General features: G+C 52.6%; 53 protein-coding genes and 2 pseudogenes (1 of these 55 running past the window's edge). 7 read left to right on the top strand and 48 right to left on the bottom strand.

Features of this window, described 5'->3' with window-relative positions:
- From KGZ93_10620 to KGZ93_10560, 13 genes are all read right to left on the bottom strand, one after another.
- A protein-coding gene (locus KGZ93_10620; protein MBS3910054.1) for a SpoIIE family protein phosphatase crosses the window boundary here: on the bottom strand, positions 1-1,833 show its 5' portion. The gene continues 1,029 nt to the left of window position 1, outside the view; the window shows 1,833 of its 2,862 coding nt (coding positions 1-1,833); the start codon lies at positions 1,831-1,833; its stop codon lies off the left edge, out of view.
- Between the two features lie 273 nt (positions 1,834-2,106).
- The gene (locus tag KGZ93_10615) at positions 2,107-3,084 is read right to left on the bottom strand and encodes an acetyl-CoA carboxylase carboxyltransferase subunit alpha (protein MBS3910053.1); all 978 of its coding nucleotides are present in this window, start codon (positions 3,082-3,084) and stop codon (positions 2,107-2,109) included.
- Positions 3,081-3,935 (bottom strand): acetyl-CoA carboxylase carboxyltransferase subunit beta, encoded by an 855-nt coding sequence (locus tag KGZ93_10610; protein ID MBS3910052.1) that lies wholly within the window; start codon positions 3,933-3,935, stop codon positions 3,081-3,083. Before KGZ93_10610 ends, KGZ93_10615 begins: the two co-directional genes overlap by 4 nt.
- Before the next feature lie 159 nt (positions 3,936-4,094).
- On the bottom strand, positions 4,095-4,901 hold the full coding sequence (locus KGZ93_10605) for a tryptophan synthase subunit alpha (GenBank protein MBS3910051.1): 807 nt from the start codon (positions 4,899-4,901) through the stop codon (positions 4,095-4,097).
- 2 nt (positions 4,902-4,903) lie between these two features.
- Positions 4,904-6,097, bottom strand: coding sequence for a tryptophan synthase subunit beta (gene trpB, locus KGZ93_10600; protein ID MBS3910050.1), 1,194 nt, complete (start codon positions 6,095-6,097; stop codon positions 4,904-4,906).
- Between the two features lie 158 nt (positions 6,098-6,255).
- Positions 6,256-6,912 carry a phosphoribosylanthranilate isomerase gene (locus tag KGZ93_10595; GenBank protein MBS3910049.1) on the bottom strand — a complete coding sequence of 219 codons (657 nt, stop codon included), beginning with the start codon at positions 6,910-6,912 and terminating at the stop codon, positions 6,256-6,258.
- A 52-nt stretch (positions 6,913-6,964) separates the two neighbouring features.
- Positions 6,965-8,275 (bottom strand): TrpB-like pyridoxal phosphate-dependent enzyme, encoded by a 1,311-nt coding sequence (locus KGZ93_10590; protein MBS3910048.1) that lies wholly within the window; start codon positions 8,273-8,275, stop codon positions 6,965-6,967.
- A 129-nt stretch (positions 8,276-8,404) separates the two neighbouring features.
- The gene (gene trpC / locus KGZ93_10585; GenBank protein ID MBS3910047.1) at positions 8,405-9,184 is read right to left on the bottom strand and encodes an indole-3-glycerol phosphate synthase TrpC; all 780 of its coding nucleotides are present in this window, start codon (positions 9,182-9,184) and stop codon (positions 8,405-8,407) included.
- 2 nt (positions 9,185-9,186) lie between these two features.
- Complete coding sequence (gene trpD, locus KGZ93_10580) at positions 9,187-10,212, bottom strand: anthranilate phosphoribosyltransferase (GenBank protein ID MBS3910046.1); 1,026 nt, start codon at positions 10,210-10,212, stop codon at positions 9,187-9,189.
- 27 nt (positions 10,213-10,239) lie between these two features.
- The gene (locus tag KGZ93_10575; protein MBS3910045.1) at positions 10,240-10,830 is read right to left on the bottom strand and encodes an aminodeoxychorismate/anthranilate synthase component II; all 591 of its coding nucleotides are present in this window, start codon (positions 10,828-10,830) and stop codon (positions 10,240-10,242) included.
- 508 nt (positions 10,831-11,338) lie between these two features.
- Positions 11,339-12,625: a hypothetical protein gene (locus KGZ93_10570; protein ID MBS3910044.1), complete on the bottom strand. Its 1,287-nt coding sequence runs from the start codon at positions 12,623-12,625 to the stop codon at positions 11,339-11,341.
- A 254-nt stretch (positions 12,626-12,879) separates the two neighbouring features.
- Positions 12,880-13,989 carry a hypothetical protein gene (locus KGZ93_10565; GenBank protein ID MBS3910043.1) on the bottom strand — a complete coding sequence of 370 codons (1,110 nt, stop codon included), beginning with the start codon at positions 13,987-13,989 and terminating at the stop codon, positions 12,880-12,882.
- A complete protein-coding gene (locus KGZ93_10560) occupies positions 13,990-14,538 on the bottom strand; it encodes a sigma-70 family RNA polymerase sigma factor (GenBank protein MBS3910042.1) in 549 nt (182 codons plus the stop codon).
- Positions 14,539-14,961: 423 nt separating this feature from the next.
- On the opposite strand from KGZ93_10560, the gene KGZ93_10555 reads away from it, so the two are divergent.
- Positions 14,962-15,741 (top strand): hypothetical protein, encoded by a 780-nt coding sequence (locus KGZ93_10555; GenBank protein ID MBS3910041.1) that lies wholly within the window; start codon positions 14,962-14,964, stop codon positions 15,739-15,741.
- Positions 15,742-15,822: 81 nt separating this feature from the next.
- Here KGZ93_10555 and KGZ93_10550 read toward each other — a convergent pair whose 3' ends face one another.
- From KGZ93_10550 to dnaE, 14 genes are all read right to left on the bottom strand, one after another.
- Complete coding sequence (locus tag KGZ93_10550; protein MBS3910040.1) at positions 15,823-16,284, bottom strand: ATP-binding protein; 462 nt, start codon at positions 16,282-16,284, stop codon at positions 15,823-15,825.
- A 285-nt stretch (positions 16,285-16,569) separates the two neighbouring features.
- The gene (gene trpE, locus KGZ93_10545) at positions 16,570-18,060 is read right to left on the bottom strand and encodes an anthranilate synthase component I (GenBank protein ID MBS3910039.1); all 1,491 of its coding nucleotides are present in this window, start codon (positions 18,058-18,060) and stop codon (positions 16,570-16,572) included.
- Positions 18,061-18,545: 485 nt separating this feature from the next.
- Complete coding sequence (locus tag KGZ93_10540) at positions 18,546-19,091, bottom strand: DJ-1/PfpI family protein (protein ID MBS3910038.1); 546 nt, start codon at positions 19,089-19,091, stop codon at positions 18,546-18,548.
- Between the two features lie 333 nt (positions 19,092-19,424).
- Positions 19,425-19,952: a hypothetical protein gene (locus KGZ93_10535; GenBank protein MBS3910037.1), complete on the bottom strand. Its 528-nt coding sequence runs from the start codon at positions 19,950-19,952 to the stop codon at positions 19,425-19,427.
- The gene (locus KGZ93_10530; protein ID MBS3910036.1) at positions 19,933-21,066 is read right to left on the bottom strand and encodes an ImmA/IrrE family metallo-endopeptidase; all 1,134 of its coding nucleotides are present in this window, start codon (positions 21,064-21,066) and stop codon (positions 19,933-19,935) included. Before KGZ93_10530 ends, KGZ93_10535 begins: the two co-directional genes overlap by 20 nt.
- Before the next feature lie 84 nt (positions 21,067-21,150).
- Complete coding sequence (hisI, locus tag KGZ93_10525) at positions 21,151-21,540, bottom strand: phosphoribosyl-AMP cyclohydrolase (GenBank protein MBS3910035.1); 390 nt, start codon at positions 21,538-21,540, stop codon at positions 21,151-21,153.
- A 31-nt stretch (positions 21,541-21,571) separates the two neighbouring features.
- Positions 21,572-21,766 carry a hypothetical protein gene (locus KGZ93_10520; protein ID MBS3910034.1) on the bottom strand — a complete coding sequence of 65 codons (195 nt, stop codon included), beginning with the start codon at positions 21,764-21,766 and terminating at the stop codon, positions 21,572-21,574.
- A gap of 229 nt (positions 21,767-21,995) precedes the next feature.
- Positions 21,996-22,754, bottom strand: coding sequence for an imidazole glycerol phosphate synthase subunit HisF (hisF, locus tag KGZ93_10515; GenBank protein ID MBS3910033.1), 759 nt, complete (start codon positions 22,752-22,754; stop codon positions 21,996-21,998).
- Positions 22,741-23,481: a 1-(5-phosphoribosyl)-5-[(5-phosphoribosylamino)methylideneamino]imidazole-4-carboxamide isomerase gene (gene hisA, locus KGZ93_10510; protein MBS3910032.1), complete on the bottom strand. Its 741-nt coding sequence runs from the start codon at positions 23,479-23,481 to the stop codon at positions 22,741-22,743. Before hisA ends, hisF begins: the two co-directional genes overlap by 14 nt.
- Positions 23,478-24,083: an imidazole glycerol phosphate synthase subunit HisH gene (hisH, locus tag KGZ93_10505; protein MBS3910031.1), complete on the bottom strand. Its 606-nt coding sequence runs from the start codon at positions 24,081-24,083 to the stop codon at positions 23,478-23,480. The genes hisA and hisH overlap by 4 nt, the downstream gene beginning before the upstream one ends.
- Positions 24,084-24,217: 134 nt before the next feature.
- Complete coding sequence (hisB, locus tag KGZ93_10500) at positions 24,218-24,811, bottom strand: imidazoleglycerol-phosphate dehydratase HisB (protein MBS3910030.1); 594 nt, start codon at positions 24,809-24,811, stop codon at positions 24,218-24,220.
- A gap of 182 nt (positions 24,812-24,993) precedes the next feature.
- Positions 24,994-26,043: a histidinol-phosphate transaminase gene (gene hisC, locus KGZ93_10495; protein ID MBS3910029.1), complete on the bottom strand. Its 1,050-nt coding sequence runs from the start codon at positions 26,041-26,043 to the stop codon at positions 24,994-24,996.
- Between the two features lies 1 nt (position 26,044).
- Positions 26,045-27,325: a histidinol dehydrogenase gene (hisD, locus tag KGZ93_10490; protein MBS3910028.1), complete on the bottom strand. Its 1,281-nt coding sequence runs from the start codon at positions 27,323-27,325 to the stop codon at positions 26,045-26,047.
- A gap of 139 nt (positions 27,326-27,464) precedes the next feature.
- Positions 27,465-32,378 carry a DNA polymerase III subunit alpha gene (dnaE, locus tag KGZ93_10485; protein MBS3910027.1) on the bottom strand — a complete coding sequence of 1,638 codons (4,914 nt, stop codon included), beginning with the start codon at positions 32,376-32,378 and terminating at the stop codon, positions 27,465-27,467.
- Between the two features lie 246 nt (positions 32,379-32,624).
- Here dnaE and KGZ93_10480 point away from each other — a divergent pair, with 246 nt between their 5' ends.
- On the top strand, positions 32,625-34,136 hold the full coding sequence (locus KGZ93_10480; GenBank protein ID MBS3910026.1) for a GGDEF domain-containing protein: 1,512 nt from the start codon (positions 32,625-32,627) through the stop codon (positions 34,134-34,136).
- Between the two features lie 136 nt (positions 34,137-34,272).
- Here the strand turns inward: KGZ93_10480 and KGZ93_10475 are convergent, their stop codons facing one another.
- The 3 genes from KGZ93_10475 to KGZ93_10465 form a co-directional block, all read right to left on the bottom strand.
- Complete coding sequence (locus tag KGZ93_10475; GenBank protein MBS3910025.1) at positions 34,273-35,250, bottom strand: deoxyhypusine synthase family protein; 978 nt, start codon at positions 35,248-35,250, stop codon at positions 34,273-34,275.
- A gap of 173 nt (positions 35,251-35,423) precedes the next feature.
- The gene (locus KGZ93_10470; protein MBS3910024.1) at positions 35,424-36,170 is read right to left on the bottom strand and encodes an ABC transporter permease; all 747 of its coding nucleotides are present in this window, start codon (positions 36,168-36,170) and stop codon (positions 35,424-35,426) included.
- Positions 36,167-36,994: an ATP-binding cassette domain-containing protein gene (locus tag KGZ93_10465; GenBank protein MBS3910023.1), complete on the bottom strand. Its 828-nt coding sequence runs from the start codon at positions 36,992-36,994 to the stop codon at positions 36,167-36,169. The genes KGZ93_10470 and KGZ93_10465 overlap by 4 nt, the downstream gene beginning before the upstream one ends.
- Positions 36,995-37,232: 238 nt before the next feature.
- Between KGZ93_10465 and KGZ93_10460 the strand changes: the two genes are divergently transcribed.
- From KGZ93_10460 to KGZ93_10450, 3 genes and pseudogenes are all read left to right on the top strand, one after another.
- A complete protein-coding gene (locus tag KGZ93_10460; protein ID MBS3910022.1) occupies positions 37,233-38,048 on the top strand; it encodes a methyltransferase domain-containing protein in 816 nt (271 codons plus the stop codon).
- Between the two features lie 203 nt (positions 38,049-38,251).
- Positions 38,252-38,842 (top strand): hypothetical protein, encoded by a 591-nt coding sequence (locus KGZ93_10455; protein ID MBS3910021.1) that lies wholly within the window; start codon positions 38,252-38,254, stop codon positions 38,840-38,842.
- 130 nt (positions 38,843-38,972) lie between these two features.
- Positions 38,973-39,092, top strand: a pseudogene (locus KGZ93_10450) (DNA alkylation repair protein).
- Positions 39,093-39,143: 51 nt separating this feature from the next.
- Here the strand turns inward: KGZ93_10450 and KGZ93_10445 are convergent.
- From KGZ93_10445 to KGZ93_10425, 5 genes are all read right to left on the bottom strand, one after another.
- Positions 39,144-39,812, bottom strand: a complete 669-nt coding sequence (locus tag KGZ93_10445) for a formate/nitrite transporter family protein (GenBank protein ID MBS3910020.1) — start codon at positions 39,810-39,812, stop codon at positions 39,144-39,146.
- 158 nt (positions 39,813-39,970) lie between these two features.
- Positions 39,971-41,341, bottom strand: a complete 1,371-nt coding sequence (locus KGZ93_10440) for an NAD(P)H-dependent oxidoreductase (GenBank protein MBS3910019.1) — start codon at positions 41,339-41,341, stop codon at positions 39,971-39,973.
- A gap of 45 nt (positions 41,342-41,386) precedes the next feature.
- Complete coding sequence (locus KGZ93_10435; protein ID MBS3910018.1) at positions 41,387-41,953, bottom strand: PadR family transcriptional regulator; 567 nt, start codon at positions 41,951-41,953, stop codon at positions 41,387-41,389.
- Between the two features lie 148 nt (positions 41,954-42,101).
- Positions 42,102-42,677, bottom strand: coding sequence for a DUF3795 domain-containing protein (locus tag KGZ93_10430; protein ID MBS3910017.1), 576 nt, complete (start codon positions 42,675-42,677; stop codon positions 42,102-42,104).
- A 53-nt stretch (positions 42,678-42,730) separates the two neighbouring features.
- On the bottom strand, positions 42,731-43,276 hold the full coding sequence (locus KGZ93_10425) for a hypothetical protein (GenBank protein ID MBS3910016.1): 546 nt from the start codon (positions 43,274-43,276) through the stop codon (positions 42,731-42,733).
- 372 nt (positions 43,277-43,648) lie between these two features.
- On the opposite strand from KGZ93_10425, the gene KGZ93_10420 reads away from it, so the two are divergent.
- Positions 43,649-44,686, top strand: coding sequence for a hypothetical protein (locus KGZ93_10420; protein MBS3910015.1), 1,038 nt, complete (start codon positions 43,649-43,651; stop codon positions 44,684-44,686).
- A 56-nt stretch (positions 44,687-44,742) separates the two neighbouring features.
- Here KGZ93_10420 and KGZ93_10415 read toward each other — a convergent pair whose 3' ends face one another.
- The 11 genes and pseudogenes from KGZ93_10415 to KGZ93_10365 all read right to left on the bottom strand — a co-directional run bounded on the left by KGZ93_10415 (position 44,743) and on the right by KGZ93_10365 (position 54,153).
- On the bottom strand, positions 44,743-45,171 hold the full coding sequence (locus tag KGZ93_10415; protein ID MBS3910014.1) for a hypothetical protein: 429 nt from the start codon (positions 45,169-45,171) through the stop codon (positions 44,743-44,745).
- A gap of 162 nt (positions 45,172-45,333) precedes the next feature.
- Positions 45,334-45,753, bottom strand: coding sequence for an ATP-binding cassette domain-containing protein (locus KGZ93_10410; GenBank protein MBS3910013.1), 420 nt, complete (start codon positions 45,751-45,753; stop codon positions 45,334-45,336).
- Positions 45,754-46,050: 297 nt separating this feature from the next.
- Positions 46,051-47,223: a polysulfide reductase NrfD gene (gene nrfD, locus KGZ93_10405; protein MBS3910012.1), complete on the bottom strand. Its 1,173-nt coding sequence runs from the start codon at positions 47,221-47,223 to the stop codon at positions 46,051-46,053.
- Positions 47,216-48,016: a 4Fe-4S dicluster domain-containing protein gene (locus KGZ93_10400; GenBank protein ID MBS3910011.1), complete on the bottom strand. Its 801-nt coding sequence runs from the start codon at positions 48,014-48,016 to the stop codon at positions 47,216-47,218. The genes nrfD and KGZ93_10400 overlap by 8 nt, the downstream gene beginning before the upstream one ends.
- Positions 48,016-48,411 (bottom strand): sulfate reduction electron transfer complex DsrMKJOP subunit DsrJ, encoded by a 396-nt coding sequence (dsrJ, locus tag KGZ93_10395; GenBank protein ID MBS3910010.1) that lies wholly within the window; start codon positions 48,409-48,411, stop codon positions 48,016-48,018. The genes KGZ93_10400 and dsrJ overlap by 1 nt, the downstream gene beginning before the upstream one ends.
- Positions 48,404-50,017 (bottom strand): (Fe-S)-binding protein, encoded by a 1,614-nt coding sequence (locus KGZ93_10390; protein MBS3910009.1) that lies wholly within the window; start codon positions 50,015-50,017, stop codon positions 48,404-48,406. The genes dsrJ and KGZ93_10390 overlap by 8 nt, the downstream gene beginning before the upstream one ends.
- Positions 50,018-50,019: 2 nt before the next feature.
- On the bottom strand, positions 50,020-51,087 hold the full coding sequence (gene dsrM, locus KGZ93_10385; protein ID MBS3910008.1) for a sulfate reduction electron transfer complex DsrMKJOP subunit DsrM: 1,068 nt from the start codon (positions 51,085-51,087) through the stop codon (positions 50,020-50,022).
- 18 nt (positions 51,088-51,105) lie between these two features.
- On the bottom strand, positions 51,106-51,675 hold the full coding sequence (locus tag KGZ93_10380) for an RsbRD N-terminal domain-containing protein (GenBank protein ID MBS3910007.1): 570 nt from the start codon (positions 51,673-51,675) through the stop codon (positions 51,106-51,108).
- Positions 51,676-52,244: 569 nt separating this feature from the next.
- Complete coding sequence (locus tag KGZ93_10375) at positions 52,245-52,469, bottom strand: DUF433 domain-containing protein (protein MBS3910006.1); 225 nt, start codon at positions 52,467-52,469, stop codon at positions 52,245-52,247.
- An 808-nt stretch (positions 52,470-53,277) separates the two neighbouring features.
- Positions 53,278-53,757, bottom strand: a pseudogene (locus KGZ93_10370) (flavodoxin family protein).
- Between the two features lie 96 nt (positions 53,758-53,853).
- The gene (locus KGZ93_10365; GenBank protein MBS3910005.1) at positions 53,854-54,153 is read right to left on the bottom strand and encodes a hypothetical protein; all 300 of its coding nucleotides are present in this window, start codon (positions 54,151-54,153) and stop codon (positions 53,854-53,856) included.
- Positions 54,154-54,523: 370 nt separating this feature from the next.
- Between KGZ93_10365 and KGZ93_10360 the strand changes: the two genes are divergently transcribed.
- Positions 54,524-54,850, top strand: a complete 327-nt coding sequence (locus tag KGZ93_10360) for a transposase (protein ID MBS3910004.1) — start codon at positions 54,524-54,526, stop codon at positions 54,848-54,850.
- 40 nt (positions 54,851-54,890) lie between these two features.
- Here the strand turns inward: KGZ93_10360 and KGZ93_10355 are convergent, their stop codons facing one another.
- Both KGZ93_10355 and KGZ93_10350 read right to left on the bottom strand, forming a co-directional pair.
- The gene (locus tag KGZ93_10355; protein ID MBS3910003.1) at positions 54,891-56,525 is read right to left on the bottom strand and encodes a hypothetical protein; all 1,635 of its coding nucleotides are present in this window, start codon (positions 56,523-56,525) and stop codon (positions 54,891-54,893) included.
- Positions 56,491-57,087, bottom strand: coding sequence for a hypothetical protein (locus KGZ93_10350; GenBank protein ID MBS3910002.1), 597 nt, complete (start codon positions 57,085-57,087; stop codon positions 56,491-56,493). The genes KGZ93_10355 and KGZ93_10350 overlap by 35 nt, the downstream gene beginning before the upstream one ends.
- Positions 57,088-57,671 lie beyond the last annotated feature (584 nt).

The raw sequence follows: 57,671 nt of genomic DNA, 5'->3' as shown, positions 1-57,671 counted from the left end.
CACCGTTGCGGTAAGCCCCAAATCCGCGGGTATCATATCAGGCGCGTGTAGCTCGGGAACGCCCGAGCGATAACGGTACGATATCTTCCCTCGCTCTTCATCGTAGAGACCGAGCGACCCTATATCGGCCGCAACGAGGTCCATGGCATTCTTGATGATCTTGTCGAGCAGTTCCTCCATGTCCAGGCCGGAAGACATATCGAGGGCGACTCTGTTGAGAATCCGCAAATCCTCATTCGAGGCTCTAAGCATCAGCTCCGATTTGCGCGTCTCCTCATAGAGGCGCGCGTTTTCGATGGCGACCGCCGCCTGGTTGGCCAGCGCCATCAACAAGCTCATTTGTTTCTCGGTCACCCCGCCCATTCTGATTTGCGACATGTAGAGGCCAACGACCCCGAGAGCGCCGCCGCCGGATATGAGGGGGAGTGTGATGGCCGCATCGAAACCGGCTTTGAGCGCCTCTTCTTTGAACATAAACTCAGACGATGCCAAGTCCCGGGTAACGACAGGCTTTGCCGTCATCAAGACCTTTCCCGCGATTCCCTCGCCGGGCGCCATCGAGCGGCCGGTTAAATTGATATCTTTATCGCTCCAAAAGTACTCGATTACCAACTTCTTTTCAGCCTCGTGGTAGAAGGCAAACCAGACCGCCTCGGCGCCGAAATAGCCGCGCAACACGTTGACGACGGCATGGGTAACGACCGGGATGTTTAGCGCGAGGTTCATCTTCTCACCGGCTTCGACGATTCCTTTGAGTTCACCGACATAATCGCGGAGATTTTCCCGCATCGAATTAAAACTCAGCGCCAGCTCTTCTATCTCGTCACCGGTCTTGATGCCGCTGACATCGACGCTAAAATCACCCCCGGCAATCAACCGGGCCTTCTCGGCAAGACTGGTGATAGGCCTGACTATCCTTCCCCCAAGCCCCAGGCCGAGGATTACCGCGAGTAAAGCGATGATCGACGCAAGCAGGAGCCCGCGCAACAAGGCGCCGAAGATGGGAGATATGACCTGGTCGACCGGGACAAAGGAGCCCGCGCTCCACCCGATACTCCCGATCGGGACTTGCGCCCCCATGCGAAAGCTATCGTCGACAGGAAAGACCATCCCATAAGATAGGTATTCGCGCCCGGCAAGTGTCGTTTCTATGAACTCATGCGACTTCCAATCTCGCCGGTCGAACGCAAGCTTGGGATTTTGGCTTTGATAGACGACTATCCCATTATTGTCGACTATGTTATATCCGCCGCCCGGTACTTTAAACGTAAAGTATTGGTCGAGCTTGGTAGCGTCTACCGATGCTACTACCGCGGCCGCGAAGTCGGGGCCATCCCATATCCCCGCAACCACATCAAAACCCATCTCGCCGTTTTCATGGATGTACATCGGGGTGACCAGCCAATCTTTGCCGTCGATTAAGCCGTCCAGGTCGATAAGGTCTGGGTTGATTTTGCGACCGACTAATTTCGGGTTGGAAGACGCGAATATTTCGCCGTTTCTCTTCACATAATCGAGGCTAAACACCGGATAACTACCGGATACGCGCGATAAAAATGAACTCGCGCCGCGCCGCGAATAATCGTTCTCCTCGATAGCTATACCAAGCGCCCGCTCAGTTGTAACCACGTCCTTGAGAAGGTGCTCGAAGTTCGCGGCAACGACTTGCGCGACGACATGGCGCGCCGTCAAAACATCTTGCCGGCGTTCGATGTAGCGCCCGTAGTATGAGACTATACTAATTGCGACTAAGGGAATTATGATTGCTAAGTAACTTAAGAGAAGTTTTCGTCGTATCCCTTTATTCTTGTCGACAGTATCGCGAATCCCCATATATCCATTATCTTAAGCTTTTACGATTAAGTCAAAGAATACCGGGTGGTTTGAGTGCGTGCGCCCCGCCGGGCGCACAATGAGAAAGTCCCGCTCCTCGGAACGGGACTTGATTGTCAGTCAAGCCGTCTGCCACGACCCAGAAGCCTCGCCATGACTTCTGCTTTTTTCGTCTTGCCTGACAATTACTTTATCGACAAAATTTGACAGTGACTTTAGGCATATTATGGGAAGCTACCGGTCGGGATGTGGTCGGTCGAGAAGAGTGGCCGACTATTTAGCCGGCGTATTCGAGCGCTCGGCGTAATGCCCGATGCTCCTGAGTTTCTCGTATCGCTTGTCCGCAAGCGAATCTTGCCCCGCTGCCTTGAGTTCACCCAAAGCCGCGACAATCTCTTTCTTAAGATTCCGAGCCACCAGTGCCGGGGCGTGGTGCGCCCCTCCCAGCGGCTCTTTCACGATGGTATCGACGATGCCTAACTCAAGCAGCCTATCAGCGGTCAATCCCAGAGCCTCCGCGGCGTGCTCGGCGCCGACCTCACCTTTCCAAAGAATGCCGGCGCACCCTTCGGGCGTGATTACCGAGTAATATGAGTTCTCGAGCATGATGACCCGGTCTCCGAAACCGATAGCCAGCGCCCCGCCGCTGCCGCCTTCGCCAATCACGCTCACGATAACGGGCACTTTTAGCCCGCTCAATTCCATAATGCTTTCGGCTATCGCCACGGCCTGGCCTCTCTCTTCAGCGCCTATGCCGGGATGGGCGCCGGGTGTGTCGACAAAAGTAATCAGCGGCAAACCGAACTTGTCGGCCAGTTTCATTACGCGAATCGCTTTGCGGTAGCCCTCGGGATTGGGCATGCCGAAATTCCAGGCGATGTTCTCTTTTGTGTTGCGGCCTTTCTGATGGCCGAGTATCATGACCTTCTCGTCGTCCAAGCGGGCAAAACCACCGGTGATAGAAGGGTCGTCCTTAAAGGCGCGGTCCCCGTGGATTTCTATGAAGTCCGTAAAGACGGCCTCGATATAGTCGACCATTTTTGGCCGGTTGGGATGGCGCGCGAGTTGGACCTTCCGCCAGGCCGTCAACTTCGAATAAGTCCTTACACGCAGCTTCTGAATCTGCTCTTCAAGGTAACGGATCTCCGCCGCAATGTCTTCTTTTTCCGCCGATTCCAGCTTCTTCATCTCTTCTAATTTCGTCTCGAGCTGTACCAGGGGCCGCTCGAAATCGTATGCAAAACGTTTCATCGTGACCCCATGTAGTCGATGAGCCTGGATATCGTACGCTTCATATTAGCGCGGTCGACTATCATATCGATCTGTCCGTGCTGTAAATTAAACTCCGCCGTTTGGAAATCTTTTGGCAGTTTCTGTTTGATGGTCTGCTCTATAACGCGCGGCCCCGCGAAGCCTATCAATGCCCTGGGTTCCGCGATTATGATATCCGCGAGTGTCGCGAAACTTGCGGTAACGCCACCCGTCGTAGGATTGGCCAGCACAGAGATGTACGGGAGGCCCGCCGCGCTGTGTCTGGCGACCGCCGCGCTCGTCTTCGCCATTTGCATAAGGGATATCATTCCTTCCTGCATGCGCGCGCCACCCGAACTGCTAACCGTAATAACTGGAATTTTCTCAGCGGTAGCCAACTCTATAGTGCGGGTTACTTTCTCCCCGACGACCGCTCCCATGCTGCCGCCGATGAATTTGAAGTCCATGACGCCAAGGGCGACACGTCGCCCATCGATGAGCGCTCTGCCGCAGACCGCCGCGTCTTTGAGGCCGGTCGTCTTTTTAGCCTTATCGAGGGATACGGTATAGGCCTTAGCGCCCATAAAGTGAAGCGGGTCTTCGGAATACATCTCGGCCCACAGCTCTTCAAAGCTACCGGGATCCGTCAAATCCTCGATTCTCAGCTGCGCGGAGATAGAAAAGTGGTAGTCGCATTTCGGGCACACCATATGGTTTCGCTCGAGTTCTTTGATAAACAACGCCTCGTTGCAACCGGGGCACTTCTCCCAGACGCCATCGGGAACGGCGCGTTTCTCAGCGCTTTGCGCGTCGTCTTTTTGCTCTTTCTTAAACCAGTCGCCAATCGGCATATAGTACCAGCGCTTTTCGAGAATAGGGGTCAGGTCTTTAATCTTTAATCTAGATAAATCCGCACGCGTACACTCAAGGAAATCACCCAGCTTAACCAGTGCTTTTATCTAGCATCTAGGCTCCAACGCCGGTCTCTAGCTAGTATAGCTATTAAAATCCTACGTGTCTATCGCCTCTCGTATGCTCGACATATAGGCACGGGCTGCTTCGACACAACCGGCGCCGGCCTTTCCTACCAGGCCGACCAGGGCACTTCCGATAATCACGCCATCGGCTATCGCGGATACCTCTTTCGCCTGTTCGGGCTCGCTTATTCCAAACCCTACCGCGAGGGGCTTATCCGTGAGCGCTCGTACCCTATGTATAAAATCGGTCAGATTTGACGGCAGATTAGCCCTGGCACCGGTTACGCCTGTTAAAGACACGCAATATACGAATCCCTTAGAGAGTTCAGATATCCTTTCAATCCGCCTGTCCGTGCTGGTCGGGGCGACCAGCATGACCGTTGCGATGCCGAATTTGGATGCCGCCTCCGCCCACGGGCCGGCCTCTTCCGGCGGAAGGTCCGGAGCTATAACGCCATCGACGCCGCTTTGCGCGGCTTTTTCGGCGAACCGCTCGAGACCGTAGCGGTATATCGTGTTGTAATAGGTCATCATAACGACCGGGATATCTACGCTCTCCCGTGCCTGCCTGACCAAATCAAAGACCGTGTCGGTGTTTACACCGTTTCTTAGCGCGGCTTCTCCTGCCGCCTGGATGGTCGGGCCGTCCGCCAGCGGGTCGGAATAGGGCACACCGAACTCTATTAGGTCGGCGCCCGCCTTTGCGACCGCGACAAGCAGCTCAAGCGAGGTTTCGACGTCGGGATACCCGGCCATAAGATACGGCATCAGTGCCGTTCGGCTTTCCGCCCCCAACTCATCGAAGACCGCGTCGATTCTGTTAACGCTTGTAATAGCCATGATTAGAGGTTCACCCCCAACGCCGCTGCCACAACCTGGACATCTTTGTCGCCCCGTCCCGATAGGTTTACGACTATGATATCGTCTTTGCCGGTGCTCCCGATCATTTTATCGATATAGGCGACAGCGTGCGAACTCTCCAGAGCCGGTAGTATGCCCTCGGTCTGCGAGAGCAGCTTGAAGGCTTCGAGCGCCTCATCGTCGGTGATGGAGACATACTCGGCGAGCGCGTTGTCTTTGAGATAGCTGTGCTCGGGCCCCACACCGGGGTAGTCCAAACCGGCCGAGATGGAGTGCGCCGGCAGAACCTGGCCGTATTCGTCTTGCAGGAGATAACTGAGCGAACCGTGTAGGATTCCTCTGGCTCCTTTTGAGAGCGGCGCACCGTGCCGCCCGCTTTCAAGACCGTGGCCCGCGGGCTCGACACCGATAAGTCTCGTCTCCGTCCCGATAAAGGGATAGAAAATACCTATCGCATTGCTCCCTCCCCCGACGCACGCGATTACGAAATCAGGGGCACGTCCCTCGGCCCGCTCGATTTGCTCTTTGGTCTCCCGGCCGATAATGGTTTGAAAATCCCTGACCATCATTGGATACGGGTGAGGTCCGCCGACCGAACCCAGCAGGTAATAGGTGGTCTCGACATTTGTCACCCAGTCGCGAATCGCCTCGTTCATCGCGTCTTTCAGGGTTTTTGTCCCGCTGGTAACCGGAATCACGTCCGAGCCAAGCAAGTTCATCCTGAAGACATTGAGCGATTGGCGCCGGGTATCTTCTTCGCCCATGTAAACCTCGCACTCCAGGCCGAAGAGCGCGGCGGCGGTGGCGCTCGCCACTCCGTGCTGGCCTGCGCCGGTCTCGGCGATTATCCGCTTCTTGCCCATCCTCTTAGCCAGAAGCGCCTGGCCAATCGTGTTGTTGAGCTTATGCGAACCGGTGTGGCAGAGGTCTTCGCGCTTCAAATATATCTTCGCCCCGCCGTAATGCTCGGTCAGCTTTTTGGCGAAGTATAGCCCGGTCGGCCTGCTAATATATTCTCGCTGATAAAACGCGAGTTCGTCTTTGAAAGCCGCGTCGTCACGATACTTTTCATATGCTTCGACGAGCGCTTCGAGCGCGGTCATCAACGTCTCGGGGACGAATTGCCCCCCAAATTCGTCGAAATGACCTCGCTCATCTGGTAATAAGCATTGCATGAAACTAACTCCTTTTGCCGGAACTCAACCGGCATCGATAAATGCTCTCGACGGGACGATATTCGGTACGCTTTCGCTTTGCCAAACGCTATCGCTTCAACGCGCGTTGTCATTTCGAATCGCGCGTTGTCATTTCGAATCGCCCGCGCCGATTCGTCTTAGTGGTCGCATTCGCAGACCGCTCTCATAAACTCACGGAGCTTGTGCTTATCTTTCTTCCCCGGTTTGAATTCGACGCCGCTGCTTACATCGACCGCGTACGGCTTGACGACTTTAATCGCGAGGGCGACGTTTTTCGGGTCGAGACCGCCCGCTAAAATGAGCGGTTTTCGCGACTCCAGGTTGCGCACGAGTTCCCAGTTTAGATGGATTCCGGTTCCTCCGCGCCGGCCTTTGGCGTAAGCGTCGACGAGAAAGGCCTTCACATTCTTGGACGGCTCAAGGAGCGTCTCGGCCTCGAACTCGTCTTCCCTGAAAAGCCACTCCTCGATCTCCGTATAGTTTCTCATCCTGAACGCTTTGATGGCTTTGACCCGCAGCTGCCCGCAGTATTCGGGCGTCTCGTCACCGTGGAGCTGGACCGCATCGAGATTGCAATAATCGGCTACGCGTTGGACATCATCGACGGGCGTATTTACAAACACACCGACTGTCGCCACAAACGGCGATACCTCGTCTATGACTCCCAGCGCCTGATCCGGCTCGATGCGGCGCGGGCTGTCCGCGAAGACAAACCCGAGAGCATGCGCTCCGAACTCCACCGCCAGGAGCGCATCCTCTTTATTGGTTATCCCGCAGATTTTCACACGCGTCATTGTCCCGGCCAATCGTTCCTTGTGTCGACTCTTGTTTTCGGGTATATCCCCGCTATTCCTTATCGTTGCAGGCTAGCATAAAATCGTAGTCCTTCAGGCCTTCCTTCAAGTAGCTATCGTAAGCGGTCATATCGAAGTAGCCGTTGCCGCTTAGACCGAAGAGGATGACCTTCTCTTCGCCGGCCTCCTTGGCCTTGAGCGCCTCATCGATAGCGGAGCGAATCGCGTGCGAACTCTCCGGAGCCGGTACTATTCCCTCGGTGCGCGCGAACTGCAGCGCGGCGTCGAAGACCTCGGTCTGGTGGTAGGCGACCGCCTCGATGATGCCCTTGTCGTAAAGCGCGCTGACGATTGCCGAATCACCGTGGTATCTCAAACCGCCGGCGTGTATTCCGGCCGGGATAAAATCATGGCCGAGCGTGTACATTTTGGTAAGCGGCGTCAAGCCGGCGGTGTCGCCGAAGTCATAACGATATTCGCCTTCGGTAAGGGTCGGGCATGCTTTGGGCTCGACCGCCACGACCCGCATCTCTTTGCCGGTTAGCTTATCTTGGATGAAAGGGAAGCTCAAGCCCGCGAAGTTGCTGCCGCCGCCGCAACAGCCGATGACGATATCCGGGTAGTCGCCCGCCATCTCCATCTGCTCCTTGGCTTCCAGCCCTATAACGGTCTGGTGCAACAAAACATGGTTGAGAACACTCCCGAGTGAATAATGGGTATCTTCACGCATGGCTGCATCCTCTACCGCCTCGCTGATAGCGATGCCTAGGCTGCCGCTGGAATCCGGGCTGACTTCAAGAATTTTCATGCCGGTCTGGGTATTCGTGCTCGGACTCGCATAGACGGTAGCCCCATAGACCTGCATCAGCGAGCGCCGGTATGGCTTCTGGTCATAGCTGACCCTTACCATGTAGACGACGCACTCCATACCGAAGAAGCTGCACGCCATGGAGAGCGCGCTTCCCCACTGGCCGGCGCCGGTCTCGGTCGACAGCCTCATGATGCCTTCTTGTTTATTGTAATAGGCTTGCGCGATGGCGGTGTTGGGCTTGTGGCTGCCGGTCGCATTCCCGCCTTCATACTTATAGTAGATTTTGGCCGGGGTATCGAGCGCTTTCTCGAGCCGGTGCGCCCTGAAGAGCACTCCCGGCCTGTAGAGATTATAAACCTCGCGGACTTCGTCGGGTATCTCTATCCACCGCTCGGTGCTTACCTCTTGCTTGATAAGCTCCATAGCGAAGAGCGGTGCGAGGTCCGCGGGACCGATCGGCTCTTTTGTGGCGGGATGGAGATACGGCTCCAGCTGGAAGGGGAGGTCCGCCAAAATGTTATACCATGCGGTCGGCATCTCTTTTTCGCTCATTAAAAATTTCGTTGTCTTCAAATAACTCACTCCTTAGCTTATTTGCATATGTCTTTAAACCGCGCTATGCGTGATTGAATACGCCTCTACTGAGTCGAAGTCCCTCGAACCCGGCTATTGCTAAGTTCATCACCGGCCGGCCCGGGCGCTCAACAGCTCGGTCAATTTTGCCGCGGGGTCGCCGCTCTTTAAAAGCGCTTCGCCGATGAGAAAACCGTTCGCGCCCGCCTCTAATAATTTGCCGATATCCGAGCCGGTCGAAATGCCGCTTTCGCTTATGACAACCCTATCACCGGGAACCGTCTCTAGCAAGTCAAAAGACGTGGCCAAGTCGGTTTTGAGCGTATCGAGATTGCGGTTGTTTATCCCGATGAGCCTCGCGCCGCTTTCGATTGCCCGCTCGAGTTCGCCTTCTGTGTGAACTTCGAGCAATACCTCAAGACCCAATTGGTGCGCCAAATCCATCAGCGCGGCCAGCTCGTCGTCGTCGAGTATGGCGGCGATGAGCAAGATGGCGTCGGCTTCGAAATACCCCGCCTCGAAGACCTGGTAGGCGTCGACGATAAAATCTTTGCGCAGCACCGGAAGGGCGCTCGCGCCTTTGACTAGACGCAGGTCTTCCGGCGAGCCGCCAAAGTATTTCTCGTCGGTCAAAACGGAGATGGCTACCGCGCCGCCGCGCTCATAAATCCCGGCAAGCTCTTCGAGCCCGTATGCCGTGTTCATCTCGCCGCCCGAGGGTGAGCGACGCTTTATCTCCGCGATAACCGCCACGGGGCGCGATTGCAGGGCGCCTATAAGGCTGCGCCTTGCTTGGCCGTTGCTCGACATGAGTTCACCGATGGGGCGCCGTTTTTTTGCCGCTTCGACATAGAGCCTCGTGTCGGCCACGATTCTATCGAGTATCAATTTTAACCCTCCCTGCCGGCTCGTTGGCTAAATTCACGGAGCGCTTCGAGTTTAGCCAATGCGTTTCCGCTGTCTATCGATTTCGCCGCCAGTTTGACACCTTCTTCGAAGGATTCAGCCCTATCGGCGGCGATCAGCGCGGCGGCGGCGTTCATCAACACGATATCGCGCCTGGGCGACTTTGCGCCGCCTAGCACTTCAAGTGTTATTTTGGCATTATCCTCGGCGTTTCCTCCTTTTAGCGTATCGATACTCGTCCGCTTGAGCCCGCACTCCTCCGGGATGACCGTGTAGGTCGTGACCGTGCCTCCCTTGAGTTCGGAGACTTTGCTCTCACCGGTGTTGGACAGCTCGTCAAGGCCGTCATGGCCGTGGACGACGAGCGCGTGCTTGATGCCCAGGTTGCCCAGCACGTGAGCCATGACCTCGGTCAAATCCGGGTCATAGACCCCGAGCGCCTGCGCGGTCGCGCCTGCCGGGTTGGTCAGCGGGCCGAGGATATTAAAGACGGTCCGGACGCCTATCTCGCGGCGCGGGCCGAGCGCGTGCTTCATCGCGCCGTGAAAGTTAGGCGCGAACATGAAACCGATGCCGATATCCTCAATCGCTTTTTCGACCTCGGCGGGGGTCAAATCTATCCGTATCCCGAGCGCCTCCAAAACATCGGCGCTGCCGCTCTTGCTCGACACCGACCGGTTTCCATGCTTGGCGACCGGGACGCCCGCACCCGCCACTACGAACGCGACCGTCGTCGAAATGTTAAAAGTATTTTGCTGGTCGCCGCCGGTACCGCAGGTATCGACTATCTCGACGACCTTGGGTTGGATGCGGCTCGCTTTATCCCGCATTACCTTGGCGAAGCCGGATATCTCATCGACCGTCTCGCCCTTCATGCGCAGAGCGGTAATAAGCGATGCAATCTGCGCCGGTGTTGCCTCGCCGCTCATCATAATCTCCATGACCTGCTCGGCCTCGTCTCTTGTGAGGTCGTCGCGGTCTATGACTGTCTTTATCGCCTGAACGATCATCTTGCCCTCCTTAACCCAAACACTTATCTAAACCGCGGCGGCGCGGCTGGTGTCGCCTGCCGCGACGAAGTTCCTTAAGAGCGCCTTTCCCTCGCTTGTCAAAATCGATTCGGGATGGAACTGCACGCCTTCGATGGGGAAGTCGCGCCGGCGAAGCGCCATGATAAGCCCGTCCTCGGTCTCGGCCGATATTTCAAGCTCCGGCGGGAGCGATTCGCGCTCCACGACGAGCGAGTGATACCGCGTCGCGATAAACGGATTCGGCAAGCCCTCAAATATCGTCTTTCCGTCGTGGCTTATCTTCGAGGTCTTGCCGTGGACCAGAACGCCCGCGTGGACGACCTTGCCGCCGAATGCGGCGCCGATAGCCTGATGTCCCAAGCACACACCGAGTACCGGTATCTTGCCCGCCGCCGCCTTTATGAGGTCGATAGATATGCCGGCCTCCTCCGGCCTCCCCGGGCCGGGCGATATGACGATTTTGTCGGGTTTGTCCGCCAGGACATCGTCGACACTTACCTCGTCGTTTCTATAAACAACGAGTTCTTGACCCATCTCGGCCAAATATTGCACCAAATTGAAAGTGAATGAATCGTAGTTGTCGATCATTACAATCATCATTGTCCTCCAAACTACTCGACGGCCTCCAAACTACTCGACGGCTCGCAGCGGGCGCTCTGCCCGCGGCCTGTCGGCGGCTATTCTTGCCCAAATAAAAAACCCTCAATCCCGTATGGGACGAGGGTCAAAAGTCTCGTGGTGCCACCCAATTTCACGGTTCCCGGATGTTTGTGTCGTGCGCTCTCCGGGTTCCGCCTCTTGTGTACGGTACGGATACTTCGGCTATGGCCCCGCTCTTGTCTCTGTGAGCTTTGGACCGCAAACTTTAAACTATCTTATACCGCCCTTCCTTTTAACGGTGGAGGCTCCGGTGACGCTACTTGGATATATTCCTTTCGCGTCTACGCCTCGGGGGCCCACTCGACTAGTAACTCGGTGCCGGCTTTCACCAAACCCGGCTCGCTTCTTACCCGTTCTTCCAGCCTACTTTCCCCGTCATAGGCAGATATTTAGTTAAGGTGAAGGTAACACATGCTCGACAGCATGTCAATTGTTCCGCCGTTTCTTATCGTTCTTTATCTATCTCGAGCCTATACAGGCATGTGTTCGCCCGCAACAGTTTGAGCGCCTCATCCTGATCGAGCCCGATATCATCGAGCGCTTGCGAATCGAACGCCGTTTTATCCAAGGCGCTGCTCCTGCAGAGAATAGTCTGGCTCTTTATGCGGCTTCCGTTTATAAGAGTCTTATCGAGAATTATTTTTCGCACGTTTTGATGGCAGACACAAAATGGGTGAACCACCGCCGCATCCGGATGCAACATCCTATGTTTTTCGGTAAGAGCGACAAACGCTTCATTGTTTTCATCACTAAGTTGCTTTACGGTATCCCTGAACGGACAACTCGCGGTGCCGTAGATATCGGCGCCGAGCGGGATGGGCTGTGACTCCAGCTTCGAGATAGCCGCTTCGCCGTTTTTTATCGCCTCGAAAAAAGCTTCCTTCGAGGGATACCGCTCTTCCGGTAACGATTGTCCCATTTTTATCAACGTATCCTCTATCAAGCGTATCGAAACATCCATCGAGGATCCAAAATCTTTGAGATAGTTGACCAGCCCTTCGACGGGTGCCCTCCTGACGGCGGAGCCCGAAATCACGTGGTCGGCCTCGTATTGGCTGCCGATTTCGTAACCCTTATTCGTTATTTTATACTCCAATATCTCGTTGCTGTGCTCGCTCGCCCGGTGTTTTAAGACGAGCAACGCCTTGCGCACCCTCGACTCCAGCTCGACGTACTTCAGTTGTATAATCGTCTCTACGATGTAAGGAAGCCCGAATTCCAACCCGCCGACATCCCCGAGAAAAAGGCTGTCTTCCTGTAGGAGCATGCTCGTGACTTTATGCCTGCGGAACGAATTTACCATCGAATAAGCGAGACTTCTCATACGCTTAGGCTCCTCACCGATGCTCTCGAGATGATTAAACGCATCGACCACCGCGCGCTTGACGTCGTATTTTAAGATAGCGTCATCGAACTCGCCACCCGGTTTGCGCGCTATGCTCAAAAAGACCTCGGGTGTGGTGAAAATCATCTTGAGCTTGCCTTCTTTTTCGTACTTTTCTAGGTCGATGCCGATGGAGCCGGCGTCCCGGTAAAGGGAGGCTGAGAACTCTTCGAATGTTACATAAAGGCCGGCTTCTCCGTTCTCGATTCCGTTCGCGAGAAATTGGAGGGCCAGCGTCGTTTTACCGGTACCCGGAGCGCCCTTGACCATGCAGGAAGCGCCCTCGTAAAGCCCGCCGCCGAGCATGCGGTCTAACATATCTATCCCGGTCTTAAGCCTGTTATCCATTCCAATCCACCTCTGCGAATTCCTGCTTGATTGACGAGCGCCGTTATTTTACATGTCGTATGGCCAGGCATCGGATCGTATTGCAACCATGCCGTCAAACTATTTAGTAGCCCTATTTTATTGGAAGTTTGTGAAAAATGCAACTATCTTCAAAAAGGCCGGGCATTCGCCTATCCGCGTCGTTGATTTTAAAGAAAACAAAGAGCCCGCGGGTGGCGGGCTGTGGCTTGGTGTTTAGTATTTGCGTCCTATAACTATCTTTCCCTTGTTGCGCCCCCTCGGAGGTCATCGCTTCCGGACTTTCCGCTTTTCGCTCCGAAACCGCGGGATTCGCCAAATGCGGGAGCATTCTTATCTTTAGCTTCTGCCCCGGTAGTTGTCGTGTCGGTACTTTGCGATGATTCCTCGCCGCCATCTTGAACGTCACTGCTTATGTTCTCACCGTTAACCGGAGTACTCTCCCTAAACTGCTTAGGCTTTTTAGTTCGTGGCTGCTCAGGCTCGGGCGCCGCCCGCCTTTCATCACGCATGTTTAACTCTTTATCACGCCTCACCCCGTCACCGGAGCCTTTCTTATCGATCCCGGCCTCGACATCGTTTTTGCTTCCATCGCCGGCGTCGACCTCCCCGCTGTTACTGAGCGCCCCGCTGTTACTGAGCGCCCGCTCTATCGCAGGCTTCGCGGTCTCCGGAACTTTCTTCAAAACCGCTTCGAGAACAACCCTGTTCTTCTTGGCAAGAACGTCCATGGATGACTTAAACTTCTCGTTATCTCCCGCCGCGGTCTGGGCCGCCTCGATATTCTTGGCAACCGCCTCTACTAAGGCCGGGTTATTTTTATTATCTTTTTCCAGAGCCTCCAGCTCATCGACTCGCTCTGCCGCAAAATCCAAATATAGGACGGCTTTTTTCTCATCGCTGCCGGCCACCCCGACTCTCACTTTCTCTACGGCAAGCTTTACCGGATAGAGCGGGGTGCCGGGCAAGCTCTCTTTGGCCATGACAATAGTGCCGCCGCTCAACATCGCGAAGACCAGTGTCACAATGCCCAGCTTCGCGAACGGCCTGCTCAGAAACGACGTCTTCAAATTCCGCCTCGATCTCCGCGACATACTTTGACGCTCGACACCCGTCTCCCATGCTTTATGCTCGACCGCTGCGAGCAACCTCTCTCTCGCCGCGCGTTTTTTCTCATAGTCGGGCTCGATTGTCGCGGCCTCTCTCAATCGCAGCGCTAAAACGAGCAGCGGCTCAAGCGCGAAGCGCTCCTCATTGTATGCGTCGAGGCACTCTCGCAACGTCTTCTCATCCTTTATGATTGCTTCGACACACTCGTCTAGTACGTCGATGATATCCCTTTTCACTTACTCTCTCCCTAAAGTCTTGCCTAGAGCGTTTATAGCTCGGTGCCGCAATGCCTTGACCGCACCTACATTCTTACCTATTACCTCGGCGACTTCCTCGTTGCTCATCCCCAAGATGAAGCGGAATATTATCACCTGCTGCTGCTCCTCGGTGAGCGTCTTTATCGCATCGACCAGGCTTGCCCTATCGTGCTCGCGCATCGCGGACTCTTCCGGTCCGCACCCGCCGACATAGAGAGAATCCTCCTCGCACGAGATGTCGACCATCTCATACTTGCCTGCGCGATAAAAATCGATGACCAGGTTGGAGGCGATTCTGAATAACCAGGACGAAAACGGCGCTCCCCGCCATTCGAAACCCGATATCTTCTCGAGGGCTTTTAAAAACACCTGTTCGGCAATGTCTTCAGCTTCATGGCGGTTGCCTACCTTATAGTAGGCGTAGTTAAAAATCTTATCAAAGTACAGGTCGTAAATTCGACCGAAAGCTTCGGTGTCGTAGTTTTTAGCTCTTTCTACTAGTTCTTTGATGTCCGTTAGTGTATCCATATTGCCATAGCTTTCACTTGTTTTAACGGCTATTCGACCATTTAGTTACGGGTAAACGAATAATTTTAGGACAACAAGCCTTCGCCCATCCTAATTCATGTCTCAGGGATTTTGCGGTTCAAAATAGCGACCCTGCGACCAGGGATTGCGATTGATCGCGGCTTAGGCCCTTAAGCGCCGATACCGGCCACGCATAACGCTCCCCACCATTCTATCGTCAACAACATAATAAATGTATACTCACGTTTTCCGGCTACGATGTATTAGTATCTAAAAACTCTCACGTATTTTTAATTTAGGCCGTAACCTTGTGGCTTTAGCTCCGTTTAAGTGGTTGAATACTGCCACACCAAGCGCCATTTTATAGAGCGCTCGCCAAATCTATAAACCGCTTTTAAGCAGAGGATTATCGAGGAGGAAAAAATGTTCAAAAGACTATTAGCCCTATTCTTAGCGGCAATGCTCGTAGTGCCCGCCGCCGCACCGGCATCCGGCAAATCCGATACCGCCGCGGGCAAGGCGACCGGCAAGAGCCAGGAGAGACAATATCCGGAAGCAGCGGCCGCGGACGACGAAAGCGAAGACGGCGATGTGGCCAAGAAAGACAAGCGCGAAGAAGGCGGGAGGGCCGGGAGGGCCGGCGCCGACAAGGCAAATATCGTCACTACGACAGAGAATGACGACGATGACGCGAATTCAACCCCGAGGAATGTAAAACCGAGAAAGCCTGAAAAACGCCTCAAAGATATCGATGTCAACGAGGGTAGAGAAGACACCGCTACCAGGGCCTTAAGAAGGGCCGAGAAAGAAGCGGACAAAGCGGCGCAGAGGGCGTTGCGGGAAGAGCGCAAAGCTGAAAAGAGGGCGTTGCGGGAAGAGCGCGGGCTGGGGAGTATCGACAGCAGCCGTACTATCGATAATAGCCGTACTATCGATAATAGCGGTACAATTGAAAACACAGGGACTGCGCGGGGCCTGCAAAGGGCGGCAGCCGTCATCACGGCGAATATCGAAAGAATGATCGCAAAGTTTAACCTAGCACCGTTCGGTGACGGCACCAAGAACGCCCAGGCAAGCCTGACGAGAGTCCTTAAGAAATTCAACACCTGGATAGAGCTTATTCTCGCGGGTGGGAAGAAACATCCCGGTAATGGTCTGGGAAGCAACGAGGATACTGAGACCTCAGGCACGGCAGGAAGCTAGCATCATCCGAGACTATGGCTTAAGCCCGCTCATGAGCGGGCTTTTTCTATTCTCTAAATCTTTATGAGCCGCCCTAGTGATTTATGAGCCGGCCAACTCTTCGCTGACATGATAGCTTCGCGCGACTTGGGTAACGAGCATAACGCAGGTTCCGTCTTTTGCCTCGTCGATGGCGACTTTTTCCATAAGCGCCAACATGAGCGGGATACCACGCCCCCTGAAATCGACCTCTTCGCCGTTGGGCCCACGCACACAGCGCCTAAATCGACCCTCGTCTTTTATAGTAACGGTCAAATACTCGCTATCGCAAGTCGCTTTGAGGCGCACGATATTGTCACGTCCTAACGGCGAGCCGTGTTCAATAGCATTGGCCGCGGCTTCACCGACGGCGACTTGGAGATCGAAGAGTTGCTTTTCATCGAGGTCACAGTGATTGCCGATGAAATCTATATGGTCGCGAATGCGGGCAAGGTTCGATGATTCGCTCCCTATAGTAAACTCATCTACGGAATTGTGGAGAACGCACCGTTTACACCTGTACATCGAGCGATCATTCTTACGTGAGCACAAAAACAATCATATCCTTTACAGCCGACCACTTGACAATCAGGGTAAAAACATACGCTTAGAATCCCGACAACATCGACCTATTCCTGTGGACGCCTATGACTGTAATCAACACAGAGCATCATCTCCGGCTAAACGCTCCCATGCCCGTCGACGTATTCCGCGGACCGGACTTACTAATGCTTAATCTAATTTTAAGCCTCTATATTACAAGCGTCAACAACAAACCGGTTGCATAACAGCCAAGCAATCCCCCTACCTCTATGCCCGCAAAGCGGTGCCTGCGTAGCCGGCCTGGTCTATCGCCGCGAAGAGCGCCCGCGCTTTATTCTTGGTTTCGATATATTCCTTCTGCGGGACCGAATCCGCGACAATGCCTGCGCCGGCTTGAACATAAGCCTGGCCCTCTTTTATAACGATGGTACGGATGGTTATACCGCAATCGAGGTTGCCGTTAAACCCGAAATACCCGTATACGCCGGCATACGGCCCTCGAAGCGTCGGCTCCAACTCATCGATGATCTCCATCGCCCGAATCTTCGGGGCTCCCGAGACCGTTCCCGCCGGAAACGCGGCCCGCAGCGCATCGTACGCGCTTCTGCCTACCGCCAGCTCGCCGGTGACCGTCGAAACGATATGCATGACATGCGAATACCTCTCGACATACATCAAATCATCGACTTTGACCGTTCCGGGCCCGCAGACCCGTCCGATATCGTTTCTGCCTAAATCGACGAGCATGACATGCTCGGCGCGCTCTTTTTCGTCCCCCATGAGGTCGTCCTCGAGCATACGCTCTTCGTCCGCACTCGCCCCTCTCGGCCTGGTCCCCGCTATCGGCCGGGTGAGAACGGCTCCGTCCTGAACTTGAATGAGCGGCTCGGGGGAAGACCCGGCTATCACGCAATCCCCGGTCTTGAGATATATCATGTAGGGGGATGGATTGATGGTGCGCAGCACGCGGTAGATATCGAACGGCTCGATGGTAACGGGCGTCGAAAATCTCTGCGAAAGGACGACTTGAAAGATATCGCCGTCGTAGATATATTTTTTGGCCTGCTCGACCATCTCGGTAAACCTGCTCTCGGTAACATTCGAGGAGAATTCACGCGTCTTGAAACGGGCCAGCTCAACGAGTTGAGTGTGGGCGATGGACGCGCGCAGTTTCTTAATTAACCCGTCGATCTTCTCGACCGCGCCGCTGTAGAGTTCGTTGAGGTCGCCACCGTTTGCGCGGGCGTTTACAACGACTTTTATCTTATGCTTCAAGTGGTCGAAGATGACTACCGTATCGGTCAGCATAAAGACCATCTCCGGGATGTCGAGGTCGTCGGTCGCGTTCCGCGGTATCTGCTCGAAGTAGCGAACGGCGTCGTAGCCGAGGTATCCGACGGCTCCGCCATAGAACGGCGGAAGCCCTTCGATGTCCGCCGGGCGATACGCGCCCATCTTCTCCTCTAGCACACTGAGCGGGTCATCGACACCCTCCAGAACGGCGTCCTCCTCGCCTTCTATCGTAACGCGATTTCCATGCGCGGTGATGACGAGGTAGGGATTGCTCCCGAGAAACGAATACCTGCCTTGTTGCTCGCCGCCGACGACGCTTTCGAGCAGGAACGAGTTGGTCTCGTTGCCGAGCTTCAGAAAAGCCGAGACCGGCGTGTCCATGTCGGCGATGATTTCCCTGTAGACCGGGATTACGTTGTAGTCCTGGGCCAATTTCTTAAAATCGCTTCGAGATGGTGTATACATTTTTATCCTCCATAAATAAAAATACCCTCAATCCCGCTATGGGACGAGGGTCAAAAGTCTCGTGGTGCCACCCAATTTCGCAGTTCCCAGTATTAACGTCTTATGGACTCTAGGTTCTGCCTCATGTGTACGATACGGATACTTCGCTTCTCGGTCTGCTCTTTTTACTGTGAGCTTTTGAGTGTGAGTCTTGGACCGCAAACTTTAAACTATCTTATACCGCCCTTCCTTTTAACGGTGGAGGCTCCGGCGACGCTACTAGGGATAAAATCCTTTCGCGTCTACGCCTCAGGGGCCCACTCGACTAGTAACTCGGTGCCGGCTTTCACCAAACCCGGCTCGCTTCTTACCCGTTCTTCCAGCCTACTTTCCCCGTCATAGGCAGATATTTAGTTAAGGTGAAGGTAACACAGCCGAAATACGCTGTCAATGCGGACGGCTTTTATGTAAGGGATTTATGGCACCGTGTGGCGCATAGCCGGCGGCTACGCGGCTTCGCGCTTGCTGGTTATGTATTTAGAGACCATCGTGCATAGTTCCTTAAGGTCGGCTTCGGAATCGCGCGCTGAAAAAATATTTTCGCTCGCCGCCAGAGGCTCGTTCGACAGCGTCGCGCCGGCATTGGCGAGTGGTTCCTTAAAGGATGGTGGAGCGGCAACCGCCAATCCGCTTACGACATCCGCTGCGATGAGAGCAAGCGCGCCCTCACCTACCGAAACGATAGCGGCATTCTGCTCAAACGCGCGCAAAATAACCGTCTTGCCCGCAAGGCTATCCGCGACAGCGTTCGCGGTGGCGCCATCGGCGATAACGACAACGTCAAAATTTTGCCCGGCCGCGTCCGCGAACGACATATCGCTATGCGTGCTGAGCAAGCTGGTCGAGTCGCAGACCTCTTCATCCGCCGATGAACTCGCTATGCGCGTCGATGCGTCGAAATCGCCAAAGCAATCCCATATTATCTCGAACGCCCTCGCGTCAAGCCCATCAGTCGCCAAAAACAGAACTGTCTTGTCTATCATGTCGGCCATATAAATCCCTCCAAAATTTAGATGCGCAACTTTTCCATGTTCTTATTTACCCTCGCGCAGTTTTTTTACCGTTCAGAAAAGATATAAGCCAAATATTTTTAAGAAAGGACGCTGTTAATATAAGGCATGCTCGATTATTTAGGAATTATTGATGCCGGCAAATAGTTGTTGCCGCGGCCCCTAAGACCTTGCCGATAATCGATGCGGAAAGCGAAATGGGATAAACAATATCATGTTGAGAAGACAAGGTAAAGTGTAAGTTTATCAAGTAAAGCGCGTCCCGCTAGCCAGATTCTCCTTACTACTCACTTATCCTAACGTGGATTTCACTTATCATTTCGCTATACCTCTGCCTTGAATAAGATTTTGATGGCCTATGTCTAACTGCTTTTTGCAGAAGTCTTCGGAGAACCAGAATTCCAATTTCTTCTCCAAGCCCAAAGACTTAAGGGTTTTTTCCAAAGATACTATTTGCTCACCCAAGCGAAGCATAGCAGCAGTCTGGATCGCCTTGGCGTCCCCGGAACAGAAATAATAATCCGGCAGTCGCCCAGCAAATAATAGCGCAAGCGCCTCTCTCTCACCTGGGTGAATATGCTCAACGAATTCGCGGTCAAACTTACTCTGAAGCTCATCTAGCTCTTCAAGGGATGCCGAAAATTCTTTTATTTTACCAGCATCAATAAGTAACGGAACGTTTATAGAAGTTGGAATTTGGCCTTCTTCGAGTGAATAATATAGCGCTTCGTCTCTGGCTATGATAGATGGAACAACAATCTCAGCTCTCTCAATAAGTAGCTGCCAAATACCAAGCTTATGAGCCTTAATAATCACATTTGCATCAAGAAGCAGTAATTTCAAGTTCGTAGTTCTCCCACTCATCAAAACCGTACTGCGATAGAATATTAGAAAGATCTATTAAACTCGTATCAAGGTACTTAGATAGCTGCATGCGTGATAACTTTCCTTTTTGATAAGCGAGAAACGCTAATCGCACAAAACGATCAGGTAATGGCAAAGGGTGCCGCCAGTTCCTATACATTGTAGTCTTATCTACAGCTTGAAATGCAGGGTCATCAAGGAGCGCTTGAACTTTATCCTGACTAATCTTATTTAGACGGTAGAGTCGCCAAAGCAAAGCTGCCGTCGACACTTCAAACTCGCGAGCGACCTCGACAAGGTCGCTATAATGTATAACCTCGTCTTGAATTCTATTTTCAAAAGCATCTCTAATCGCATGTTTAGGCATTAACAGGTAAGAGGCAAAAGCATCAGCCATCTTTTCAAGGTTAGACCAAAGCTCAGGCTTTAATTCGCCCATTCTCGTCGCATCCCAGGTTATTAGATGGAAGAGTTCATGGGCAAAGTTATAATTTCGCCGCCATGGTGCTTCTTTGAAATTCATTAGGATGGCCGCTCCAAATTCACCCCTTGCTGATGCGGCCGACCCATTCTCTATATCGTAATACCAAATCTTTACGCCAAAATTATCCTCTAAGACCCTCGTTAGTGAGAGCGCTGGTTTCGATCCTAAATCGAGTATTTGGTTCATCTCAGCAGCGATCTGTTCAACTTTGGCAAAGTCCGGCTGCTGCGGACCTACCTCATATTGAGGAAGCGGTTTTTGATTGTAGAAGCCTAGCAAGCTCTCAAGTTCTGCATAAATAGTGCATTTTTCCAAAAAACCTGCCTCGATATCTTCTTTACACTTTTGCGGCTGCACCCGCCAAGCGACATGGCTAAGTGCCGGCAAATCACTAGTGGTCATGAAATCCATAATATCTACATGAAGCGCTTTAGCTATATTTGCCAACTCCCAAACCTTTACTTCACGCTCACCTTTTTCTATATCGGAAACTGTTTGCGGGTGTGGCAAAGAGGCTACATTTGCTAAATCTTCTTGAGTGTAACCAATGCGTTTTCTAGCTTGTTTTATTTTGGCGGCAAGGATTTTCTTGAGGTCGGGTTCGTTCATAAATAGCGCTCCCCTCGTGTTACCTAGGCATCTAATTAGAATTTACCCAATTTATCGGAATAATTCAAGATATTCTTGAATTATTCAATCAAATTTAGCTGCCTCCCCCATCTCTACTTCGGGCTCGGCGATTTTGATACTATCACCGGTTGAGAAATCGACCGCCCTATAGAAACACGACTTGTGGCCGGTGTGGCAGGCAACGCCTGTTTGCTCGACGAGAATAAGGAGCGCGTCGGCGTCGCAATCGTAGCGCAGCTCTTTAACGCGTTGGACGTGGCCGGAGGTATCCCCCTTGCACCAGTACTGTTGCCGGCTTCTGCTCCAGAACCAGGTTCGCCCCGTCTCGACGGTCTTCTTGACCGATTCTTTGTTCATATAGGCGACCATCAGCACCTCGTTTGTCCCCTGCTCTTGGATTATCGCCGGAATCAAACCGTTCGCGTCAAATTTTAAGTCCTCAAGAATCCGCACTTACCTATTACCTCCACAGCGTTTGTTTGTCTTACATACCGGGCTCACTCAGCCTCTGCACGCCGATAACCGACTTCGTGTACTCTTTGAGAATCTCCTGGACGGCCCTGCTGACGGCGTCGACAATCTTGGCCATCTCCCCCTCGTACGGGTTGAAGTCCGCCTCTACCAGGTGTTTGTCTATAATACTTTTAATATGGACCCGCCCGACTTCACTCTCTAACATCAGCTATCATCTCCCCTTGCCATATCTCCATCCTTGGGGTTTACCGGCTAAATCGCGACTTACGCGAGCAACCTTAATACTATGATGATACCCATATCGGCGAGTTCTATCTCGTGACTACGGCTTGGCGCTTTGTTGTTGGCGTTTGTCAGGGCTAGAGCCCTGAGCTACGAGCCCGATAGGAGAGCTGATTATCAGGGCTAAAGCCCTGAGCTACGAGCCCTAAACGCTACAGCCTAACCGGTATCCCCTGGCCGGCCATGTACTCTTTTACCTCTCGAATGGAGAGTTCGCCGTAGTGGAAGAGGGAAGCGGCCAGCACCGCGTCGGCGCCGGTCTCGACGACGACCTCTGCAAAGTGCTCGAGTTTGCCCGCTCCGCCCGAGGCGATTACGGGGATATTAACTGCGTCGCAAATCGCTTTGGTGAGCGGCAGGTCATAACCGTCTTTGGTGCCGTCCCGGTTCATGCTGGTGAGGAGAATTTCTCCCGCGCCGAGCGATTCAACGCGCCCGGCCCACTCGACGGCGTCGATGCCGGTAGGCACGCGCCCGCCGTTTACGTAGACCTCCCACTTATCCGGTCCGATGAGCCGCGCGTCTATGGCGACGACGATACATTGCGAGCCGTAGCGGCGCGATGTCTCCCGTATAATGTCGGGATTCTTCACCGCCGCGGAGTTCATGCCGATTTTATCGGCGCCGGTGCTGAGCATCCGGCGGATGTCGTCGCTCGACTTTATCCCGCCGCCGACGGTATATGGGATAAAGACCTGCTCGGCGGTGCGCGACGCGACGTCGAAGATAGTATCGCGCCCCTCGTGGGACGCGGTTATATCCAAAAAAACAAGCTCGTCCGCGCCGGCTTTATCGTATACCTCGGCCAACTCGACCGGGTCGCCGGCGTCGCGCAGATTGACGAAGTTTACACCCTTGACGACCCGCCCTTCATGGACGTCGAGGCAGGGGATGATTCTAACGGTTAACATTATCCCACCTCGCAACCGCTATCGCTTCCGCGAGCGTGAAGTTGTTTTCATATAGGGCGCGCCCGATGATAACACCCTCGACGCCTGAAAACTGGAGCGGCTTAATCTGCCTGATATCGCTGAGCGTCGCCACGCCCCCCGAAGCTATCACCGGGATAAAGATGCTCTCAGCGAATTCTTCCGTTTCAAATAAGTTAATACCGGTCTGCGCGCCGTCCATCATGATATCGGTGTAGACGATGCGGCTGACGCCGTAGACTTCGAGCTGCATGGCGATATCGACGGCGAAGATATCGGTCTCTTCGACCCACCCTTTTATCGCTACCTTGCCCTCCCTGGCATCGAGCCCCGCGACTATCTTGCCGGGATATTTGGCGCAAGCCTCTTTGACCAATTCGGGATCGCTTATAACCGAGGTTCCCAGGATGGCGCGGGCGACACCGACGCTGAAAACACGGTCCAGGTCTTCGATGGTGCGTAAACCGCCGCCGAGCTGAACCGGCACATCGACCCGTTTTATAATCTCTTCGATTGCGCCGAGGTTTTGAGACGACCCCGTAAAAGCGCCGTCTAAGTCGACGACGTGCAAAAACTCGGCGCCCTCGCCCTGCCACTTCTCGGCCATGTCGGCCGGGATGTCGGCGTAGACGGTCACGGCATCGGCTCGGCCCTGGTATAGGCGGACGCACTTGCCGCCCATTATATCTATGGCCGGATATATTATCACTTACATAACCCCCCAAAATTCTCCAGCACTTTTAAGCCGACGTCGCCGCTCTTCTCCGGGTGGAACTGGACGGCGTAGACATTTCCGGACCAGATGCCGGAGGTAAACTCCAACCCATAGTCGGTCGTTGTCGAGATTATTCCCGTATCCACCGGGTCGACATAGTAGGAGTGGACGAAATAGAAGTTCGACTCCCTGGGAACGCCCTTAAATATCGGCGCCTTGTTGACATAGTGCACCTGATTCCATCCCATGTGGGGAATCTTTTTGTCTTCGGGCAGCCGCCGTACGGTGCCGTCGAAAATCCCCAGCCCCTCGTGGATGCCGTCTTCTTCGCTTTGCTTGAAGAGCAATTGGAGCCCGAGGCATATACCGAGAAACGGCTTCTTTCTCGCGATGCTATCGCGCACCGCGCCCTCTAAGCCGGCCGCCCGCAAGTTCGCCATGCAGTCGGCAAACGCGCCGACCCCCGGCAAGACTACGCCTTCGGCTCGCCTTATGACGATCGGGTCGCCCGAGACGGTTACTTCGAAACCGAGCTTCTCGAACGCTTTCTCAACGCTCCTTAGGTTGCCCATCCCGTAATCGATTATCGCTATCAAACCTATCACTCACTTTATCTATCGCATCGCATTTGACTGTCGCAAACTCTGTCTATCTGTCGCCATCGACCAGCCCTTCCGCCCGCGCGCCAAGTCTGTGAGCCGCCGAGCGAGCACGCCGCCGAGCGAAACCGCTATATCCGGCCCTTAGTGCTCGGAACCTGCCCCGCATTTCTCGGGTCTATCTCGACCGCCTCGCCGAGCGCGCGCGCCAGGCCTTTGAAGACCGCCTCTACCATATGGTGGGCGTTTCTCCCGGAGAGCATCCTGACGTGGAGCGTTATCGCCGCGGTATTCGCAAACGCCCGCAGGAACTCTACGGTCAAAAGCGTGTCGTAGCTGCCGATTATCTCGGCCGGCAACTCGACATCGTATACGAGATACGGACGCCCGCTGATATCGAGCGCCACCAGCGCCAGCGCCTCATCCATCGGCATCATACAGCTCCCGTAGCGCCGGATTCCCTTTTTATCGCCGACCGCCTCGTTGAGCGCCTGTCCCAGGCAAATCCCGATATCTTCGACGGTGTGGTGCCCGTCGACCTCCAAGTCGCCTTTAGCCGTGACCTTCAAATCCATAAGACCGTGCTTGCCGACCATCGTAAGCATGTGGTCGAAGAAGGGGATTCCGGTGTCGATTTCGACCTCGCCGGCGCCGTCCAAGTTTAGGACCAGCTCGATATCGGTCTCTTTCGTCGTTCTTTTTATTTCAGATTTTCTTGCGCCCATAGCGACCCCTCTAGTTTATCCCTGTTAAATGTATCTAAACGCCTCGGCACTAGCCCTCGTAGCTCAGGGCTTAAGCCCTGAAAAACCGTGTATAGCTAACGATTCGTCTCTGATTGTCAGCCCTAAAGGGCTGAGCTACGCGTACGCGCCAGACCCCGGGATCTAATCAGTTGACCTTTATATCACACCAGTTCTCGCAGCGCTTTCAGAAACGCCTCGTTTTCCTCCGGCGAACCCACTGTCACCCGCAGGCAATCTTCGAGCAGCACTTGATTGCCGCAGTTTCGAATCAATATGCGCTTGTCGAGAAGGCCCTGCCATACCTCGGCGGCGGGCTTCTCCGTCCTGAACATAATGTAATTCGCCTCGCTCGGATATGGCTTCACGCGCTCCATCTTCGAAAGCTCGGCGAAGAGCCGGTCACGCTCGCTAAGAATCGTCTCTAACTTCTTCTCGAATATATCACGATGCGAAAACGCGATTCGCGCAATCGCCTGCGAGAGTTTGCTGAAATTAAAGAAGAGTTTTACTTTCAACAAACTCCCGATGACTTCATTATTGGCCAATAGATATCCCGCGCGCAAACCCGCCAGCGAATACGCTTTTGAAAACGTCCGCAATATCGCGAGGTTTTCATATTTGGCCATAAGCGGCAGCGCCGTCCGTCCGCTGAACTCGGCGTACGCCTCGTCGATGACGACCAGCGCGTCGGTGTTTTTCAAAAGCTCTTCTATCTTCTCAAGCGAGACCGAATCGCCGGTCGGATTGTTCGGAGAGCAAAGAAAGATGAGCGCCGCGTCGACATCGTACGCCTGCCCAATGGCCGAGTCCGCACGGAGCGTCTCAGGGTCTCGCAGCAAAGACACCATCTCGGTCTCGGTGATGCGACCGGTAATCCCATATATCTCGAACATCGGGTCGAAGGTGACCGCTTTGCGGCCCGGCCCGCCGTACGCGAGAAAGAGATTTTGGATGACCTCATCCCCGCCGTTTCCCACGAAGACATTTTCTAGGCCGAGCCCGTAACGGGCGGCGATAAGGCCGCGCAGCTCAGTCGAGAACGGGTCGGGATAGCGGTTATATGCTATCCGGTCGAACTCGTCTTTTATCTCATCGATAACCGACTGCGGCAGATTATATGGGCTCTCGTTCGCCGCGAGCACTATGTCGGCCTCTACCTTTGGCAAGTGGTATGGCTCGATGGCCGCGATGTGTGTGCGGGGACCGATCATCTTATCCCTCCATGCGATATTCTATGGATTTCGCGTGCGCCCCCAGGCCTTCGCCGTTGGCGATGGTAACGGCCGCGTCGGCGACCATCCCGAGAGATTGCCTCGAAAAGCTCAGCACGCTCGATTTCTTTATAAATGTATCCACGCTCAGCGGCGAGTAAAACCTCGCGGTTCCCCCGGTCGGCAGGACGTGGTTCGGGCCGGCGACATAATCGCCGACGGCTTCGGGTGTGTACGCGCCCAAAAATATCGCTCCGGCGTTTCTGACCAGGCCCAGAGCCTCCAGCGGGTTATCTATCATCAACTCGAGGTGCTCGGGCGCGATGATGTTGGAGAGACGAATCGCCTCTTCGCGCGAGGCGACCAAGAATATCCGGCCGTTCTCGGCGAGCGATTTCTCGGCGATGTCCTTGCGCTCTAGCCGCGCGAGCTGTATTGTCAGCGCCTCGACGACTTTTTGCGCCAACGCCTTTGAATCTGTTATGAGGATTGCGGATGCGTCCGGGTCGTGCTCGGCTTGGGCGAGGAGGTCGGCGGCGATATAGGACGGTTTCGCGTTCGCGTCGGCTACGACTACGACCTCGCTCGGGCCGGCCAGCATATCGATATTTACCGAGCCCACGACCATCTTCTTGGCGAGTGTTACGTAGATGTTGCCCGGGCCCGCGATGACATCGACCTTTTTGATAGATTCCGTGCCGAACGCGAGCGCCGCAATCGCCTGGGCGCCGCCTACTTTATAGACCTCGTCGACGCCGACCTCGGCGGCGGCTACGAGCACTTCGGCGCGGATGGCGCCGGGCACGACCATCGCTATCTCGTCGACACCGGCTACCTTGGCCGGAATCGCGTTCATCAGTACCGATGACGGGTAAGCCGCCCGCCCACCGGGCACATAGATGCCGGCGCGCTCGACCGGCCTGACCAACTGGCCCAAGAACGTCCCGTTCTCAACGGTAAACCAGGAGTTTTGCTTTTGCCTCTTATGAAAAGCCGTGATGCGCTCTTTGGCTTCCTTTATGGCGCCGAGAAACTCGCTCTCGACTAAAGAGTATGCCGCGTCGAACTCCTCGGCGCTCACACGGACCGTCTCCGTTGTCAGCGCTATCTTGTCGAACTTCTCGGTATACGCGAAGAGCGCTCTGTCGCCGTCACGAGCGACGGTTTCGATGATGTCGCGAACGGCCGCTTCGACTTCCGGCCGTTCAAAAAGCGGCTTCGCGAGCGACTCGCGCGCGCCGTCTTCGTCGAACCCAATTTTTAATTCGATTTGCTCAATCATTCGATCACCGTTCCCAGGTCCGGGGTTCGGGCCATAACCGACAGTTTAATACATCCGGCAAGCCCCCGCTAGACGCATATCATTATACTATATGAAATCACTTTAGTACAGTAAAGCATTAAAGTATGGACAAGTCCACCTACTCAATGTGAACCGCGCTCTCGCCGCAGAGTTCTTTGAGTTCGGCGAAGAGGCCGTTTTGAGGTGAGATGTTGTATTCCGGCGCGAGAGCGAGAATCGTCGGCTCGCCGCCGTTTTGCAGCTTCAAAAAGACCGGCACAGGGCCGGGCTGTGCGCGCAAAATCTCTTTCAGGCGCCCCGCGAATTGGGCCGTCATCATCGATTTCGATACCGTCAGCACGAGCGCCGAGTTTCCGTTCAGTCTCTTACCATTACTTGTGCCGTTACTTATCCCGTTACTTGTGCCATTGTTATAGCCGTTACCGCTACTGTCGCCGTTGCCGTTTGGTTTTGCCCTGCGGCGATTGGCGGCTTTTCCGCCGGTCTTCGCGTCGAATTCGCGTATCTCCAGCGAGATGACCTTAATCTCGTCCTCTTTTATGTCGAGACGCCCTTTTATCAGCACGATTTTGTCTTCGGCTAGAATGTCTTTGAACTTGTCATAGACAGCGGGAAAGACTATTACTTCTACCGACCCATCCAAATCCTCCACGTTCAAAAAGAGCATCAGGTCGCCCTTCTTGGTGGTCAGCTTCGTTATTTTTGCGATGATTCCGCCGACCCAGGCGACGGTCCCGTCCTTCTGCTCTTTCAGCTCGGACGTGGAATACTCGGTCTGGTTCAAGAACTCGTCGGCGACACCGAGTAGCGGGTGGTCGGAGACGTATAGCCCGAGCATCTCTTTTTCGTACAGGAGCAGCTCGGGTTTGTCGAACTCGGGGACAATATCGTCGATTGGGTCGTTGACCGCTCCGGCGGTTCCGGAATCGCCGCCGTCCCCCAGGTCGAAAATGGTAAACTGCCCCGCCGCCTTGTCTTTTTGGCTGCGCGCGCCGATCTCGACCGCTTTCTCGAACGTGAGCAGGAGCTGCCTGCGGCTTACCTTGCATGAGTCGAACGCCCCGCCCTTAATCAGGCTCTCTATGGTGCGCTTGTTGAGCGCGTTCATATCGACGCGCCGGCAATAGTCATAAATCGAGCGGAATAGCCCGTTCTCTTCACGCTCGCGAATGATGGCTTCGATAACGCCCTCGCCGACATTTCGCACGGCGGAAAGCCCGAAGCGAATGGCCTTGCCCACCACGGTGAAGTCGCGGTAGCTTTCGTTGACATCCGGCGGCAGAATTTCGATTCCCATGCGCCGGCACTCGTTGATATACTGCGCGACCTTGTCCTTGTTGCCCATGATACTGGTGAGCAGCGCCGCCATGAACTCGACCGGGTAATTGGCCTTGAGCCACGCCGTCTGCCAGGAAATAGCCGCGTAGGCCGTCGAATGGGAATTGTGAACGATTATGCCATCGGCGATGAAGTTATGCGTGTCCTCAATCTCAAGATCATAGGTTTGCTGAACACCTATAAATTCGATCTCCGCAATGGTGTCCCAATAAATATCTGAAGCCGCATGTTTCATCAACTCATCAGAATCGAAATATGCGGCAACCCTTTGCACCGTACCGCGCCCAAACCCTTTCTTCCGGGTATGCACCCCGCCAACGAATTCTTTCATGCAGACGCCGCTTTCGCGCTCGATTTGATGCCAGGTCAAACCGGCCCGAGCTTTTTCTTGCTGCACGATTGTCTTAATGTCGCACGGGATGGTATCGCGGCAGAACTTCTCACCCAGGGAGCCGTAGTAAGACTCTAGCCTGGTCAATCCTTCATCTCTGCCGATGATATGCCGCCCAATATTTTCTATAAAACTCAATATGCTGTCGCGTCCCTGCAAGTAAAGCGTATATCCGAGCCGCTCTTGACCCCGATATTTAAAGACTTTCTCTATGAGACTACTCACAATACCAAATCGCAGAAGTAGTTTCTGAAGCTGGCTTGCCATGCGTTTAGAGGAGGTTGCGTAGTAGGGGATTTTGTTTGTTCCCGTTGATATCAAGAACCCATCGCCCGACCACAACCGACCAATGAATATGGCCAGTGACTCTCGATCAAGCGAAAACACGTCCGCCGGAATGAACTTTTCGGTTGCATCCTTGTCGATGAGATTTAACTCTTCCAACCATAACCTCGCACCGGAGCGCGGGTTCCCGCCGTTTATCGCTTGTCCGGATTCTTTTTCGCGTTTGTTCCAAGGAGTTTGCCCCTTCTTGAAGGTTGTGTCCTGACCGGTACCGGCATACACCTCAAAAATATTGCGGCGATGCCGCACGGTCGCTTTCGTGTTATCGAACTGCTCAACGCCGGCCACAAAATCATCGACCTGTAAGTTGTTCTGGCTGTAGTAGTAAAAGCCGCTTGGGTGACATGTATTGCCCTCAGATAGCACACCTGCCAAAACTACCAATCTGTGTTTCGGCCAGCTAGTTTTGCCAACGGACGGTACAACTCGCGGCGTGGCGATTCTACTGCCTTCAGCTAAATCCTTTAGTTCTTTCCATCCATCCAGTGTAAGAAACGGGTGGTTATCGGTGACCGTTATCTCACAGCCCAACCTGGTTCTTACCCGATAGACTCGCTTACGACCATTGGCTACACAGTCGATAACGGGGCGCTTTACAATCCTGTAACTTCCGTCGCAGCTTAGGGTGTTGATACGCTTCCCTGTTTGATATAGGTGTTCAACAGTGATAGGCCGTCCTGAATCGGCATCGACAATCTCAGTTGAGCCAATTACGCATTTATTAAAGCCATAACCGGCAAAGTGGACGATGAGGTCGAATATCTTGCCGGCCAGGTTGGCATCGACACCGTTGTCGACCGAGCCGCTGATGAATTTCTCGCGAAACTTAGCCAAGACCTCGGGGAGTTTCTTGCCCATCGCTTTGCGCAGGGTATCGCCCTCGCCCATCGAAAAACCCGCCATAGTCGACGCTATGAGCATGACTTGTTCCTGGTAGACCATAACCCCGTAGGTCTCTTTTAGAATAGGTTCGAGCATCGGATGGAGGTGGCTTATCGGTTTGCGACCGTGCTTGCGGTCGACGAAGTCTTTGACCATTCCGGAGCCGAGCGGGCCCGGCCGGTAGAGCGCCAGAAGCGCGATAATATCGGTGAACGCGGTCGGTTGGAGGTCGCGCAGGAGCGCGCGCATCCCCGAACTCTCAAGCTGAAAGAGACCGGTGCTCTCGCCGCGCCTGAGCAGCTCATAGGTCTCCTCGTCGCTCAGCGGCAACGTATCGATATCGATATCGATACCATGTTTCATCTTTATGTTCTTGACGGCGTTGTCTATGACCGTCAGTGTCCTCAGCCCGAGAAAATCCATCTTCAGGAGGCCGATTTTCTCGATACAGCCCATGCTGTATTGCGTAACGATCTCCGCGTCGCCTTTGCGCTGGATGGGAGTGCGGTTCGTCAGCTCCTGGTCGGCGATGACGACACCGGCGGCATGTATCGAGTCCTGGCGCACCAGGCCTTCGAGGTTCCTGGCCATGTCGATGACGCGCCGCGTGATTTCGTCGTTCTCATAGGCATCGCGCATCTCCTGCGACGTTTTAAGCGCGGCGTCTATCGTCCACTGCCTGCCCTCGTGCAACCCGTCGGGAATTAGTTTCGCTATTTTGTCGACTCGCCCGTAAGGGATATCGAATACTCGCCCCGCGTCGCGAATCGCGGCCTTCGCCGCCATCGTGCCGAAGGTGATTATCTGGGCGACCTTGTCCTCGCCGTATTTCTTGGTCACGTAATCTATTACTTCCGGGCGCCGCTCGAAACAAAAATCGATATCGATATCGGGTAGGCTTATTCGCTCGGGGTTCAAAAATCGCTCGAAAAGAAGATTATATTCCATCGGGTCGATATTGGTAATCTTCAGGCTGTAGGCGACGATACTGCCGGCGGCGGAGCCGCGCCCCGGACCGACCTTGATATCGTTTGATTTTGCGTAATCTACGAAATCATGGACGACGAGAAAGTAGCCGGGGAATCCCATCTGCTCGATGACTCCCATCTCGTATTCGAGGCGCTCGCTGTGCGCCTCAGTCGGGTTCGGATAGCGCTTTGCAAACCCTTCGCGGCATAACTTCTCGAAATACTCGTCAGCCGTGTAGCCCTCGGGAATCTCGTAGTTGGGCAGCAGGTACTCGCCGAACTTTATCTCGACGTTGCAGCGCTCCGCGATGCGGCAGGTGTTGGCTATGGCATCGGGCCGCTCCGAAAATAGCGCCGCCATCTCGGCGCCGCTTTTCAGGTAAAACTCGTCGGTGTCGAATTTCATCCGACCCGGCTCGGCCAGCGTCGAGCCGGTCTGAATGCAGAGTAAGACATCGTGGGCCCGCGCATCCGCCCGCTTAGTGTAATGAATATCGTTTGTCGCGATTACCGGCAAGCCCAGCTCGTCTGAGAGCTTAAACATACCGACATTTACCTTTTTCTGCTCGGCAATGCCGTGATCCTGGACTTCGAGAAAGAAGTTGCCCTCGCCGAAGAGTTGATTGAAGTAGAGCGCCTCTTCTTTGGCGGCCTCGTAATTGTCCTGGTTGAGATGGCGCGCGACCTGCCCGGCCAGGCACGCCGACGCGGCTATCAGGCCGTCATGGTACTGCTCGAGGAGTTCCTTGTCGACACGCGGCTTATAGTAGAAGCCCTCGAAAAAGCTTAAGGCTACGAGCTTCATGAGGTTGCGATAGCCCTGCTCGTTTTCGGCGAGCAAAAGCAGATGGGTATACGACTCGGTGTTCTTCGTCTTCTCGAAACGGCTACCGGGCGCTACATAGACCTCGCAGCCGATAATCGGTTTTATCCCCTGTTTCCGGGCTTCCTCGAAAAACTCGATAATACCGTACATGACCCCGTGGTCGGTGAGCGCAATCGCGCTCATGCCAAGCTCCTTGGCCTTGCCGACCAGCTCTTTTAAGCGAGCTGCCCCATCGAGCAGTGAAAACTCTGAGTGCGTATGTAGGTGGACGAATTCCGCCATGCCGCTCCTTGCGCTAACCCGGTGTTGAAGTTTGAGTCAATTATACCCCAGTATGCGAAGGCGGCAAGGGCGCTTCATGCGCGTCTTTGAAGATACGGGAGAGCGTAAAAGCTCCACAGTCGCGCTTTAAAGCTCTCCTCAAACATTGCGCCACCATAACAACCCAGCGCAAATGCGCCGACAAAAGAGCCTGCTACATCCAAATAATGTTTAGGAAATCGCGTGCGCCTGTATTATAATAAAGACATGTTTCAACTGAATAACGATACGTCGAAGCCCGCCCCCTTCACGTACAGCTTGCGCTCGCGCCTGCTGTTATTGCTGGTGGTAATGCTTCTCCCGTTGATACTGTTCTCGGTCTACCAGGCGTACCTCAGTTACGAGCAGCTCACAAAACAAATTCTCACCGACAACGCTCGCGACGCTAAAGAGGTGGGCAACAACATAGACGAGTTGATTCAATCGACCGCCGACCTCCTCGTGGCCATATCGAGCAGCCGACCCGCGCAAGAGCAAAACTTCGGAGAACTCAAGCAGTGGTTCGGCGCCGTGGCCAAGGAGTACCCGTACTACAAAAACATCATCTATGTCGACCTCGACGGGAACATCCGGGCGGCCGCCTCTACCTTCACAAAGAAAGACGGGAAGATAATCGCGAACGTCGGCAATACCGCGTATTACAAACGATCCCTTACCGCCGAAGGACTCGCCTACGGTGACTTCATGCTCGGCATCTTGAGTAATAAGCCGGTCATCCACATTACCTATCCGGTCGAGCGCGAAGGCGAGAAGATAGCGTTCGTCGCGATCGCGTTCGACTTGGCGCGCCTGCAGGAGCGCATCGTAACATCGAACATCACCGAAGGCTCTGAGATAACCGTCTTCGACCAAAACGGCACGGTCATCGCGCGAACCCTCAACCCCAGCCAGTGGGTCGGCAAATGCTTCAAATCGAGCGATATCTTCACGGCGGCGACGGGCGGCGAGAAAAATATCACCGCGCCCGGCCCCGATGGCATCGTCCGGCTTATGACCTTCCAGAAAACCGAGACGACACCCTGGGTTGTGACCGTGTGTTTCAACGAGTCCTCCATCAGGAACTTGGCGGTGAACAACCTCCTCAAAGAACTCACGCTCTTTGTGCCGCTGCTTCTCGTAGCGCTTTTCGGATGGGTTTTGATCGGTCGTGACGTCGACAAACGCTACAAGGCGGCGCGGCGCCTCAGCATGACCGACCCGCTGACGTCGCTCGGCAGCTTCCTCAAATTCAACCACGACCTGGAGCAAGACATAGCTCGCGCCAAGCACAACATGCAATCCATGGCGCTCTTACTCGTGGACGTGCGGGGGCTGCGCGAGATGAAACAAGGCGTGGCCTACGAATACGGCAACGAGGTGCTCATAGGCATGGCGGATATCATCCGCAATAACCTGCGCGACACCGATTCCGCCTACCGTTTCGATAGCGATGAGATAAGCGTTCTCTTATCATCGACCGACGAGTTAGACGCCTACGAGTTCGCCCAGCATCTTGTCGACGAAATAGCGGTAAGCGATTTGCTCAAGAAGCATGATTGGAACGAGAAACTCGACATCGCTATCGGCATTGCGGTCTATCCGCTCGACGCGTCCTCGGCTGACTGCATCGTCCTATGTGCGACCGAGGCGCTCCATGACGCCAAAGCCTCGGAGCACACAAAAATATTTACCTATTCGCAGACGCAGAGGCCGCGGAAGATAAAAGAGTCCGCCGGCTGACGGTAGAAATACAGACGCCCCGTGCGGGGCTGTCAGTCTCAGACCTGGTGTCTGACACCTTTCGCTACCACCCGAGAATGTGCGCGAACCGTACAAGGCTTGTCGACGCATCAGAACCGAGCCAGCGCGATGACTATTACCACCCGAGAATGTACGCGAACATCAGCGGCGCCACGATACTCGCATCCGACTCGACGATAAACTTCGGCGTATCGGCTTCGAGTTTGCCCCAGGTTATCTTCTCATTCGGGACCGCGCCCGAGTACGAACCGTAACTTGTGGTGGAGTCGCTTATCTGGCAAAAATACCCCCATACCGGCGTATCCGGTTTCTTAAGGTCTTGGACAAGCATAGGCACGACGCAAATCGGGAAGTCGCCGGCGATGCCGCCGCCAATCTGGTAAAACCCGATAGATGCCTCTTGCGAGGTCTCCGCATACCAGTCCGCTAGTTCCATCATATACTCGATGCCGGTCTTGACGATATGAACGTCTTTGCGTTCGCCCGTCATAATCTTCGCGGCAAACATATTGCCGAGGGTGGAGTCCTCCCAGCCGGGGACGACCATGGGGAGGTTCTTCTCCATCGCGGCGTAGAGCCAACTGTCTTCGGGGTCTATCTGGTAATACTCCTTTAGCGTGTCGCGCCGGAGCAGTTCGTAGAAGTACTCGTGCGGAAAGAGCCGCTTGCCCCGCTCAGCGCACTCGTCCCAAAGCTCGAACATGGCGCGCTCTATCCGGCGCATCGCTTCCTCTTCGGGGATACAGGTATCGGTTACGCGGTTGAGATGGCGCTCCAGAAGCACTTGCTCATCGGCCGGGGTCAAATCGCGATAGTGCGGGATGCGCTCGTAATAATCGTGCGCGACAAGATTATAGACGTCTTCCTCGAGGTTAGCGCCGGTGCAAGAGATAATATGGACCTTGTCCCGGCGAATCATCTCCGCGAGCGAGAGGCCGATTTCGGCCGTGCTCATCGCGCCGGCAAGCGTCACCATCATCTTGCCGCCTTTCTCAAGGTGCTCCATATACGCTTTTGACGCGTCGACCAATGTCGCGGCGTTGAAATGGCGGTAATTATGCTCTATAAACCGGCTAATCGGACCTCTGGACATTTATCCTCCTCCTTGTTCGCATATCTAAGCACATACCTAAGCTCAAAACTTTACTATGCAACCTCTCGGAAAGCAATTGTTAGAGCCGGGGATGGGCTGCATCCAAACTTATGTGCGCACTGAGAACGCCGCCATCGACGCTTCCACCTCCGCGTCCCCAATACACACATTCACTAAACCTGCACCTTCGAAAAGAGGTACCCGCCGATGAAAAGCAAAATAGTACCGCTGATGCCGAGCACCGCGAAATCGACGAGGAAACCGAAATGGGTCGCGCCTATAAGCGCGCCGCGCAGGGCGTCGACGCCGTACGAGAGCGGGTTGAACATGGTTATGTAGGTCAAAACGCCCGGCAGCCCATCGAGCGGAAATAGCGCGCCCGAGAGAAAGAAGGTCGGCATGATAAGAAAGTTCATAATTAGCTGGAAGCCCTGCATGTCCTCTAAGAGCGAGGCGATAGCGGTGCCGAGCGCGGTGAAGAGCATCGCCGTTAAGAACATGAAGACTATCGCGACCGGAGCCATCAGCCAGTTTTCGACCTTGAAGCCCGCGAAGAGCGATATCGAAAAAACAACAAGACCCTGGAAGATGGCGATTGTCGCGCCGCCCAGGCTCCGGCCGAGCATGATGTGATAGCGTGAGACCGGCGCCACCAGCGTCTCTTTCAGGAAACCGAATTGCCTGTCCCAGATTATCTCGATGCCGGTAAACATCGAGGTAAAAAGTATCGTCATCGCCATGATGCCGGGAACGAGAAACTGGATGTAGTCGCCCTGCCCCGCCTGTTGGTATATCGGGCCAAACCCGAAACCGAGCGCGAACAAGAACAAGAGCGGCTGACCCAGCGCGCCGACTATCCGCGATTTCGAGCGGAAGTAGCGCTTGAGCTGCCTGAGCCAAAGAATATATACCGCGCTCATCGTCCAGCCCTCCTGGTCCACATCTTGCTTGCCATCCTCATGTTGTCGAGGCCGGTCGCCTCTTCTTCACGGATAGTTTTGCCGGTATAGACAAGAAACGCCTCTTCGAGCGTTGCGGACCCGGTCCGGTCTTTAAGCTCGCGCGGGGTGCCTTGCGCGACTATCCGGCCATGGTCGATGATGGCCACCTTGTCGGCTACCCGGTCGGCCTCTTCCATGATGTGCGTTGTTAAAAAGACCGTGATCCGCTCATGTTTGTTTAAATCCTTTATATGCTCCCAGATGAGATTTCGCGTCTGCGGGTCGAGCCCGAGGGTTGGTTCGTCCAAAAAGAGTATCTTCGGCAGGTGTAAAAGCCCGCGCGCAATCTCGAGGCGGCGCTTCATGCCGCCGGAGAAGAACTTGACCTGGTCGCCCCGGCGCTCCCAAAGCTGGACGAACTTGAGCATCTCCTCGATTCTCGCTTTGCGGGTGGCTTTGGGAATCTTGTAAATGACCGCGTGGAAATACATATTCTCATAGGCTGTCAGCTCGTCGTCGAGGCTCGCGTCCTGGAAGACGATGCCGAACGAGCGCCTGACATCGTGTTGCTCCCGCGCCGGGTCGAACCCGTCGAGGAGCATCTCGCCGCTGGTCGGATTGAGCAGCGTCGTCAACATCTTTATCGTCGTCGTCTTGCCCGCCCCGTTCGGGCCGAGAAACGCGAATATCTCGCCCCTTTGCACATCGAACGAGACATCATCGACGGCGGCAAAGTCTTTGAATTTCTTGGTAAGATTTCTAACCTGTATTATGTTATCGTTTTTCGAATACGCTTCATTCATCTTTGGTCTTTATCTCCGTCTCTTTCAAAGAAATCACGCTATTCTTGCATAGCCGCTATCACAGCCGCAACCCTTATTATATTCCATAACACAAGGGATTTGTTGGGCGGGGATGATTGCCGGCACAAAACACCTCCTTGCCAAGCCCGCTCTTTTGTTGTAACTTCACCACATCGCTTCAAACGGAGACAATCAGGACACGAGCGCCGGCCTCCTTATGACAGAAGGACACGACAGAATGGGCAAAGAGCAGGGCAAGGCACTACTGAGAGAGACGTTTGATTCCGTCTCAGGAGTATTCGATTGTGAAGCGTTGCGGTTCTTTCGCGATAGCGCCAAACATCTGGGCGCCTGTCTTGAACTAAGCGGCGGCGAGCGCGTGCTCGATGTGGCCACCGGGACCGGCCATGCGGCTCTGGCCATCGCCTCGCGTCTGCCTCGGGGGCAGGTTACGGGTGTGGATTTCTCGCCGGGCATGCTCGCGCAGGCGCGGAAAAAAGCGGCGGCGCTTGATTTGAGCAACGTTCTCTTCCTCGAACGTGATATGCAAACCCTGGGGTTTCCACCCGATTATTTCGATGCCGCCGTCTCCGCATTCGGCGTCTTCTTCGCCTGCGATATGGACGCCCAGCTTTCACACATCACGTCCACAGTTAAGCCCGGTGGCCAGGTCGCCATCTCCGAGTTCCAGGAAAACATCTTTTGCCCCCTGGCGAATCTCCTGTTCGACCGGCTTGCGGCGTACGGGGTTAAACAACGGTTACATGACTGGAAACGAATCGCGGACGAGAAAGAGTGTAAGAAGCTTTTTGAACGGGCGGGACTTGAAGATATCCGGGTGGATGAGAAAAACATGGGCTACTACGTCGATAGCGCGGAGAAATGGTGGGATGTGATATGGAACGCCGGCTTCCGTAGGCTGGTAAGCCAACTGACGCCCGGCGGCCTTGAGCGCTTTAAGCGCGAACACTTGCAAGAGGTGGACTCGCTAAAAACCACAGATGGGATTTGGCTCGAGGTGGGCGTCCTCTTTACCGTCGGGACGAAGCCGTAAGCTAGCTGCCAAGGCCCCGGAGCACGGCGGCGTTGGGATTTCAAAGTCCAATCGGGTATGAGAAAATGATTGCTGAGGCTGCAGCGATAGTCTTTGTTCAAGTTGAAGTTTGTGCGGTCACCGGATACTCCAAATCCAGGATTATCGGTGTGCCGCAAAATCAGATTGATGCCCCATTCATAATCATATGCGAGGTTCATTAAATGCCGAAGTTGACTATGAAACACCTATCATTTTTCTTACGCCGGTTTCTGCGCTATAACGTCGAGTTATTCTACCTGCAATCGAAGATGCCGAAATGGTCCGAACATCCCGACGAGCAACTGGCCCAATCTCTTAACGATAGACGCCTGGCGGCGCATCGAGAAATTCTAGACGCGACCAGAGATCACGGGCATCTCTGCGGCTCATGCGGCCGGTGTTGCCTGGAAAGAGTCGAACGGCACACCGATTTTGACCAGTTTATTCACGCCGGTATCGGCCAACCCCTCCATCACTTCGATAAGAAGATACTCAACCTTCCCTTGATGATTACGACGAGCGCAAAGCGGACGGTTCAACGGATGATCGGCAAAGACCTCGCCGAGCCTAAACCCTGCCGCTATTTAAGTAAATCCGGCTGTACCCTCACGCACCAGCAAAGGCCAATGCTCTGCGTATCGTGGTTTTGCCCTAAATATATCTTTGGAATGGACCCGAGCAGCCTCGATTGCCTGGAGAAGCCATTAAATGAGATGCGCCTCATCCACCATGAGATAGCCAAGGCCGTATTCTCTAGAGATACAGCCTCATAGCAACACAGACATCTCAGGGTGGCGTTAAGGCTAATACTTAACACGCAAAAGCATATCCGCAGGATATACACTTGTGGATATGCTTCTTTTTAATCAGTTCCGGTATTCAATTCCTATATTTAGTTTCGTTGTGACCTTGGTTCTACCCGCTAGAAAAGGCCGGCTTCTCGACGATGTCCTTGAGATAGCGGACCTGTTGCTCAACGATAGTGACGATTTGGTGCAAAAAGGCTATGGGTGGATGCTAAAAGAAACCGGCCCAAGTAATGGAGTTAGCGGTCACGCCGATATTTTCGAAGGTCTACAGCAGCATCGCGAGCGGGATAATGTACATGTTGGCGACGGAGTGTTCGAAGCCGGCAACTACAAACGCGGATACGGGAAAGACAATCGCGACAGCCTTGTCGATAACGCTTCGTCCGGCAAACGCCATCCACACCGCCATGCACACTAGAACGTTACAGAAGACGCCTTTGAAAAAGGCCGTCCAGAACGGCAGCGCGACCTTGGCTGCGGCAATCCTGACATATTCCTGCGCGATAGCGCCGTTGTTCATTTCAGGATGACGGGAGAGAAAAACGAGCAGCGCTAAACCGACTGCGCCGATGAACTTGCCGACACAGACGACCGCCCAGTTTCTGAGCAAATCGAGCGTGGTGATCTTCCTGTCGGCCCAGGCCATCGCGAGCAGGTTGTTGCCGGTAAATAGCTCCGCGCCGGCGACGACCACGAGAATCAACCCTAAAGAGAAAGCTACGCCGCCGAGCACCTGTATCACGGCAAAGCCCATCGAAGGGTCGGATTTGATAAGTACAAAATAGAGCGCACCCAAGCCGATGAAGGCTCCGGCCATCACGCTCAGCATCAGCACGGAGAGGAGCGGCAAGCGCGCCTTAGCCACGCCGACTGTTTCGACCCGCGCGGCGATTTCTTTGGGCGAAAAAGCATCGAAACCGAAGATTTCAGTCATAGTATTCTTTCTCGTTGTACCGCCCAGTATTATTTATGATTTTCCATATAACATGCCAAATGCCCTTTAAATCTATCCAACATCCATATCGCGGCGCTACCAGCCACATTTCCCTGCCTTTTAGAAACGGCCGGCCTCACTCCGCCCGCTGAAACAGGCTAGCTCTCCCGCACGACCCTTTCTAACCCGGAGACCATGTGGTGCTTCATCTCGCGCTGAATCTGGGTGCGCACCGGCTTTATGCGGAACATAGAGCCGAGCATCAGGCTGTTCGCCCGCATCTTGAGCTTCTTTTGCGGAAAATCGTAAAATCCTTGGCTCTTGTAATGTTTATGGTCTGCGAGGAAGACACCCTTCGACAAGTAGACGAAATCCCTGAATATCAGACGTGAACTCATGCCGTAGAAAGTCTGTGGTTTCTCGTAGGCATTGGTGAGCACCCACTCCAGCTCGACGGCAAAACCTTGCAACCGCCCGGTAATCTCGGCGGAACTGTCATATTCGTCGGTCACGACGCCGACCTGCGTGTTTTTATAGCTCTCCAAGAACATATCGAGCCACTGATTTAATGTGGCGTTCTGCCTGAGCGGCCCCGAAATGATGGCGCCGTCCAACTTCCCGCCGAAGAAAGGTATATGACCCCGGTAGAATGACCGATCGAAGAAGAGTTTCCATCGCGAGGAGAGATGGCGATCGTGTATGGTGCCGGCAAGGATAACGGCATCCGCTGTCAGGACACGTCCTTCGTAAGTAGCGCGCATGTCGTCCTTATAGACGCATTGATTATCATACGCACAGTTGAGGCAACCCAAACAACCACCCTTAAGTTTAGTAGCACCGATATCCACGATATCGACCTGCGCGGCAACCGATTTTCTAAATACATCCACCATCCCGGCGAGGTTCGAATTGCTATCCAGCCCATCGACCATGACCACGACCCGGCGCGGGTTCGTCTTCGTAACTTCGTCCACTGCTCCCGGCTCGTACTTGACCGGCCTGTGTACTACAGGCTCATACCGTCGGCGCGCAACTCTGCGCTCTTCGATGGCATGGATGAGGCGCTCCGCAAAAACTACGAGGTTCTTACGGTGTTCGGGACGCTCAAGGTCGTTCATGTCGGCGAGGAAGTCGTCGACGTAGTTCATGTTGAGGTCGTCGCAGACCGCGCGCATGTAATCGCGCGCGACCGTATCGTAGTAATGGATGGAGGTCGTGAGAACGGCGGCGTGCTTGCCCGCAAACGCCTCCCCGGCCCCGCGCTCGAAGATAAGCTCTATAAAGCGTTTGTATTGCGAGGGTACCAGCAGGTAATAGACCGGAAACGCCCACAAGACGCCATCGCTCGCCCTTATCTGGGAGACGATATCATCAAACCTCTCGGCTTCGCGCTCGACGCCCTTTATATTATGCGATATGTCGATGACAGTGAAATCGTGCTGCGGCAGATGTTTCTGAATATACTTCACGTACTGCATGGTAACACTGACGCTCCCTTTCGGGCTGCCGTTAAGAACGGTTATCCTCATGATATTCCCCCTAAATAATAGAATGAAGGCGGGCGGTTGGCCCGTCTAATCCTCGCTTTGTCTCTCCCGCCGCTCGAGTTGCTCAATAGACTCCTCGGCCCACTCTATATCTGCCGCGAAAAACTTCAGTCCACGGACCAGAGTAAGCTTTTGATAAAACGCATCCTGGGCATGGGTACCCTCGCACATAAAGCCATCGAGGCATTCGCCGATGAAACGCAGGGCCGCCAGGGCCTCTTGTCGCTCTCGAATAAATCCCTGCAGGATGTATATGAGTTCCTTGGCCGCGACTCGCGAACCGAAGAAAACCCGCAGGGTGAGTTCGTCGCGCATCGGCATGGAAAGGGTTTTCGGGGACGACTCCAGCCAGCGCTGCAGCTCACTGTCGCCTTCTTCCGTTATACTGTATATCTTCTTATCCGGTTTGCCATGCTGCAGCTCGACGCGCGAGACTATGTGACCCTTGTCCTCCAGGCCACCGAGTTCACGATAGATTTGGCTGAGCTGGGCATTCCAGAAGTGGTTTATGGAATTGTCGAAGACCGACTTCAGCTCATACCCCGTCATCGGCTTAAACGTCAGAAGCCCGAGCATCGCATGACGTAACGACATAATCTATCCCCTAACAGCTGTTAATATACACTATATTATACATAACATGTTATATATGAAAACGCAAGCATACGTTCTTCAAGTGTTGAGGGACTTTTGGGGATATGAGGCAGCGATAGGCATGGCCTAGAACCATGCGCGCGGTATCTCACTTCCGTAGCTTCAGAATATATCCCTGTCGTTCAGCTATATCATCGAGAATCGCATGCATTAATTTCGCTTTGCTTTTAATATCGAGGTCTGCTGATTTATTTCTTGCCGTATCGATGGCTCCTTTCAGCTCATCGATATCGAAAATGGTCGCCGCTATGCAATAATAGCTTTTCGAGCGGCCTTCATTGAATTCATTTAATAGCTCCTTAAGAAGCCGCGCCCGCTCATTTTGTGCCTTCTCAAAAGCGCTTATTCCGTGCTGATTAACAACAGAGATATTGTCTTCCAGCATCTGATAACAGATGAACGTATCATTGGCTCTGCTGAACTCCCTGTGGTGCTGCCATTTCTCGCAGGTTTCACCTTCCGGGCAGTCCCAACAAAACTCGACGCCTTTCTTCTTTAAAGCGCAACAAAGGATAGAACATGGGGCTGCAAAACGAAATTCCGTTTTGCAACCGGGACACCTGCTTTTGGTCTCCCGGTTGTAGTTCGGGCACAAAATGCAAGAAAGCCCACAGACCCCGATAGCCGGATATGTTATTGACGCGAAGACTTGCTTATCTGCCATTACCTTTATTCTAACATTGTCGTTGTGGCTGACAAACGCCGGGCACCCGCCACTCAATCCAAGGTCGCCTCAGATATGGCTTTTATGAACTTAACAAACTCCGCGATGACACCTATGGTCGAGCCGACTATGCCGAGAATCAGGGCGAATCTTACGAGAAGGGTGAGGATTCCCTCGCTCGCAAGCGAAGATAAATCGAAGGGGAACGTGACATATAGGCTTAAGGACACAATGATGCCTACGATATTAAGCCCTATGCGCGTAAAGCCCAGAAACCAATCCGGGTCATAGAAAAAGAAGAGGAGATTGGCCACTGCCGTTGCAATCAAGGAGATATTCAAATACCGCAGCGGCACAACAAAATCGCTGGTAATGAAAGGTACGCGCCAGGCCAGAAGGTTGTTCGCCACATAAAGCAGAATCAAGTTTACGATGATGGCGACTGCGTAGCCGAACCTTTTCTGCCCTCTCGAACGCTCTTTAGGCCTCGTCCAACGTTCCTTTTTTAGGACGCTGCGCTCATCAGCCTGCTTAACCGGTTTCTCACGATACTCCTCGTCCGGCTCGCGTTGCTCATCGCCCATTCTTCCCTGCTCCATATCATCACCTGAAATGTATCTACCCCGTTCTCGCGAGGCATCAAAAGCGGGTAGAATCCAGCATAATGCGCGGATTGTTAAATACGACCTCCTATCCAAGAAAACGGTTCAATCTCATGCTCAGGTTATACATCTCGCATTCTGGGAAAAGATTGCAAAGAGATGAGCTTTGAAACAGGAGGCGCCATGTGGGCAAGCAACCGGGCCAAACCAACAATCCAATTCTTTCTGTCCTTGATAATATTATCCGGCTTTCTGTTGCTTCTTAGCTCCAGCGCTTTCGCTCACGGGCCCGTTCTAGAACCCGCGCGCGGCTCCATAATCGCATCTTCTGTTGATTCGCAATCAAGCACGGATTTGCTTGAAGATGCTGTGGCATTAACCGACCCTACCGACAACTCACTCGCTGTCTACGGCACGCTCTTGAAGCCTGGAGAAATCTATGCATACTATTTCATTCCGAAGAGAAGTGTTGCCATACCGTTAGAGTTGTTGGTTCCGAAACGGGGTTCCAGCTCCGATATGTTCCCGACCCTCGTTCTGGCCCATGAATCCACAGCTACCGCCAAATCAATGAAGCCTCCAACGATGATTACTCAAGCGACGGATTTGGACTCGCCTGACCCTGCAGGCGCTACAGAAAACAAGACCACTCCCGGTGGGAGCTTTCTCCGCTCACTCCCGGACACGCTCGAGCTTTCGGTCTTTGAAACGCGGCGCGGCGCGCGAGAAGCCTTCTTTGAGCCATTTAGCCTGGAATACCTCTATCACGGCAACGAACAAGATATTCTGCTTGAAGAAGGCGTTAGATACTACCTCCTAGTCTTCGAGCCGCGAAACTACACCGGCGATTATGTCATTGGCCTCGGCGATGTGGAGGATTTTTCTGATGTTTCCTTTGTGGGACTCCTCAAAGAAGTGCTTTTCATCAAATTAGGCCTCTATGGTGGTAGAAGCATACCGTGGGGCGAACTAATCGGGCTGTTTATCTTTATGGCAGGCTTTATCGTGGGCCTCGGGGCAGTCACCGTTATCGACCTTCATGGATTTCTCGGACGGACTTCGCCGTATTGGGCCGAGACAACGATACGAGCGCACAAAGTGACTAAGCCTCTTATCTGGATTGGCTTTGTTTTGTGCTTCATAGGCGGCTACATTTTGTATCGAGACATCGGTCTGTCGGCGACGGCCGCCCTGCAACTAATAGTCGCTATCCCACTCGTGCTTAATGGCGCGTTTCTGTCTTTCTATATAAGCCCGCGATTGCTCGCCAGAGAACGCGAAGGCAGCGCTCAGGAACTTCTTCCCAGCTCCATGCAAGCGAAAATAGCGTTAAGTTTTGTGCTTTCGTTTCTCGGTTGGTGGACCGAGGTATTCTTGCTCGCGTATTATCTGATGGTCATTCGATAGAAGTTCGGTGACGTCAGCCGGCTTACTGCTTTCGATGGCAACTCCTTCCCCTCGAATCACACGCTCAAATCCCTGCTGCTGTAGCGGAGATACGCAGCCAACAACATCACGGCGACAATACCCAGAGAAATAGCGATATAGAGCGGGTCTAGCGAGGCATGGTTGATGATGACCCTGCCTTCGAAGTATTTGAACGGTGTCAGATACTTCAGGCCGGGATACTTTTTCGTGATATCCAGCCACAATGAAAGAAAGAATGCGGCGAGCAATAGCCCGGTTGCCACGGGAGCCGCGCGCTTGGGCTTCTTCGAGATTCCGGCGGCGGCCAGGCCGGGCAACCCCTTAAAGAGGTCGTTTGCCGACTGATCCGAATTGGCAAAGCCCGAAAACTTGGTTATGCCGGTCAGAATCAAGAAAAACATCCCGAACGACCACGCAATCAGCGACTTCCTATGGGCTTTGAGTTCTCTTAAAACGATATTCATATAACGCCTCTCAAGCGCAATCAAGTCGAGCGAATATCTCGCTTAACATAGACGTAATAGCTGGCAACAATGGCTAGTATCACAACAACCGCTTCGATTAAGACGAACTGAAGCTCGTACGAGCTGTTCTTTAAACGGACATCGTCGAGAAGCTTTCCAGCGTCACTCCGAACGCTTTCCTGAAGGCCGGCGGAAAGCCCTCGAGCGTTTTGCGTAAAGTGTCCGTTTCTGTAGCGAATGCGGGAAATATCTACAAAAGCAGTCCTTCTTATAGAAGCTCGCGGAATAATCGAGCAAATCCTTGACCTTCATATTGTCGTAGTAATAGACCTCGGACGGCAAATACCCGATTTCCTGCTTGATTTCAGCTCCGAATTCAACGACGTCTTTTCCAAATATCTTGGCGCTGCCGCTGGTCTGGTAGATTAATGAAAGGAGGGTACGAATCGTAGTCGATTTGCCGGCACCGTTGGGTCCGATAAAACCAAAGAGTTCGCCCTCTTCGACGACGAGATCCACATCGATGATTCCCCTTGCCGCGCCATAGCTTTTTGTCAGCTTATGCGTCTCGATTACGTTCATTCGATTCTCCCATTCGACGATTCCGAATTAATTACTACGTCAAATAATCGCTTCAGCGTTTGTTTCTATTGTTGAAACCAAGAACCCTTTTTGCAAGTTCGTGAAAGGTTGATTGCGCGCTCGGTATTCATAGTTTGAAATTTGTACCCAATAGAGAAAAGCAAGGTTTTGATTTCTCAACCTTGCTTTTCTCTATTATTGTATCGATATACTCATCCGGTCCCGCTCGGGATGATAGCCTATCAGTCCCTAACGTTATCGATAAGTATTCTCTGCGCTATTTCCGCAGAATCATTGTTAATGTTCTGCCTCTACGCCGGCGGTTTCCTCCCTGACACCTATGGCTACCTTGTACAGAATGGTTAGTATAAGCGCACCGAGCGCCCATATCCCAAGAACTATAAATGACTCGGGCACAGTCGGCCAGTATTCCGTTACTGTGCCAAAGGGATTTGGCACAAATCCGCCGACCGTCAGGCCAAGCCCTTTGTCTATCCACAACGATGCAAATAGTGCCACACAGGCCGCTACCAAAGTATTCTGCGACCCGCGTGTCCGCGGGTTGATTAAGAGTACCAGGGCTGTCACCGCCAGGATGACGCTAGTCCACATCAAGGGGACCAGCATCCCTTGCCCATAAATGCCGGCAAAGAGGTATTCGAAGGCATGCATATGCCCCGGAATGTTGCTGTAGAAGGCGGTAAAGACTTCTAGCAGCAGGAAGAAGACGTTTGCCACCATCGCATAGGCGACAATCTTGCCGACTGCCATAATAGCGTCTTTTCCGGGGTCGAATTTAGAGACCTTTCTCACTATCAGGGCCAGGATTATCAGCAATGCGGGCCCCGCGGCAAACGCGGAAGCGAGAAATCGCGGCGCTAAGATTGCGGTAAGCCAGTAATGCCTTCCGGGTAAACCCGCGTAGAGAAAAGCCGTTACGGTGTGAATGCTAAACGCCCACGGTATCGAGAGATAAATTAGCGGCTTGACCCATTTCGGCGGCGGAGTTCCCTTCCGCTCGGCGCCCATAGCTGTCCAACCAATTGTAATATTAAGAATCAGATAGCCGAGCAAGACCGTGGCATCCCAGAACATTACCGAATTGGGAGTTGGGTAGAGAAACATATTCGCGACCCTCATCGGCTGACCCATATCTACAACAATAAATGTCATACACATGGCGACGGCCGCTACGGCCAAAAACTCTCCGAGGATAAGCAGCTTACCGAACTTCTTATAATTATGCAGATAGAACGGTATGACAAGCATGACAGCGGAGGCCGCAACACCCACGAGGAAGGTGAACTGGCCTATGTAGATACCCCATGAGACATCTCTGCTCATGCCCGTTATCCCTAGGCCGGTGTTAAACTGCTGAAGGTAGAACAAGAAACCCACACTAATAGCGGCGAGTAGCGACAATACCCATATCCAGTAGTTTTTACTTCCATATAGCGCTTTCTCAAGCATTGTCAGCACCCCCTATCACGTAATAGACTTTTGGACCTGTTCCAAGCAAGGGTTTTCTTCTGATTGTATAAGCTTCGCTGAGAACCTTTCTGATTTCAGAGTTAGCATCGTTTATGTCGCCGAATACCATAGCACCGTTCGATGCCGCCACGCAGGCGGGCTCAAGACCCACTGCGAGCCTCTCCGTGCAGAATGTGCACTTCTCGACGACGCCCTTCATCCTCGCCGGATAATCGGGGTTCTCGTCCTTGATATGCGGCCTCGGGTCGATCCAGTTAAAGCTCCTCGAGCCGTAGGGGCATCCGGCCATGCAGAAGCGGCACCCGATACAGCGGTGCATATCCTGCACAACAATTCCGTCTGACCTCTTGAATGTGGCCTTTGTCGGGCATACCCTTACACAGGGAGGATGTTCGCAATGATTGCACAGCAGGAGAAAAGGCATTTCTTTCAGAGACTCCTTCATGTGCACCTCCTCTTGTTCTTCGGGGAAAGTATGCTCGAAGCTGTCGGCCCATATCCACTTGACCTCGCTTTTCGGGTCATCAATAACAGGGATGTTATGGATACTGTTGCAAGCGTTTATAACCCTTTTGTAATCGTCCTCCGTCTTGAACTTGGCCACATCGATAACCATGGCCCACTTGCCTGCCGTAATGGCGCCTGACTCCGGCGTGAACTCGGACGCTTGAGCAATATCCTTTGTAATATCTTCCACTATCGTCAGTCCACCGATCGCCAAGATTGCGGAGGCACCGGCCATTTTCAGGAAGTCTCTTCTATCGATTCCCATTATTTCCCCTCCTTTGGCGCCAAATGACAATCCCAGCAGTAGGGCTTTACACCCGTGTATTCATGACATTTATCACAAAATTCCTTCTTGTTCGAATGGCACCGCATGCAAGTATTCTGAAGGCTGACGGTGTGCCTATCGCCGTCACTCGCGACATAGACCGTGGTCTCATCGCGTACCGACATATCCCGCCACTTATTGAGCAGGCTCATATGCTCGGCTTTCATAAACTCCGCCGACTCGACGCACTTCTTTTCCTCTAGTTTCCGTATTTCCGGTGTATCGAGATTTGGCTCGGGAGTAACAGTGGCCTTCCCGATGTCACCAAAGAACGGATATGTCGCAAGAGCCAGGAATATGACGATTCCTAAAATAATTTTGCCGCCGTTATACATCTTCAGCACCCTCTTTCTCGGGAAGATCTTCAAGGCGCATGTCTTGCGTCCTTTCCTTTTCTCCCTTCATCACTAGGGCGTTAGCCACGAGTTCGTGCATACCTGCCACGTCCACGCCGGGAACCCAATAATTCATCAACGGCGGCAAGGCCGCCCTGTCAATGGCGCACATGTTAGCCAGCATATTGACGCCGTGATGCTGCCGGACATGCTTTACCGCATTCGCTCTTGGGAAACCGCCTCTCAATCTCAATTCCATGTTCTCCGACGCATTGAGGCCGGAGCCGCTGCCGCAGCAGAAGGTCTTCTCCCGGATGGTGTCCTCAGGCATCTCATAGAAATTGTTGCAGACATTCCTGATGACATATCTCGGCTCATCTAATATGCCCATGCCCCGCGAGGTGTTGCAGGAGTCATGGAAGGTTACTTTTAGATGGTCGTTACGGGACGGGTCAAGATTTAACTTGCCGTGCTTTATCAAGTCGGCGGTAAATTCAGCGATATGAATCATCTTTGTGGAACCGGCATTTTCAAACTTGGTGCCTGTTATGGGCGAAACCGGAACCTCGAGAAAATCAGCGGGCCCGTTCCAGGTGTCCATGTACTGATGCATGACCCTCCACATGTGGCCGCATTCGCCGCCGATTATCCATTTTACGCCCAACCTTTGGGCCTCGGCGTAAATCTTGGAGTTGAGCCGCTTGGCCATCTCGTTCGAGGTAAAGAAACCGAAGTTTCCACCTTCGGACGCGTAGGTGCTCCAAGTATAGTCAAGGCCAATCTCATGGAAGAGCATCATGTAACCCATGCACGTATATGTGCCGGGGTCGCCGAACATGTCGCCGGATGGCGCAACGAAGAGAACTTCGGCACCTTTGCGGTTGAAGCTCGGGTCAACCTTGACGCCCGTTATCTCCTCTATGTCGTCTATCATGAAGTCAAAGTTGCTTTTTATCGTGTGCGGCTCGAGACCTAGGTGGTTACCCTTCATAAAGCAGTTTGCCACGGGACCCGCAATCCACTCTATGTTTAGGCCGAGAAGATTGAGTATCTCCCTGCCTATCATTGTAATCTCGGCCTGGTCGATGCCGTACGGGCAAAAGACCGAACAGCGACGGCATTCCGAGCATTGGTAGAAATAATACCACCACTCTTTGAGGACATCTAAGGTAAGCTCTCTGCCGCCTCCGTGTTTCCCCATCATCTTGCCGGATGTGGTGAAATATCTCCTGTAGACCGACCTTATAAGCTCTGCCCTGAGAACAGGCATATTCTTGGGGTCTCCCGTGCCGAGAAAGAAATGACACTTATCGGCGCATGCACCGCATCTTACACAGATATCCATGAAAAGCCGGAAGGAACGATACTTCTTAAGCCTGTCTTCCATGGCTTCTAGGACTATCTCTTTCCAGTTCTCGGGCAGGCTCCAGTCCTCGTCTTTTACCGACCACTTCCGAGCATTCGGGAAATCGACGGTATTGAGGCTTTCGGGCTTGCTCGCGTTGCAAAACATTCCGTCTTGGAATTCAACCGGGTTATACATCCAACCCGTATAGGGAAGGCTGTAATTTATCTTTGACAGCTCTTCTGGTTTCTTCTTTGCCATGATCACTCCTCTCCCACTGGTATCTCAGCGTCGTTCTTTTCATTGCCGGATTCGCTCTCAGCCTCCGCGGGCGCTTTTGCTGAGGGGATTTCGACTGGTATTCCAGCGTTCTCCATCTTCTCCCTGAAATCATCCTCATACTCTTCGTATGGATGGAGCTTGACGGGATAATTCCATGGGTTGATATGTCTTTTCATGCGGCTATCGTTTGCCAGATTTCTTGTTGGGCTGAGGAACACGCCGCCCGCATGGACCAGTTTGCTAAATGGGAAGTAAACAAAGAGGGTGCTGACAAGAAATACGTGGATATAGAAGATAACGCCGATTCCCTCCGGGATGACGGGGCTGAAGCCAATCAAGCCCATTGTCAGCTCTTTTACGCTCACAATATCCACCTTGAAGAAATACCTCATGAGGATACCGGTGGTAGCAATCGATATTATCAAAAAGAGCGGAAAATAATCGGCTGCAAGTGAGATATAGCGGACTGTGCGTACAGCAAGCCTCCGGTATAGGAGGTAGCCCACCGCCACCAACAATATCGCACCTGTCATATATAGCCTTGGAGCGCCGATTTGCATAAAACCATCGAGGCTCTCTAATGCGCTCACATATACGGGAGAGGGCTCCGCGAAAAACCTCATGTGTCGAATTAGAACAATCAAGAACGTCCAGTGAAACGCTAACGCCGCCAACCACAGCCACTTGCCGGAACTATAGGCAAGCCGCCCTTCTCTCAATTCGCTGGTGTTGTTTCTAAACAGCGAACGGAAAAGAAGTATCTCGAGCGCCATTCTGCCGATTACACCGCTGGTGGTGGAGGGGTTGTCGAGTTTGCTCTGGTTTATCCACGGCAGAGATTTTTGCTGACCGCAGGATGTCGAGATAGCAAAGGGTACGGGCGACTTTCCCCACGTTACTACGCGATAGACAACTCCAACGATGATTGTTAGAACGGCAACATAAGGTATAACGATTCCGAAGAAAGACTGCATGCCGACAAACTCGACCCCAACATAGGCGACCAAGCTAAGTAACAAAACTACAGCCAAGGAAAATAAGGCTCCCATTCTATTCACCTCTTTTCTTTATTTTAAAATTGGTGTTTCAATATTCGGACCTTGCCCTAGACCCTGCTCTTGCATCTCACATAACCTGCGTTCCTTCTGAAGCAATCTGAAGACCATATCATTCGACTCGTTAGTTTTGAGCTGATATATCTTATCGCGTGCTTCCATGTATAAATCAAAGGATATAAGTGCAAGGGTGTCTATTTTTAACTCGAACGCAGTCAATGCCGCAGCATCTACAGCGCCCCGCGTATCGCTCGTATTCTGTGATTCCTCACTGATTATCTTTTTCAGATGGAAGATGAAGGCTACGGCTTGAGAGGGAGAAAAGTCCTGCACGGCTCTGACTTTGATGATACTCTCGAGATAAGGAGCAATCTCCACGAAAGGCGCCTCGTCGATGAGGCCATCGACAAGCCCTTCTAATCCCTCGTGGATGGTATATCCTACCGGACCCGTAAACTTGTTTTTTTGGCCCTTTAGGAAAGCTGCGGCTTCACCGGAATACGTAGCCGATATCACATCGAGCCATCGCTTTAAGATAGCGGACTTCTTCTTTCTTAAGATGTCATTAAGCTTAGTCGCCATATCATCTCCGTTCATGAGAGCAGTTGGGATTGGCCGGAAGATACCGTTAGAAACGGTTTACTCTCAACAAAGCCTTTCCAATCTGCTTTGTTCGTGAATCATTCGGCTTGTTGCCTTCAAGTAGGTGCGGTTTTAACTCGCCGCCACCATGAGGGGGAACCAGTTTTCACATAATACCTCCTTAGGTTGCCTTTTGTCGTATATGCTAAACCGAAGTTTACGTCGAAAAACTAAGATTAGATATCATGATTATGCCCGCGGGCGGGACATAAGTCTTACACCAAGTTTGATTTAAGATAACCAAAAACAATTGCGGCTCTCATGCCCTTATCAGAAGCGCAACATAGAAAGTTTGTAACAATTGTTCCAATCAGCGTAGCATTGCTCCAAATACTTGTCAAGTAAATGTCAAGTATGTCGCCCGGCAATTGGCTGATGATTTTATATGTCCATGAGGGTTGTGGGTTGGGGGTGGGATGGGGTGTGTTTGTGTGGGTTCTGGTTAGAGCAAGGCGAACAAAGACGAGGGGAGCTTGGCGTGCAATGATCAGCAAACAGCCTCAGACCCATTACACCGCAGCCTCGAAATCTGATAAATCCCGGGCATAATCCAGACAAACGGCTATATGCTCTTTAGTAAGGTCTGGAAACTCCTCGATTATCTCTCCGGCCGACATACCTGAAGCCAGGTATCCGAGAATAAGACTTACGGGAATGCGCATGCCTTTGATGCGCGGCTTACCGTGAAGTACATCAGCGGTGCTTACAATATGGTCTCGCCAGTTTACCAGCATCTTACCCTCCTTTTATAGCCCGATGCTATACCTCAAGGATATCTAAATTTAGTGTAAAGAGCAATCAAGTCCTCTGTATGGATTGGCAACATGCTCGTGCTTTCGACCGATGACTATTGGCAATCAATTGCTTAGCTAATCTACGAGTCTACTGCTTTAAAGCCGTTACCTTTTTCTCGAGGTCATCGAGGGCTATCTTCTCAAGCCCCCACTTTACTTGCCCATCCTTGGCTTTTTTCACGAGTAGAGGCACATCGAGCGTATCTCCATTTGCTTCCGTGAACGTATAATCGGTAAACAGCGCGACCTCATCACCGAGGCTAAGCGCTTCCTGCTCGGCTTGAACGACTTTGTCGTCGCCCACTGTTCCACCCAAAATCTTGATGACAATCCGATTGCTGTCACAGCCTTTGAGTTTTTTCTTTACCTCGACGACAACCGGCGTGTAAATCATGACTATATTGCCGTCTTTATCCGGGCGGAACAAGTTTGGATCATCCGGCTGCAAACCCGCCGGTCTTTTGCCGTCTTTTGTGTTCCAAACGCTTGGCTGTACGTCGACTACAGTGCCAATTGCAATATCTTTAGCGCTTTTGGTAGCTTGTTCAACCGTATATGGCACCTCATACCCCGATACTCCGATATTTAGAGGCGCGGTTTCACTACTAGCTGGTTTGATATTGGCTTTATCATTGTTTTGGTTATTTCCAAGTACCGAGAAATTTACTGCAAAGGCTACCGCAACCACTATTGTGAGAGCAGCGATCATATAACCTTTTTTGAAGAATAATTTCACAGTTGTGCCCCCCATGAGCTGCCTTGCCCAATCTGCAGCTCGTTCGAGTTCGCCTTCTCTCAGCGGCCCTTCCTTGCCCTCGACAAAGAACCCTTCAGGAGGAACCGCCAGCTCTCCAGCCTTTTTCTCGAGCCCTTCCGCGACAGGCTTAGCGGCATAACCGAATGTCCCCATAAAAAAGCGCCCCGCTGTGCGCCCTAATGTAGAATCGAAATCATCTGGTGACATCCTGGTGTCGAACGCGGCCACCTTGACCCCTTTTAAGCCGCTCACCGGGACGCTGTCTATCAAGTTTTTGATTGCAGGGGTCGGCCTGAATCCCTGCGTAGGCGAACCAACGACTAGCATATCCAATCCCGCCAGTTGCTGAGGTTTCACATCGCCCACGCGAAGCACCGCGACATCCTCGCCGGAGCCGCAAGCAGCGCCAATCGCTCGGACTATTTGCTCCGTGTTGCCATAAAGCGAATCGTATATTACCAACACCTTCATCGCGATGTTCCTTTACGTTTGGAAGCGGAAACTCCTAGCCGATGATAAGCGAAAGTCGATGGCTCCCTCTAAGATGATGTTCGCTATAGCCATTTCTCAGCGATTCTCCTCAGATACCCTTTGTTGCCAAGCCACTAAGATTTCTGCGACTATCTTTGCGTGTTCTCTGTTTGGAGTAAGACCCATGCGCTCGTGCTCTATCCTTACAAGATAGTCAACAATTTTGTCGATGCTGCTATTGGATTTAATTAAAGAGAATACTTCGGGCAAATAAGTGTGATATTCGTCGCGCGCCCAGGGCTCATCGGAGATTCCTATTGGATCCCAGATATAATGAAGAACCTCATCTATACGCCCATATAGCTCGCTGTCTTTAGGGATTAGTTTCTTTCCCATCGATTCCTACCACAACCTCGCACGTTATTTCATCGGTTTAATCAGCACCTAATAAATTCATTGGTCCCATAGCTCGCCACGACGTATGATTTTGCAATGGTAGCATCCGCTAGATTCGCCATCATTGTTGTACCACTCATGACGACCACCAGCAGCTTCACAATCTTTGCCTTTACTCGCAATACCAAAGTTAATTAGGAACCATGGCAGATGGGTTCTTAACCAAGTTCGCCAACGGTAAGGGCCGCCGCTAGTCTCTGGCATCAATATCTCCTTTTTGCTGCTGGCAAATACGCACTTGAAACTAGACGTACGATTGTTTGTATTATATCTCTTACTGTGATTGTACGTCAAAGAGATATGCATGTGGTTGGCCGAGCCATTATCGCGAGGGTCAATCATATCTCACAGCAGAAATCTTACGGTTCTCAGACCAGGGGGTCAATTTTTAACCGGCGATGACAAGCTTGAAAGCGTTGTCGAACGATTCGGAGATGAGTGCTTAAATACGAACAAGTTCCTCTCCATAGAGGACGCTCGGGCCAAGATCGCGGCCTGGAGAATTGAGTGCAATAATTTTACGCCGCACAGCTCGCTCGGCAACATGACTCCCGCTGAATATGCGGCGAATTACGACTGTAAGGAAACGCCAGAAACTAAATTTTCTCTAGTTTTAAATGGACCAGTTTTTGGGTGAGGTTCATTTTTATCATTGAACCTTATCAAAAAATGAACCTTTAGATTCTCATTAGCTCTGAATCCAACCATCGCATAATAGATGCATTCATTCGATGGGGATAAACACATAAGAATAGTAGGAACAGAACTGGTTCGGTCTTAATAAGTTTAGGAACATAAGCGCCACCAGATTCTTGAGCCATTGTTCGTAGCTCACTCCAATCCTGGGTATGCTTTGGATAGGCTATCTCAAGAACTCCTTCTCGGTTATTCCATTTATATAGATGCCATAATTTCTTCGGTTTAAATGTTGTAACCGAGATCCTAGTAACATCAGGCCAAAGCGGCCAAGTATGTTGCTTAAAATTGCGTCTCACGAAGAGGTGAACTAGACCTTCTAAGACATATGAGTTACCGCGAAATCTTTCATCCAATGGCTTTTCCGCTATCCCCAAAAGGTGGGGCATAACACTGTTCGCATCATAATACGGATTCGCTAATAGCTCCTCCCCTTTCGGTTTGTTGACATGACAAATTACCTCGATAAGAGCCTTAAGCAAAAAGTCTGGCTCAGGCGTCGAGATAACTTTTTTTTGATACCACATCGCCGCAAGGAACTGGGGTGCAGCAGCTTCACCCCACATATAAAGTTTGCGACGATTCTCTAAGCAGAATTCCTTGATAAAGACATCGGTTTCATCTGCTCTTTTGTTCTCGAAACGCCTCCAGAGGCCAAGGATGCTCATATAGGCCACTAACCATGTTAATCTTACACGGTAGAACGGCGGGTCAGCCAATGCGTTCCCTTCTGTCAGGTAAGGCGCTTCCTTGACTTCGTCATAGAGGTCTTCGAGCTTGTTATAAATTGCTTGTTTAGCCATTTCAAATTCATTTTTCCAATATTTTGGGTCTAGGTCCCATCTCTCTGCCAGCGCCAGTGTATAAGATAAGAATATGACCCATGCTTCTATGACCGCCACGTGGTTATTCTTCTCATCAAAACTGGAAGTGCTGATTGAGCATAGAACAGCAGCGCCCGATATTGCCCTACTACATGCCGCTTTCGACGGCTTCCTGCTTCTATCGTTCGTTTTCACGTAACCGAATGGTAAGACTGATTCTATGAGCGCAGTGAGTTTTTCCTTAGGTAGAACGTCGTTGCCCATTTCTTGAAAGAGTTGGAGGAATCTTTGCTCAAGCGTAGTATCTGGTAAGCCCGATGGGAGAAGATTGGTTCCTAGGTTAAGCGCCATTTCAAGGAACTCTCCTCGAACAATCGTTTCTATGCCGTAAGGTTGACCTTGCCTCTCCCAAGTTCGGTTCATATCGCTTATGGCTCGGCTTACCTCTTCTTCAAGATTACCGTTCGTAACAAAAAATGAGCGGTGGGGCTTAGTGGCATCAACCGAGGGGTGGTCGATAGCCGTCATAACCAAATCCTGCAATTGTGCGCTAATACTATCCTCTCGCCACTGTGAGAGAGAGATTTTACCATTCTTTGCACCTTTAAGCTGAAAAGCGCATGGTGTTCCGTCTGCATCGATAGCTATGATGTCTTTCCCAAGTTCCATACCGCAATGTCGCGATACGTGTATTATTTTGTACCCTTCGTTGATAAGCATATGAGAAAATGGAATCTGGAAGGACTTTTCGCTCGCCCTATCCAACCAATTTTCGATTACTCTCTCTAACACGCCACTCTTCCTTTTCTTGCCGAATGATTTCATCGAAACGGGCTTTTGCGGCTGCATCGGTTCTAAGCTGTTCTTGTATTTTAACCATAGCCTCATGGAGCTTTTCGCCTGTAACAGCTACGGGTAGCTTAGGCTCTCCATTTTCATCAAAATTGAATTGAACTTTCGATAGCATATCTAAATAATCATCGACGGTAAGCTCTCCTCCACCCACATCGATGGTATTACCAACCGCAGCTGTTGTCTCGTTGATTTTCTTGAAAAAGATTTGTGATTGCTGCCTTGCCATCTCTTCGGCCATCGAATCCACTCTTTGAATGATTTCTGCAGGCGTCATGGTTTCAACTTCTGAGTGCTCAATAGTAATTTTTACCTTAGCTTCCTTCATTGGGACTTCATCAATAGAACCATCGGCTCGAATAATCCTGAAACTATCTCCCTCATGCATGACAAACTTCGGTAACTCTCCGAAGGGCTGCATAAACCCTGATTGAATTAGTTTCATGCGCTCCGTCAGTACCTGCATGAGCTCGTTTTTTGCTTGAGGAAAATCTGGTAACATAATCGCCTCGTAATTATCTGCTAATACACTACAATATAAATCTACCATAATCAGCCAGCAATATAAGACCTACTTGAATAACTTTAAAACTTGCCATAAAGAGAGATCTTGTCGATTATGCAAGGGAGCCATATTGTATCTCTTTAGCGACAACTAGTTAGATTGTGATGTTAATGAAAATCAAAAGTGCTGGGTTTTATAAGACAACTAAAACCGTTATTCATAAGTGACTGTACCCCTTCTAGGGTGCCACTAAAATCTTAGTATAATAAAGCAATGTGAGTCTTATAACAATACCCTGAATCGGGATAGGGGGCGGCTTTTAGCCGCCGACCTCCGGGTAGAAGGGCCACCCAATTGGGTGGCCCAACCCCCACAGAACCCGGCGTGCGGATTTCCCGCACCGGGCTCTTCAGAAATTGGTTCACAGCATTGCGTATACTTTCAATTTCTCATAAGGAATTGCAAGTTTTGGACGCAACAAGGGAAACAGCGCTTTAATCTTATGGAATTTATCCCACGTAATGTAGCTCTTGCTACTGCGGCTACTGAGCATCCTGCGCCAGCACCAGATGGCTTTCTCG

Source organism: Actinomycetota bacterium (assembly GCA_018333515.1).
Taxonomy (GTDB): domain Bacteria; phylum Actinomycetota; class Aquicultoria; order Aquicultorales; family Aquicultoraceae; genus Aquicultor.
The sequence above is the reverse complement of the archived record's forward strand: the minus strand, read 5'-3'. Positions and strand labels throughout refer to the sequence as shown.

Bases quoted from the DNA above. Each gene is read 5' to 3' on its own strand.
- KGZ93_10400 (MBS3910011.1), bottom strand. From the start codon at position 48,016: ATGGGAATCGATAGAAGAGACTTCCTGAAAATGGCCGGTGCCTCCGCA.
- hisB (MBS3910030.1), bottom strand. From the start codon at position 24,811: ATGGGCGCAAGAAAATCTGAAATAAAAAGAACGACGAAAGAGACCGAT.
- KGZ93_10520 (MBS3910034.1), bottom strand. From the start codon at position 21,766: ATGTTAGAGAGTGAAGTCGGGCGGGTCCATATTAAAAGTATTATAGAC.
- dnaE (MBS3910027.1), bottom strand. From the start codon at position 32,378: ATGGCGGAATTCGTCCACCTACATACGCACTCAGAGTTTTCACTGCTC.
- KGZ93_10440 (MBS3910019.1), bottom strand. From the start codon at position 41,341: ATGAGGATAACCGTTCTTAACGGCAGCCCGAAAGGGAGCGTCAGTGTT.
- KGZ93_10410 (MBS3910013.1), bottom strand. From the start codon at position 45,753: ATGAACGTAATCGAGACGCATAAGCTGACAAAAAGCTATGGCGCGGCA.
- dsrJ (MBS3910010.1), bottom strand. From the start codon at position 48,411: ATGTATAACGGCGGCAAAATTATTTTAGGAATCGTCATATTCCTGGCT.
- hisC (MBS3910029.1), bottom strand. From the start codon at position 26,043: ATGATCGGTCCCCGCACACACATCGCGGCCATCGAGCCATACCACTTG.
- KGZ93_10455 (MBS3910021.1), top strand. From the start codon at position 38,252: ATGCCGAAGTTGACTATGAAACACCTATCATTTTTCTTACGCCGGTTT.
- KGZ93_10575 (MBS3910045.1), bottom strand. From the start codon at position 10,830: ATGATTGTAATGATCGACAACTACGATTCATTCACTTTCAATTTGGTG.
- KGZ93_10530 (MBS3910036.1), bottom strand. From the start codon at position 21,066: ATGAACGAACCCGACCTCAAGAAAATCCTTGCCGCCAAAATAAAACAA.
- hisD (MBS3910028.1), bottom strand. From the start codon at position 27,325: ATGATTGAGCAAATCGAATTAAAAATTGGGTTCGACGAAGACGGCGCG.
- KGZ93_10365 (MBS3910005.1), bottom strand. From the start codon at position 54,153: ATGGGAAAGAAACTAATCCCTAAAGACAGCGAGCTATATGGGCGTATA.
- KGZ93_10375 (MBS3910006.1), bottom strand. From the start codon at position 52,469: ATGCTGGTAAACTGGCGAGACCATATTGTAAGCACCGCTGATGTACTT.
- KGZ93_10475 (MBS3910025.1), bottom strand. From the start codon at position 35,250: ATGTCCAGAGGTCCGATTAGCCGGTTTATAGAGCATAATTACCGCCAT.
- KGZ93_10350 (MBS3910002.1), bottom strand. From the start codon at position 57,087: ATGTTACCAGATTTTCCTCAAGCAAAAAACGAGCTCATGCAGGTACTG.
- dsrM (MBS3910008.1), bottom strand. From the start codon at position 51,087: ATGGGAGCCTTATTTTCCTTGGCTGTAGTTTTGTTACTTAGCTTGGTC.
- KGZ93_10460 (MBS3910022.1), top strand. From the start codon at position 37,233: ATGGGCAAAGAGCAGGGCAAGGCACTACTGAGAGAGACGTTTGATTCC.
- KGZ93_10380 (MBS3910007.1), bottom strand. From the start codon at position 51,675: ATGGCGACTAAGCTTAATGACATCTTAAGAAAGAAGAAGTCCGCTATC.
- KGZ93_10595 (MBS3910049.1), bottom strand. From the start codon at position 6,912: ATGACGCGTGTGAAAATCTGCGGGATAACCAATAAAGAGGATGCGCTC.
- trpE (MBS3910039.1), bottom strand. From the start codon at position 18,060: ATGTATACACCATCTCGAAGCGATTTTAAGAAATTGGCCCAGGACTAC.
- KGZ93_10570 (MBS3910044.1), bottom strand. From the start codon at position 12,625: ATGGATAACAGGCTTAAGACCGGGATAGATATGTTAGACCGCATGCTC.
- hisF (MBS3910033.1), bottom strand. From the start codon at position 22,754: ATGTTAACCGTTAGAATCATCCCCTGCCTCGACGTCCATGAAGGGCGG.
- KGZ93_10560 (MBS3910042.1), bottom strand. From the start codon at position 14,538: ATGGATACACTAACGGACATCAAAGAACTAGTAGAAAGAGCTAAAAAC.
- KGZ93_10480 (MBS3910026.1), top strand. From the start codon at position 32,625: ATGTTTCAACTGAATAACGATACGTCGAAGCCCGCCCCCTTCACGTAC.
- KGZ93_10425 (MBS3910016.1), bottom strand. From the start codon at position 43,276: ATGGAGCAGGGAAGAATGGGCGATGAGCAACGCGAGCCGGACGAGGAG.
- KGZ93_10445 (MBS3910020.1), bottom strand. From the start codon at position 39,812: ATGACTGAAATCTTCGGTTTCGATGCTTTTTCGCCCAAAGAAATCGCC.
- KGZ93_10590 (MBS3910048.1), bottom strand. From the start codon at position 8,275: ATGAGCGAAAAAGAGATGCCGACCGCATGGTATAACATTTTGGCGGAC.
- KGZ93_10435 (MBS3910018.1), bottom strand. From the start codon at position 41,953: ATGTCGTTACGTCATGCGATGCTCGGGCTTCTGACGTTTAAGCCGATG.
- trpB (MBS3910050.1), bottom strand. From the start codon at position 6,097: ATGCAATGCTTATTACCAGATGAGCGAGGTCATTTCGACGAATTTGGG.
- KGZ93_10550 (MBS3910040.1), bottom strand. From the start codon at position 16,284: ATGTACAGGTGTAAACGGTGCGTTCTCCACAATTCCGTAGATGAGTTT.
- KGZ93_10415 (MBS3910014.1), bottom strand. From the start codon at position 45,171: ATGAATATCGTTTTAAGAGAACTCAAAGCCCATAGGAAGTCGCTGATT.
- KGZ93_10555 (MBS3910041.1), top strand. From the start codon at position 14,962: ATGTTCAAAAGACTATTAGCCCTATTCTTAGCGGCAATGCTCGTAGTG.
- KGZ93_10390 (MBS3910009.1), bottom strand. From the start codon at position 50,017: ATGGCAAAGAAGAAACCAGAAGAGCTGTCAAAGATAAATTACAGCCTT.
- KGZ93_10470 (MBS3910024.1), bottom strand. From the start codon at position 36,170: ATGAGCGCGGTATATATTCTTTGGCTCAGGCAGCTCAAGCGCTACTTC.
- KGZ93_10605 (MBS3910051.1), bottom strand. From the start codon at position 4,901: ATGGCTATTACAAGCGTTAACAGAATCGACGCGGTCTTCGATGAGTTG.
- trpD (MBS3910046.1), bottom strand. From the start codon at position 10,212: ATGATCGTTCAGGCGATAAAGACAGTCATAGACCGCGACGACCTCACA.
- KGZ93_10540 (MBS3910038.1), bottom strand. From the start codon at position 19,091: ATGGCCGACATGATAGACAAGACAGTTCTGTTTTTGGCGACTGATGGG.
- nrfD (MBS3910012.1), bottom strand. From the start codon at position 47,223: ATGCTTGAGAAAGCGCTATATGGAAGTAAAAACTACTGGATATGGGTA.
- KGZ93_10465 (MBS3910023.1), bottom strand. From the start codon at position 36,994: ATGAATGAAGCGTATTCGAAAAACGATAACATAATACAGGTTAGAAAT.
- KGZ93_10610 (MBS3910052.1), bottom strand. From the start codon at position 3,935: ATGCCGATTGGCGACTGGTTTAAGAAAGAGCAAAAAGACGACGCGCAA.
- KGZ93_10430 (MBS3910017.1), bottom strand. From the start codon at position 42,677: ATGGCAGATAAGCAAGTCTTCGCGTCAATAACATATCCGGCTATCGGG.
- KGZ93_10615 (MBS3910053.1), bottom strand. From the start codon at position 3,084: ATGAAACGTTTTGCATACGATTTCGAGCGGCCCCTGGTACAGCTCGAG.